The organism is Paraburkholderia antibiotica, assembly GCF_012927125.1.
Taxonomy (GTDB): domain Bacteria; phylum Pseudomonadota; class Gammaproteobacteria; order Burkholderiales; family Burkholderiaceae; genus Paraburkholderia; species Paraburkholderia antibiotica.
The window spans coordinates 168,306-213,782 of sequence record NZ_JABBFZ010000013.1; the positions used below are offsets into that span (position 1 = coordinate 168,306).

At 64.5% G+C, this 45,477-nt stretch carries 37 protein-coding genes and 1 pseudogene (1 of these 38 cut by a window edge); 15 read left to right on the plus strand and 23 right to left on the minus strand.

Features of this window, described 5'->3' with window-relative positions:
• On the plus strand, window positions 1–287 hold the 3' portion of the coding sequence (locus tag HHL14_RS21050) for an NAD(P)H-dependent flavin oxidoreductase (RefSeq protein ID WP_169499548.1). 673 nt of this gene lie to the left of the window's left edge; only the last 287 of its 960 coding nucleotides appear in the window; its start codon lies off the left edge, out of view; it ends in the stop codon at window positions 285–287.
• 669 nt (window positions 288–956) lie between these two features.
• On the opposite strand, the gene HHL14_RS21055 is transcribed toward HHL14_RS21050, so the two are convergent.
• From HHL14_RS21055 to HHL14_RS21105, 11 genes and pseudogenes are all read right to left on the minus strand, one after another.
• Entirely contained in the window at window positions 957–1,187 is a 231-nt protein-coding gene (locus tag HHL14_RS21055) for a transcriptional repressor (protein WP_329601713.1), read from the minus strand.
• A 108-nt stretch (window positions 1,188–1,295) separates the two neighbouring features.
• A complete protein-coding gene (locus tag HHL14_RS21060) occupies window positions 1,296–2,693 on the minus strand; it encodes a dihydroorotase (RefSeq protein ID WP_169499549.1) in 1,398 nt (465 codons plus the stop codon).
• Between the two features lie 2 nt (window positions 2,694–2,695).
• A pseudogene (locus HHL14_RS21065) lies at window positions 2,696–3,262 on the minus strand (TGS domain-containing protein); the annotation flags it as partial.
• A gap of 25 nt (window positions 3,263–3,287) precedes the next feature.
• Entirely contained in the window at window positions 3,288–3,848 is a 561-nt protein-coding gene (locus HHL14_RS21070; RefSeq protein ID WP_169499550.1) for a gamma carbonic anhydrase family protein, read from the minus strand.
• Window positions 3,845–4,432, minus strand: a complete 588-nt coding sequence (locus tag HHL14_RS21075) for a 6-pyruvoyl trahydropterin synthase family protein (protein WP_169499551.1) — start codon at window positions 4,430–4,432, stop codon at window positions 3,845–3,847. The genes HHL14_RS21070 and HHL14_RS21075 overlap by 4 nt, the downstream gene beginning before the upstream one ends.
• Window positions 4,426–4,680, minus strand: coding sequence for a membrane protein insertion efficiency factor YidD (gene yidD, locus HHL14_RS21080; protein WP_169499552.1), 255 nt, complete (start codon window positions 4,678–4,680; stop codon window positions 4,426–4,428). The genes HHL14_RS21075 and yidD overlap by 7 nt, the downstream gene beginning before the upstream one ends.
• Entirely contained in the window at window positions 4,677–6,092 is a 1,416-nt protein-coding gene (gene cysS / locus HHL14_RS21085) for a cysteine--tRNA ligase (RefSeq protein ID WP_169499553.1), read from the minus strand. Before cysS ends, yidD begins: the two co-directional genes overlap by 4 nt.
• A complete protein-coding gene (locus tag HHL14_RS21090) occupies window positions 6,089–7,246 on the minus strand; it encodes a CobW family GTP-binding protein (protein WP_169499554.1) in 1,158 nt (385 codons plus the stop codon). The genes cysS and HHL14_RS21090 overlap by 4 nt, the downstream gene beginning before the upstream one ends.
• Entirely contained in the window at window positions 7,243–8,157 is a 915-nt protein-coding gene (gene folE2, locus HHL14_RS21095; protein ID WP_169499555.1) for a GTP cyclohydrolase FolE2, read from the minus strand. The genes HHL14_RS21090 and folE2 overlap by 4 nt, the downstream gene beginning before the upstream one ends.
• A 60-nt stretch (window positions 8,158–8,217) precedes the next feature.
• Entirely contained in the window at window positions 8,218–9,456 is a 1,239-nt protein-coding gene (zigA, locus tag HHL14_RS21100; protein WP_230413146.1) for a zinc metallochaperone GTPase ZigA, read from the minus strand.
• 15 nt (window positions 9,457–9,471) lie between these two features.
• The gene (locus HHL14_RS21105) at window positions 9,472–9,801 is read right to left on the minus strand and encodes a transcriptional repressor (RefSeq protein ID WP_329601709.1); all 330 of its coding nucleotides are present in this window, start codon (window positions 9,799–9,801) and stop codon (window positions 9,472–9,474) included.
• Between the two features lie 216 nt (window positions 9,802–10,017).
• Here HHL14_RS21105 and HHL14_RS21110 point away from each other — a divergent pair, with 216 nt between their 5' ends.
• Window positions 10,018–10,233, plus strand: coding sequence for a hypothetical protein (locus HHL14_RS21110; RefSeq protein ID WP_169499556.1), 216 nt, complete (start codon window positions 10,018–10,020; stop codon window positions 10,231–10,233).
• Window positions 10,234–10,621: 388 nt separating this feature from the next.
• Here the strand turns inward: HHL14_RS21110 and HHL14_RS21115 are convergent, their stop codons facing one another.
• The 4 genes from HHL14_RS21115 to HHL14_RS21130 all read right to left on the minus strand — a co-directional run bounded on the left by HHL14_RS21115 (window position 10,622) and on the right by HHL14_RS21130 (window position 18,155).
• Window positions 10,622–14,311 (minus strand): methylmalonyl-CoA mutase family protein, encoded by a 3,690-nt coding sequence (locus HHL14_RS21115; protein WP_169499557.1) that lies wholly within the window; start codon window positions 14,309–14,311, stop codon window positions 10,622–10,624.
• A gap of 456 nt (window positions 14,312–14,767) precedes the next feature.
• Window positions 14,768–15,700, minus strand: coding sequence for a LysR family transcriptional regulator (locus HHL14_RS21120; protein WP_169499558.1), 933 nt, complete (start codon window positions 15,698–15,700; stop codon window positions 14,768–14,770).
• Between the two features lie 186 nt (window positions 15,701–15,886).
• The gene (locus HHL14_RS21125) at window positions 15,887–16,972 is read right to left on the minus strand and encodes a porin (protein WP_169499559.1); all 1,086 of its coding nucleotides are present in this window, start codon (window positions 16,970–16,972) and stop codon (window positions 15,887–15,889) included.
• Window positions 16,973–17,603: 631 nt separating this feature from the next.
• Window positions 17,604–18,155: a hypothetical protein gene (locus tag HHL14_RS21130; RefSeq protein WP_169499588.1), complete on the minus strand. Its 552-nt coding sequence runs from the start codon at window positions 18,153–18,155 to the stop codon at window positions 17,604–17,606.
• A gap of 597 nt (window positions 18,156–18,752) precedes the next feature.
• Between HHL14_RS21130 and HHL14_RS21135 the strand changes: the two genes are divergently transcribed.
• From HHL14_RS21135 to HHL14_RS21170, 8 genes are all read left to right on the plus strand, one after another.
• Window positions 18,753–19,778: a bile acid:sodium symporter family protein gene (locus tag HHL14_RS21135; protein WP_169499560.1), complete on the plus strand. Its 1,026-nt coding sequence runs from the start codon at window positions 18,753–18,755 to the stop codon at window positions 19,776–19,778.
• 380 nt (window positions 19,779–20,158) lie between these two features.
• Window positions 20,159–21,145 (plus strand): LacI family DNA-binding transcriptional regulator, encoded by a 987-nt coding sequence (locus HHL14_RS21140; protein ID WP_169499561.1) that lies wholly within the window; start codon window positions 20,159–20,161, stop codon window positions 21,143–21,145.
• Window positions 21,142–22,443, plus strand: a complete 1,302-nt coding sequence (locus HHL14_RS21145) for an AGE family epimerase/isomerase (RefSeq protein WP_169499562.1) — start codon at window positions 21,142–21,144, stop codon at window positions 22,441–22,443. Before HHL14_RS21140 ends, HHL14_RS21145 begins: the two co-directional genes overlap by 4 nt.
• Complete coding sequence (locus tag HHL14_RS21150) at window positions 22,440–23,348, plus strand: carbohydrate kinase family protein (RefSeq protein WP_169499563.1); 909 nt, start codon at window positions 22,440–22,442, stop codon at window positions 23,346–23,348. Before HHL14_RS21145 ends, HHL14_RS21150 begins: the two co-directional genes overlap by 4 nt.
• 177 nt (window positions 23,349–23,525) lie before the next feature.
• Complete coding sequence (locus HHL14_RS21155; protein ID WP_169499564.1) at window positions 23,526–23,756, plus strand: hypothetical protein; 231 nt, start codon at window positions 23,526–23,528, stop codon at window positions 23,754–23,756.
• A gap of 102 nt (window positions 23,757–23,858) precedes the next feature.
• Entirely contained in the window at window positions 23,859–24,104 is a 246-nt protein-coding gene (locus tag HHL14_RS21160) for a hypothetical protein (protein WP_169499565.1), read from the plus strand.
• A 155-nt stretch (window positions 24,105–24,259) separates the two neighbouring features.
• Window positions 24,260–25,228, plus strand: coding sequence for an ion channel (locus HHL14_RS21165; RefSeq protein WP_169499566.1), 969 nt, complete (start codon window positions 24,260–24,262; stop codon window positions 25,226–25,228).
• 233 nt (window positions 25,229–25,461) lie between these two features.
• Entirely contained in the window at window positions 25,462–29,049 is a 3,588-nt protein-coding gene (locus HHL14_RS21170; RefSeq protein ID WP_169499567.1) for an indolepyruvate ferredoxin oxidoreductase family protein, read from the plus strand.
• Window positions 29,050–29,215: 166 nt separating this feature from the next.
• On the opposite strand, the gene HHL14_RS21175 is transcribed toward HHL14_RS21170, so the two are convergent.
• Window positions 29,216–29,911 carry a copper homeostasis protein CutC gene (locus HHL14_RS21175; RefSeq protein WP_169499568.1) on the minus strand — a complete coding sequence of 232 codons (696 nt, stop codon included), beginning with the start codon at window positions 29,909–29,911 and terminating at the stop codon, window positions 29,216–29,218.
• A 62-nt stretch (window positions 29,912–29,973) separates the two neighbouring features.
• Complete coding sequence (locus HHL14_RS21180; RefSeq protein WP_169499569.1) at window positions 29,974–31,248, minus strand: sensor domain-containing phosphodiesterase; 1,275 nt, start codon at window positions 31,246–31,248, stop codon at window positions 29,974–29,976.
• A 313-nt stretch (window positions 31,249–31,561) separates the two neighbouring features.
• On the opposite strand from HHL14_RS21180, the gene HHL14_RS21185 reads away from it, so the two are divergent.
• Window positions 31,562–33,217, plus strand: coding sequence for a Na+/H+ antiporter (locus HHL14_RS21185; RefSeq protein ID WP_169499570.1), 1,656 nt, complete (start codon window positions 31,562–31,564; stop codon window positions 33,215–33,217).
• 101 nt (window positions 33,218–33,318) lie between these two features.
• Here HHL14_RS21185 and HHL14_RS21190 read toward each other — a convergent pair whose 3' ends face one another.
• Together HHL14_RS21190 and HHL14_RS21195 are read right to left on the minus strand one after the other, a co-directional pair.
• Entirely contained in the window at window positions 33,319–34,626 is a 1,308-nt protein-coding gene (locus HHL14_RS21190; protein ID WP_169499571.1) for a solute carrier family 23 protein, read from the minus strand.
• Window positions 34,627–34,875: 249 nt separating this feature from the next.
• Window positions 34,876–36,459 (minus strand): sensor domain-containing diguanylate cyclase, encoded by a 1,584-nt coding sequence (locus HHL14_RS21195; RefSeq protein ID WP_169499572.1) that lies wholly within the window; start codon window positions 36,457–36,459, stop codon window positions 34,876–34,878.
• 342 nt (window positions 36,460–36,801) lie between these two features.
• On the opposite strand from HHL14_RS21195, the gene antA reads away from it, so the two are divergent.
• From antA to antC, 3 genes are read left to right on the plus strand one after another with little or no spacing between them, the layout of a single operon-like run.
• Window positions 36,802–38,193, plus strand: coding sequence for an anthranilate 1,2-dioxygenase large subunit (gene antA, locus HHL14_RS21200; RefSeq protein ID WP_169499573.1), 1,392 nt, complete (start codon window positions 36,802–36,804; stop codon window positions 38,191–38,193).
• On the plus strand, window positions 38,190–38,678 hold the full coding sequence (antB, locus tag HHL14_RS21205) for an anthranilate 1,2-dioxygenase small subunit (protein ID WP_169499574.1): 489 nt from the start codon (window positions 38,190–38,192) through the stop codon (window positions 38,676–38,678). The genes antA and antB overlap by 4 nt, the downstream gene beginning before the upstream one ends.
• A 14-nt stretch (window positions 38,679–38,692) precedes the next feature.
• Complete coding sequence (antC, locus tag HHL14_RS21210) at window positions 38,693–39,721, plus strand: anthranilate 1,2-dioxygenase electron transfer component AntC (protein WP_169499575.1); 1,029 nt, start codon at window positions 38,693–38,695, stop codon at window positions 39,719–39,721.
• 139 nt (window positions 39,722–39,860) lie between these two features.
• On the opposite strand, the gene HHL14_RS21215 is transcribed toward antC, so the two are convergent.
• On the minus strand, window positions 39,861–40,859 hold the full coding sequence (locus tag HHL14_RS21215) for an AraC family transcriptional regulator (protein WP_169499576.1): 999 nt from the start codon (window positions 40,857–40,859) through the stop codon (window positions 39,861–39,863).
• Between the two features lie 537 nt (window positions 40,860–41,396).
• Here HHL14_RS21215 and HHL14_RS21220 point away from each other — a divergent pair.
• On the plus strand, window positions 41,397–43,184 hold the full coding sequence (locus HHL14_RS21220; RefSeq protein WP_329601710.1) for a methyl-accepting chemotaxis protein: 1,788 nt from the start codon (window positions 41,397–41,399) through the stop codon (window positions 43,182–43,184).
• A gap of 266 nt (window positions 43,185–43,450) precedes the next feature.
• Here the strand turns inward: HHL14_RS21220 and HHL14_RS21225 are convergent, their stop codons facing one another.
• From HHL14_RS21225 to HHL14_RS21235, 3 genes are all read right to left on the minus strand, one after another.
• On the minus strand, window positions 43,451–43,759 hold the full coding sequence (locus HHL14_RS21225) for a hypothetical protein (RefSeq protein WP_169499578.1): 309 nt from the start codon (window positions 43,757–43,759) through the stop codon (window positions 43,451–43,453).
• A gap of 155 nt (window positions 43,760–43,914) precedes the next feature.
• Window positions 43,915–44,529, minus strand: coding sequence for a GIY-YIG nuclease family protein (locus tag HHL14_RS21230; protein ID WP_169499579.1), 615 nt, complete (start codon window positions 44,527–44,529; stop codon window positions 43,915–43,917).
• 47 nt (window positions 44,530–44,576) lie between these two features.
• A complete protein-coding gene (locus HHL14_RS21235) occupies window positions 44,577–45,266 on the minus strand; it encodes a M48 family metallopeptidase (protein ID WP_169499589.1) in 690 nt (229 codons plus the stop codon).
• Between the last annotated feature and the right edge of the window lie 211 nt (window positions 45,267–45,477).

Genomic DNA, 45,477 nt, shown 5'->3' on the forward strand with positions numbered 1-45,477 from the left:
TCAACTCGAAGTCCGCCGACATCATCTACACCAACCTGTTTACGGGCGTGCACGGTAACTACATCCGCGAGAGCATCCTGAACGCGGGGCTCGACCCGGACGCGCTGCCCGAGTCGGACAAGACCAAGATGAACTTCGGCAGCGACAAGGCGAAGGCGTGGAAGGACATCTGGGGCGCAGGCCAGGGCGTCGGTCTGATGGACGACGTGCCGAGCGTCGGCGAACTGGTGCAGCGTCTGACGCAGGAATACGACGACGCCAAAGCACGCCTGGGGATTGGGCGCTGAGGTATCAAACGGGGTGGCGACGGCGGGCGACACAGCCTGCCGGCGCCGCCGCTTGACGTACTTGACGTGCGTAAGTCAAGACCTGATCTCTCAGTCAGCGTCAGACCAGGTCTGAGATTCCTTCGCCGTGCCTGCAGCAAGGGCCGTGATCGGTAGAGTCGAGATGTGGCGCGGTGGCAGTAGGTTCGGTTTGTCTGTTACCGCCTCTTTCGTCTGGCGGTGCCCTGGAAACTCGCCCTAGCTCCGTTTCCACATCCCGCTCATCGAACCCGACATGCAAATCTCCCGCATCCGGCTCTCGGACAGGACATCACGCCTTCACACACGGCAGGTTCCAACCATGGACCAGTCAGACGCACGAGACCGAAGTGCCCGTCGAGGTGCCCGTCGAGGTGCCGGGATGGATAAGTCCCGCCCCAGCGACGCCGAACCTTGTACTTGTTGCGTAACCACTGGCGCAACCGCGTAGCGGTATAGCTGTCTGTCGAGCGCGCAATACGCGCGTCCGCGCGTGACGATGCCTCGTCCACCCCGGTGCCGATCAGGACCAGTTCCTGCTGGCGATCGCCTCTCGCTAACGGGTTTTATTTTCCGTTTTCTGACGCGTCCCCAAGTTTTTGAGGCACTGCGAGAAAGCAACGAAGATGGCAAATTTCCAATCTGCTTCCCCTACATAATCAAGTGCGACGTTCTGCTTACAGAAGCGTCGGGGTCCTGCACGCGGCCACACGTCGTACACACGAGGTCGTCATGGTGCATCCCATCATCCAGCTCGTAAACGGCTCGCCCTGCCTCGAAGTGCGCCGGCTTGAACAGGCCGGCTTGCTGCAACTGTGCGAGCACGCGGTACACGGTAGCCAGCCCGACCTCGTGAACTTGCCTGAACAGCAGGCGATACACCTCTTCGGGTGTCAAATGACGTGCATCTGCTTTCTGAAATATTTCCAGATCAGGATTTGCAGACGAGGCAGCGTGGCTTTCCGGCTCCGGTTTGTGAGTTCGGTTGAATCAGGCATCAGACTCTCCTCTGGTTTCGTTTGACCACGATTCCAGGAACCGAACCACCGCGCCTTTCGGCTCTCCGGCCAACGTTTCATCCCGAACAACACAGCACCCTCGAACCACTGTGTGGATGGGCCAGCCCGTGACGGCCTGGCCGTCATACGGCGTCCAGCCGCTGACGCTAGCGATCCAGTCGTTGTGGATGACCCGCTGTGCCCGTAGATCAACGATGCTGAAATCCGCGTCGTAGCCCAGCGCGATGCGCCCCTTGCCCTCGATGCCGAAGATGCGGGCCGGCCCGGCGCTGGTCAAATCCACCAGCCGTTGCAGACCCAGGCGCCCGGCATGCACGTGGTCGAGCATCACAGGCAGCAGCGTCTGCACGCCGGTCATCCCGCTCGGCGATTGCGGATAGGGCTTCGCCTTCTCCTGCAGTGTGTGAGGCGCATGGTCGCTGCCGATGACATCGACCACGCCATCGCGGATCGCCTGCCATAGCGCGTCCTGATGGCGCTGCTCGCGCACGGGTGGATTCATCTGCGCCAGGCTGCCAAGGCGTTCATAGCATTCAGGCGCTTGCAAGGTCAGATGGTGGGGCGTGACTTCCACCGTGACGCGATGCTTGCGAGCCGCCAGGAACATCATTTCCTCGGCGGTGGAGACATGCAGAACGTGCAGCCGTCGGCCGCACTCGGCGGCCAGCCGCACGATGCGTTCCGTCGCCATCAACGCGCTGTCCACATCGCGCCAGACGGGATGCTGGCGCACGTCCGCGCTTTCCAGGGCGATGTGCCTGCGCTCGCGCAGCCGGGCCTCATCCTCGGCATGCACGGCCAGTCGCCTGCGCCCATGATGCAGGATGCGGCGCAGAACGTCATCGTCGTCGGCCAGCAGGTCGCCGAAGGAACTGCCCATGAAGACCTTGACGCCGGCGCAGCCGGGCAGGTTCTCCAGCTCAGCCAGTTGCTCTGCGTTCACCGCCGAGCCGCCGATGTAGAAAGCGTGGTCGCACCACGCGCGGCCTTGGGCGGCATCCAGCTTGGCTTGCAGGTCGGCCGCGCTCAAGGTCAGCGGGGTCGTGTTCGGCATCTCGAAGATGGCGGTGACGCCGCCCAGCACCGCCCCGCGCGTGCCCGCCTCCAGGTTCTCCTTGTGCATCAGGCCCGGTTCGCGGAAATGCACCTGACTGTCGATGACACCGGGCAACACATGCAGGCCTTTGGCGTCCAATGTGGTCTCGGCGCTCCATGTGCCACGAAGATCGCCAAGCGCAACGATCCGACCTTGCGAGCAGGCCACGTCGATGCGCTCGGCACCGCCCGGTGTCATGACGATTCCGCCCTGCACCAGCAGATCGGCGTGCCGCGCCGCCGATAGCGTGATGGTGTTGCCGGTGACGTTCATGAGCCTGTCGCCTGTTCGTCCGGCATGTCGTCGATCAGGCGCAGCTTGTAGTCCTCGGCGCGAGCGTTGAATATCTCGATCACTTCGGCGCGCGGCGTCGTCTGCTTGATGATGTCGTAGTCCTGCGCGATCAGCTCCTTCATGCGCGCTTCAATGGCGCTCAGGTCTTCGGGCGTGAAGGGGCGCTCGTAGGCGATGTCGTAGTAGAAGCCGTTTTCGATGACTGGCCCGATGACCATTTTCGCGCTTGGGTAGAGCTGCTTGACGGCATGGCCTATCAGGTGTGCGCAGGAGTGCCGGATGATTTCAAGCCCTTCCTCATCCTGAGGTGTGATGATCTGCAACGCCGCATCGTGGGCTATCACGTCGCACGCATCGGCGAGCCGCCCATCGATCTTGCCCGCCACGGTGTTTCTCGCCAGACTGGGTGCGATAGCCTGTGCGACCTCCAGCACGGAAACGGGATGACCGAACGTACGGCGGCTGCCATCCGGCAGCGTGATCGCCACCGAGGCGGAAGCGGAGCCTGGAAGCGCACTGACCACAAGGGCACGCTGAGGTTGATGCATGGATGCTTTTCTTTTTCCTGATGGGTTAGAACTCGTTCTGGATGGCTTTGTAGCCAAGCACCAACTCGTTGTTGGTCCGCGCCACGTCCTCGGAGAACTCGCTGGCGGCGGCAGACACTTGCGGCAGCGAAGCCAGCTCGGTTTCGGGACCGATGCGCTCGGTCGAACGCACGTAGAAACCCGCAGGAAGGCGGACACCATCGACCACGGCGTTGTAACGAACCACGCAGCCGTCATCGATCGTGCAGTTGAACAGCACGCTATTGAAGCCAATGAAAACACCGTTGCCAATGGCGCAGGGGCCATGCACGATCGCGCGATGGGCAATGGAAGTGCGCTGCCCTATCCGCACACTGGCGCCGGACTTGGAATGGATCACCACGCCGTCCTGGATGTTGGAATGGGCGCCGATCACGATGGGGTCGATGCGTCCATCGGCGTCCATCTCGTCGGCGCGGATGACCGCATAGGGGCCGATGAACACGTTTTCCTCGACGACCACGAGGCCGCACAGGATGGCGGTCGGATCGACGAAGGCACTGGGGTGAATCTGTGGCAGGTCGCCACGCGGGTTTTTTCTGATCATACGGACTCTTTCGTTAACGGGGACAAGCGTTGGCCGCGCTTGATTAGTTCGAGCAAGTTGGGCTCGTGCCAATCTTTTGTGATGGCCGATGAGAACTCGATGGCATTCAGGTCGATATGGCCCATACGCGGGTTATGAGCGTCTTCCCGAAAGCACTGTGCATAGCCGGTCTCGGTTTCATGAACGATGACCGAGTGCAGCCGCACGTCGGCTTCACCGTTGGCCATGTCGGTGAGCGTCAGTACGGCATCGACCAGGCGAAAGAACAGCCGAGAGAACTGCTCTGCGCTTGGCGATACCGGAATCAGCACCCATCGCTCAGAGTGCTTGCGCATGTCCGAGAGATAGTCCGGTTCGTCACCTGACCAGAGCGCAACGGCATGATCGAAGGCGTCGATGAGGTCGCGCACGTGGCTTTTGAGCAAGCCGAAGTCATAGATCATCTGGCCGTTGTCGAGCGCATGCGCCTCCAGGAACAGCTCGACCTTGTACGAATGGCCATGGATGGAGTGCGAGCAGCGCCTCGTGCTGCATCCACGCACAATATGAGCGCTCTCGAACTTGAACAGCTTGCGAATCAGCACAGGCCACCTCCCTTATGGGAGCAGCAAGGCTGTACAGGGTCATAACCGCCCGGATGCAGCGGATGGCAGCGCCCCAGGCGCCGCAGCGTCAGCCATGATCCCTTGAGTGCGCCATGCGATCGCAACGCATCTATGGCGTATTGCGAGCAGGTGGGACGGAAGCGGCAGCGCGGTCCGAGCATCGGACCGACGAACAACTGGTAGCCGCGCACCAGCATCACCAGCAGTCGGGCGGGCCAGCGTTTCATGCTTGCTCCTTTCTGGCGGGGCGCAGTACCGCGCCTTTGAGGGTGTCTTCGATGAGGAAACCGGCTGCTTCCAGTTCATCGCGAAGCGCATCCGCTTTGGCGAAATCACGGTTCCGACGAGCCTGCTCACGCTCAGCCAACAGCGTATTGATCCGGGTGTCACCGGACGACTGCGCAAATGGCACCGACGCCGCCGGCCATAGTGCAGTCAGGGCCGCTTGTGGCGACTGCTTCAACAGCCCCATCACCCCGGCGGATGCCAGTAGAACGGATTTGGCGTGCGCCCGTCGGACATCCGTTTGCGCATCGTCGAGTTGCGTCAGCAGCACGCGCAGCCGCGCCAGCGCGCCGGGAACATTGAGATCGTTCCTCAATGCTTCCAGCACCTCAGGGTCGGGGGCGACCGGCGGCAGGTCAGGGAGCTGAGTGACTTTTGACAGGCTGTCGTAGTAGCGCGTCAGGGCCTGCCGCGCAGCCAGAAGGCGCTGCGCGTTCCAGTCCAGCGGTCGTCGGTAGTGGGTGGACAGCAGGGCCAGACGAACAGCTTCGCCCGGTGACCGAGCCAGCAGATCGCGCACCCGCACCACGTTGCCCAGGGACTTGGACATCTTCTGTCCATCCACAGTGACGAAGCTGTTGTGCACCCAGTTGCGGCAGTAAAGCCTGCCGTGGGCGCAGGTGCCTTGGGCGATTTCGTTCTCGTGGTGCGGGAAGATCAGATCCTGACCACCGCCGTGGATGTCGATAGTGTGGCCCAGGTGCTGACGAATCATGGCTGAACATTCGATATGCCAGCCAGGACGGCCCCGGCCCCAAGGGCTGTCCCAGCCCGGCTGCTCCGGCGTCGAGGGCTTCCAAAGCACGAAGTCCATCGGGTCGCGCTTGTAGGGCGCCACCTCCACACGGGCGCCGGCCAGCATGTCCTCGGTGCGCCGCCCCGATAGCTGCCCATAGGCCGGATAGGACGGCACGTGGAACAGCACGTGGTCCTGTTCGACGTAGCCGTGGCCCCGCTCGATCAGTTCCCGGATCAGGTCGATGATCGCGGGGATGTGTTCGGTGACGCGCGGCTCCAGGTCGGGCGTCAGCACCCCCAACGCCCGCATGTCCTCATGGTAGGCGTCGATGTAGCGGTCGGTGATGGTACCAATGGGCACCCCTTCGGCAGCGGCAGCGGCGTTGATCTTGTCGTCCACATCGGTGAAGTTGCGTGCATATATCACTTCCCGATAATCATGTCTGAGCAACCGGGCCAACACATCGAACACGACAGCGGGCCGCGCGTTGCCGATGTGGGCGTAGTTGTAGACCGTAGGGCCACACACATACATCGTCACCCGGCCGGGCTGTTCGGTGCGCAATGGTTCCTTCTTGCGCGCGAGCGTGTTGTAGAGAAGGATGGGCGGGTTCATTCGGTCGCCTCCCCCGCTTGCGGCAGCGCCAGCCGCAGCGCCTCGAAGGTGCGCTCGACCACCTCCCGGTCAACGTCCCGGGTGATGAAGACCAGGCGCGAGCGGCGGTCCTCGCTGGGCCAGGTCGGCAGGGGCACGGGTGGATGGAAGATGTGCTGCACGCCATGCACGACGATCGGCTGCGCTTCTCCCTCCACGTTGAGGATGCCCTTGACGCGAAGGATGTTGCTGCCCACGAAGCCCATGAGCAGTTCGAGCCAGGTGGTCAGTACCTCGTCGGGTATCGGCTCATCGACATGGAAGCAGAATGCGCGGATGTGGTCATCGTGGCGGTTCACGTCGTGATGGTCGTGCGCGTGGCCGTGGCCGGGCTCATGGTAACCATGCGATTCATGCGCGGCATGGTCGTGGCCGCGATGGCCGTGATCGTGCCCATGGTGATCGTGTACGTGTCGACGCGCCGGCGGATAGGCTTCCTCCCGCAGCCAGCGCGCCACGTCGGGGGTCTTGCCATCCGCAGAGAACAGCCCGAGATTCAGCACCTTCTGCAGTGCGATTTCGCCATTGCACACCTCCCAGCGCGGGGCGGCCAGGTTGATGCCATCCAGTCGGCCCAACAGCGCGTGGCGTTGCTCGCTCGATACCAGATCGGCCTTGGTCAGCAGCAGCGCGTCGGCCACGGCCGCCTGCTTGACGGCCTCCGGGTGCTGGTCGAGGGTGTGCATGCCCGTGGCCATGTCCACGGTCGTGACGATGCCGTCGAGCCGGTACTTCGGCGAGATCTGAGGATGGGTCATCAGCGTGTGGATGATGGGTGCCGGATCGGCCAGGCCAGTGGTCTCGATCAGCACGCGCCGGAACTGCCGCTGGCCGCCACGCGAGAAGCGCCAGGTAATATCGCGCAGGGTTTTGACCAGATCACCGCGGATGGTGCAGCACAGGCAGCCGCTGCTCATCTCCGTCACGAGGTTCTCTGTGCTGTGGGCGACCAGCAGGTGGTCGAGCGCCATTTCGCCGAACTCGTTGATGATGACCAGCGCATCGGCCAACTCGGGCTGGCGCACCAGGTGGTTGAGCACGGTAGTCTTGCCGCTGCCCAGGAACCCTATCAGCAAAGTGACGGGTATCAGGCTGGATGGAGAGTCGGCGCTCATACGGAAACGCCTTCGGGCATCGAAGCCGCCCACGCCACCGCGTCGTGCGGGTGCAGGCTCTCAAGGTGCCGGACATGGACGCCAGGGTTGGCGTAGTGGCTCAATGCCGCCTCGATACGCCGTGCCGCGTCCTCGACAAACATCGGGTTCTGGCCGTTGAGCGACGCGAACGCCTGCTCGTCGGCGCGCTTGACCGCCGTTTGCACGGGCGTACCCACGGCCTGCTCTATGTGGTCGATCAGCGTGAGGATGCCCAGCGTTTGCGCATCGCCCGCCACGTCCACCGCGACCTGGGCCTCGCTGCGCTGGCTGTGGGGCGTCGCCAGCGTCCCATGCCGATGCAGCCAGGCCGCCACGTCGGCCGGATTCACCGTGGACTGCCGGCCGAAGTCTTTCAGAAAGCCCTGTTCGATGATCTGTCGCGACAGCGCGGCCGAACACGGACAGGTCGAGGAGTAGGCCGCCGTGACCTGCACGCGGCATCTGAACTTGCCTCTGACGAGAAACGCGTCCAGGCAGACGGGATAGGACTTCCAGCCAGCCAGCCCCTGCGTGACCAGCGCCTGACGCTGCACCAGCAGCGTCAGGTTCAGGCGCAACCGCGCCCTGCGGGTGTCGCAGTCTTGATGGCTGTCGATCATGGCTTGGAGCAGAAGGCGCAGGCCAGTGGGCGACAGCGCCTCTCCCTGGCCCAGCGCATCCAGCAGCCGGTACAGCCGGGACATGTGGATGCCCTTGACATGCGGAGCGGGTAAATCGACCTGCATGTCGGCGCGCGCGTGCAGTTCGCGCCGGTAGCCGGATTCGGCCACGGTGACGGGCAGGTCGATGCCCTGCATGCCGACCCAGGCCAGTGGACTGAGGCGGGGGGCGATGTCGGTCAGTGAAACGTCGGGAAGTGCTGCATTCATGCTCAAAATCCGGTGGGGATGCGCCCCAACCCGGTTCAGAGCATGGGGAGCACAGTCAAATCAGGGCCAATCGGGGAACGGGTTGTGCCAGGTCGTCCACGCCTGCGGGCCCTGGGCCATTTCTTTGTCGGTCAGCAGACAGGCATCAAAGCGGGCGCGCAGCGCCGCTTCGTCCATCTCCATGCCGATCAGCACCAGTTCCTGGCGCGCATCGCCCACGCGCTCGTCCCATTTCTCGCGGATCAGGGCGACGGATTCCAGGTCTTGCGGCCAGCGTTCGGGCGGCACAGCCGCCCACCAGTAGCCGGCAGGGCCGTGCCGGGCCCCCGCGCCCGCTTGCGACCAGTTGCCCGCCAGCGTCGGATGCGTAGCGAGCCAGAAGAAGCCCTTGGAGCGCACCACGCCCGGCCATTCGCTTTCCACCCAGTCGAAGAAGCGTTGCGGATGAAACGGGCGGCGCGCGCGATACACGAAGTTGCGAATGCCGTACTCCTCGGTTTCGGGCGTGTGGGTGCCGCGCAGTTCTTGCAGCCACCCGGGCGCCTTGGAGGCTTCGTCGAAATCGAACAGCCCTGTGTCCAGCACGCGGTCGAGCGGCACCTTCCCGAACTCAGCCACCTCGATGCGGGCGCGCGGGTTGAGGCTGCGCAGGATCGCCATCAGCCGCTCACGTTCATCATCGCTGATGAGGTCGGTCTTGTTGAGCACGATCACATCGCAGAATTCGATCTGGCCGATCAACAAATCCACGACCGTCCGGTGGTCTTCCTCGCCCAGCGACTCGCCGCGTGACTGGATGCTGTCGCGCGAGCTGTAGTCGCGCAAGAAGTTGAAGGCATCGACCACCGTCACCATCGTGTCGAGCCGGGCGACTTCACCCAGGCTGCGGCCGTCCTCGCCCTCGAAGGTGAAGGTCTCGGCCACGGGCAGCGGCTCCGAAATCCCGGTGGATTCAATGACGAGCTGGTCGAAGCGGCCCTCCTTGGCGAGTCGATCCACCTCCACCAGCAGATCCTCGCGCAAGGTGCAACAGATGCAGCCGTTGCTCATCTCCACCAGCTTCTCGTCGGTGCGCGAGAGTTCAGCCCCGCCATCGCGTACCAGCGCGGCGTCGATGTTGACCTCGCTCATGTCGTTGACGATGACCGCGACGCGCCGACCCTCACGATTGTTCAGGATGTGGTTGAGCAGCGTGGTCTTGCCCGCGCCCAGAAAGCCGGACAGGACAGTGACGGGGAGTTTTTTCGTGGAGGTCAGCGTTGCGGTGTTCATCGTCATTTCTTCGGGTTCGTGGGTCATCGGTCGGCGTTGATGTCACTGCGGGCCGACGCAAGCCTCGCACTTGCCATGCAACCCGATGGTCAAGCTGCGCAGCGAGCAGGCGTTGTCCTTCATCCAGCGGCCGAGGTAGCGCCCCAGACTGTTGTCGGTGAACTCATCAACACGCCCGCCGTTGTCGCAAATGGCGAATGCCTTGAGGCCGTGCCGACAACCGCCTGAATGGCTACACGACACGTATGCGTTCAGACTCTCCAGCCGATGAACCAGCCCCTGCTCGGCAAGGCGCTCCAAGGCCCGGTGCACCTGCACCGGCGCGCTGAAGCCCGCGTCGCGCAGCCGATCGATCCAGCAGTGCGTAGGCACTGAGCGGGCTGCCGGCCTGCTGGAGCGTGGCGAGAACCCGTTGTTGGTTGGCAGTGAGTTGCATGGGAAAGCCTTACAAGCCACCAAAATCAATATTAGCAATGTTATAACATAACATCAAAATCTGCCAAAGATCGCGGTTACCGTGTGGAAACTTTTAGGGCAGGTCGTTTCCCGTCGTCATGAAAAACGCCTAATGCAACCAAGGAGAAGAATGTGATTTCCCATACCTACGATCAGTGGCGTCACTGCATCACCGTAGAGTGCGGCCTGGCGTTGACGCCAGCGTTCATCGCCGAGCGCCTGACCATATGGCGCAATGCACAGGCGGAAGAAACCTCGCGCTTTCGCCGGCTCTATGGCGACCAGCACTGGAAGGCGGTGACTGCCTGGTTCGAGCAGGCGGGCCGCGAACAGGAGATCACGCAATAACGCCCTTTCCGGGGTAATCGTACGAATCGTGTGAAATCTGACGGTAGTCGCCTGCAGAGCCGCTTGCAGCAAGGCTCCGCGATGGAAGCGCTGAAATCGGAGTCCTGTGCCCAGACTGCCGACACAGTCGACTGGCAGGCTCCCTTTGACGACCGTTCATCGGACCGGTTTCATGTTTCTGAAGTGGACCCGCTCCCCAAAGCACTTGTCTGCCAATGACGGGACCGAGGATTTGCCTCGTGGGCGCCCAACCACGGAGCAACAGTTTTTCGAGCGGACTGGCTACGAGCGTGTAAATCGAAACGGGCGGGCTTCAGTTCATCGTCACCGCTCATACGCGTCCCAAGCACCGAGCCGCGCCCTCCTCAAACCCACACCTCGCTCCTCGCTACATATTCCGCCGATACTGCCCGCCCACTTCAAACAGCGCGTGCGTGATCTGCCCGAGCGAACACACACGCACCACGTCCATCAGCACCGCGAACACATTGCCGTCGTCGATCACCGTGCGCTTCAGGCGTTCGAGCGCGGCCGGCGCGTCGTCCTGGTGTCTCGTCTGGAAGTCGCGTAGCCGCGTCAGCTGACTCTGCTTTTCCGCGTCGGTGGAGCGCGCGAGCACGATCGGCCGCGGCGCCTCGTGCGGATGCGCGCTGAGAAACATATTCACGCCGACGATCGGATACGAGCCGTCATGCTTGCGATGCTCGTACAGCATCGATTCGTCCTGAATCCGCCCGCGCTGATAGCCGGTTTCCATCGCCCCGAGCACGCCGCCGCGCTCGGTGAGCCGCTCGAACTCGGCGAGCACCGCCTCCTCGACCAGATCGGTCAGCTCGTCGATCACGAAGCTGCCCTGATTTGGATTCTGGTTCCTCGCGAGCCCCCATTCGCGATTGATGATCAGCTGGATCGCCACCGCGCGGCGCACCGACTCCTCGGTCGGCGTCGTGATCGCTTCGTCGAACGCGTTGGTGTGCAGCGAGTTGCAGTTGTCGTAGATCGCGATCAGCGCCTGCAGCGTGGTGCGGATGTCGTTGAAGTCGATCTCCTGCGCGTGCAGGCTGCGGCCCGAGGTCTGCACGTGATACTTGAGCTTCTGGCTGCGCTCGTTCGCGCCGTAGCGCTCGCGCAGCGCAACCGCCCAGATGCGTCGCGCGACGCGGCCGAGCACCGTGTATTCCGGGTCCATGCCGTTCGAGAAGAAGAACGACAGATTCGGCGCGAACTCGTCGATCGACATGCCGCGCGCCAGATACGCCTCGACGTAGGTGAAGCCGTTCGCGAGCGTGTACGCGAGCTGCGAGATCGGATTCGCGCCGGCCTCGGCGATGTGATAGCCGGAGATCGACACCGAGTAGAAATTGCGCACGCCGTGTTCGACGAAATACGCCTGGATGTCGCCCATCACTTTCAGGCTGAATTCGGTCGAGAAGATGCAGGTGTTCTGCCCCTGGTCCTCCTTGAGGATGTCGGCCTGCACGGTGCCGCGCACGTTTTCGAGCGCGTTGCGGCGCGTTTGCGCGAGTTCGTCGGCGGTCAGCGGACGGTCTTGCCGTTGCTCCTCCAACGCGATCCGCTGATCGATCGCGACGTTGAAGAACATCGCGAGAATCGTCGGCGCGGGGCCGTTGATCGTCATCGAGACCGAGGTTTCCGGTGAGCACAGATCGAAGCCGTCGTAGAGCGTCTTCATGTCGTCGAGCGTGGCGACCGACACGCCCGAGTTGCCGATCTTGCCGTAGATGTCCGGACGCTCGTGCGGCTCCTCGCCATACAGCGTCACCGAATCGAACGCGGTGGACAGTCGCTTGGCCGGCATCCCTTCCGACAGCAGCTTGAAGCGGCGATTGGTCCGTTGCGGGTCGCCCTCGCCCGCGAACATTCGCGTCGGGTCCTCGTTCTCGCGGCGAAACGGGAACACGCCGGCGGTGAATGGGAAATAACCGGGCAGATTCTCGAGCATCAGCCAGCGCAAAATCTCGCCGTGATCGACGAATTTGGGCAGCGAGACTTTGCGCACCGCGGAGCCCGACAAAGTGGTCACCGTCAGCGCAGTGCGGATTTCGCACTCGCGGATGCGCACCACGTGTTCGTCGCCGGAATAGGCGGCGACCGTGTGCGGCCAGGTGTCGAGCAGCACGCGTTCGCGTTCGCCGAGCGCGGCCGTGCGTTCGGCGATGAGCGCGTTTAGCGGGGCGAGGAGCGGGTCGGTTTCGGTGCTCGCGGACGACGAGGCGGCGTTGCGGGTGGCGCCGGCGGCTCGCGTGGTGCTTTCGGCTGTGCTTTCGGCTGTGCTTTCGGCTGTGCTTTCGGCTGTGTTTGCGGCTGTGTTTGCGGCTATTTTTGCGGCCGGATTCGTGCCCGTATTCACGGCCTCATTCGCAACAGCGACCGCCCGCACCTTCGCATCGGCAAACGCGCCCGCCTCGCTCAACATCCGGCGCGCCTCGCTCAATTGCCAGCGCTCACGCGCGATCCGCGCCTGCGCCTCCGCCCGCTCGCGGTAGCCGCGCACCGTCTGCGCGATGTCGGCCAGATAGCGCACGCGCGCCGGCGGCACGATCGCGTGCAGGTTGCTGGAGAAGCGCAGGCCGTCGCGCGCATCGAGCCGGCCACCGCCCGCGCGCAGACCGTGGCCGCGCAGCACGTCGGCGATATGGCGGTACAGCGCGGTCACGCCGTCGTCGTTGAAGCGCGACGCGATCGTGCCGAACACCGGCATCGCGTCGGGCGAAGTCGCGAACTCCGCGCGATTGCGCTGCACCTGCTTCGCGACGTCGCGCCGCGCGTCCTGCGCGCCCTTGCGATCAAACTTGTTGATCGCGACGAAGCTCGCGAAGTCGAGCATGTCGATCTTTTCGAGCTGGCTCGCGGCGCCGAACTCGGGCGTCATCACGTACAGCGATTCGTCGACGAACGGCACGATCGCCGCGTCGCCCTGGCCGATCCCCGACGTCTCGACGACGATCAGATCGAACCCCGCCACCTTGCACAGCCGCAGCGCGTCGGGCAGCGAGTCGGAGAGTTCGCTCGACGCGTCGCGCGTCGCCATCGAGCGCATGTAGACGCGGGCGCCGCCACGCGCGCCGCCGCTCCATGCGCCGATCGCGTTCATGCGGATGCGGTCGCCGAGCAGCGCGCCGCCGGATTTGCGGCGTGACGGGTCGATCGCGAGCACGGCGATCGTCAGCGCGTCGCCGTAGTCGAGGCGAAAGCGGCGGATCAGCTCGTCGGTCAGCGACGACTTGCCCGCACCACCGGTGCCGGTGATGCCGAGCACGGGAATCCGGATGGATTGAGCAAGGGTTGCGAGTTGGTCGCGCGCGCTGGGGCCGGCGGTCTTCGTTTCGAACGCGCTGATCAGTCGGGCGAGCCGGCGGAAGGTGGGGATGGCAGGATCGGAAGTGTTGGCGGCGCCGGGTGTCGATGTCGCCTCTGTCCTGTTTGCGCTGTCTGGACTGCTGCCGCTTGCGGTGCCGTGTGCGCCATGCGTGCCGTCCACGCGCCGCGCTTCGCCATCGCCTTCACTATCACCGAAATGCGGCAATGGCCGCGCCGCGAGTTCGGTGAGCCATTCGTGCACCTGCGCCGGCTCCGCCACCTGCTCCACCTGCGCGCTCGCGGTACAGCGCGCGATCATGTCGTCGATCATTCCTTGCAGGCCGAGGCGCTGGCCGTCGTGCGGCGAGTAGATTTTCTCGACGCCGTCGCGTTCGAGCGCGGCAATCTCCTCGGGGACGATCACCCCGCCGCCGCCGCCGAACACCTTGATGCGCTCGCCGCCACGCGCACGCAGTAACTCGACGAGATAGCGGAAGTATTCGTTGTGGCCGCCCTGGTAGCTCGACACGGCGACGCCGTCGGCGTCCTCGTCGAGCGCGGCGGTCGCGACTTCGGCGACCGAGCGGTTGTGGCCGAGGTGGATTACCTCGACGCCGCTCGCCTGCAGGATGCGCCGCATGATGTTGATCGACGCGTCGTGGCCGTCGAACAAGGCGGCGGCGGTGACGAAACGCAGACGCCGGCCCGCGGGCAGCTTGTGGCTGCCGGCACGCTGCGGCGTGGACAGATCGGTCATGTCTCCCCCAGATCATTAACTGACGGGTGTTGCCAGTCAGTATAGCGAAACGGGGTAAGGCGGCTGGGGGGGCGCGGGGCCGCGGTTGGGAGGCTTGAGGCGGCAGCGGGGCGCGACGCGGGCGGTTGAGGGGTGAGGCGGCAGCGGGGCGCGACGCGGGTGGCTGGGGCTTGGGGCGGCAGCGAGGCGCGACGCGGGCGGTTGGGGCTTGAGGCGGCAGCTGGGCGCGAGGCAGGCGGCTGGGGAGTGAGGCGGCAGCGAGGCGCGACGCGGGCGGTTGGGGCTTGAGGCGGCAGCTGGGCGCGAGGCAGGCGGCTGGGGAGTGAGGCGGCAGCGAGGCGCGACGCGGGCAGTTGGGAGCTTGGGCGGCGCTCGGCCGCTGGGCTAATGGCTCCAGGCTGCCGGCTAATCACTAATATGGCGCGAAGCTCAGAGCTCAGCGCCAAGAGCCAACCCCTACCGCACCGCCAACGCCTTGATCTGCTCCAGCGACGGCCACAGCGATTCGTTCGCGAAGCGCGCCGCCAGAAAATCGACGAACGAGCGCACCTTCGCCGACAGATGCCGCCTGCTCGTGTACACGATGTGGATCGGCAACTCGCGCGGCGGCACTTCGTCGACGAGCAGCGGCACGAGACGTCCCTCGGCGAGATCGCCGCCGATCACCTCGGTGCCCAGCATCGCGATGCCCGCTCCGTGCAGCACCACCACGCGCTGCGCCTCCAGCTGATTGACGATCAGATTGCCCGACAGACGCACCCGCGCACTCGCCTCGCCGGTCGCGACTTCCAGCGCGGACACGCCCGCGTACTGCAGATAGTTGTGACGCGCGAGATCAGCGACGCTCTTCGGCGTGCCGTGCCTGCGCAGATACGCGGGCGACGCGCACAGCACGAGGTGCGCGGTCGCGATCTGCCGCGCGATCAGCGACGACGACTTCAGCCCGTTCGGCGACGCGCGGATCGCGACGTCGAAACCCTCGTCGATCAACTCGACCACCCGGTCCGACAGCGTCATGTCGACGGTGACCTGCGGATACTGCGCGGCGTAGTCCGCCACCGCGGCCATCACGTGGTTCAGCCCGAACGCCGACAGCGACGACACCCGCAGCCGCCCTTGCGGCACGATGCTCGCCGCGCCGACCGCCTGGCCGGCTTCGTCGAGCTCGGTGAGCGCCTGGCTCAGACGCTCGTAGTATTCGCGGCCCGCCTCGGTCGGCGCGACGCGGCGCGTGGTGCGGTTCAGGAGCCGCGCGCCGAGCTGCTGCTCCAGATGCATCACGTGCTTGCTCGCCATCGCGGCCGACATTTCCATCTTCTCCGCCGCGCCGACGAAGCTGCCGGCCTCGACCACGTGACGAAACACTTTCATGCTGACGAGGGTATCCATCTCGGTCGCTCGCTTCAGGAATCAATCGTCGCCATTTTGCCGGGTTTATCAAAAAACGGGCAGCAAAGCGTGGAGATCCGAGCGACTCAATGTCTGGAAGCGACAAAGCCCGCGTTCCGGAAGGAAGGCGGGCTTTGTCATGAAAGCGCAGTAGCCGATGTGGCCGGCGAGGCCGGTAAAGCGCGCTTAGAACTTCGCGCGCAACCCCGCGCCGTAGGTGTTGCCGCTCGACTGACCGGTGATGTGGTCGTACAGGTACGCGGCGTAGACGTCGGTGCGCTTGGACAGCGGATAGTCGTAGCCGACCGCGGCCGTCTGGCGCGTCTGGTTCGAGCCGCCGCCGTTGCGCGAATACGCGTACGACGCCATCACCGAACCCGGCCCGAACGGCACCGTGACACCGCCCTGTCCGGTATTCACGTGCCAGCTGGTGACCTGCTGGTTGTTGTACGTGTACATGTACTGACCGTACAGCTTCACGAACTTCAGGTCGTACGACACACCCGCCTGCGCGACGCTCTGGCTGCGCAGACCCGGCACGCCCGAGGTCTCGAAGCTGCCGAGGTCGCCCGGCACGTTGTTGAAGTTCACGTACTGGTACACCGCGGTCGCCGCGAACGGGCCGTGGAAGTACAGCACCTGGCCGCTCCACTTCTTCGCGCCGTTCTGCGTGGTGTTGCCGAGCGCGTACATCGCGGTCGCCGACAGGCCGTTGAAGTTGGGCGACGCATACGACACCGCGTTGTTCCAGCCCGAATCGCCAGTCACACCCTGATCGGTCGAGTAGGTCGGAAACGTGCCGAGGCCGAGGTACGTGTGATAGACCATCGGCGAGAACACGTACGAATCGATGAACGGATTGAACAGGATCGTCGAAACGAACAGCGGCGTCGTCAGACGACCGGCCGTCACCGTACCCCAAGGCGCTTCGATGCCGACGTAGGCGTTGCGCGAGAACGTCGTGTCGCCGTCGAAGCGGCCGTACGAGCCGGTCTGCGCGCGGAAGAAGCCTTCGATCGTGAAGATTGCCTTGTAGCCGTTGCCCAGATCTTCGGCCCCCTTGAAGCCCCAGTACGACGTCGACATACCGCCGCCCGACACAACCGCCGCCGCCTTGCCGCCCGGGAATTTCTGCGAGCCGACCCATTCGTCGACCTGGCCGTAGAGCTGCACGCTCGACTGCGCGAACGCGGACGACGCGCCGGCCAGCACGGCAGCGCACGCGCCGGCCTTGAGAATGATCTTCAGCGCGCTGCTGAGGCTTGTTTTCATGGGATCTCCAAACTTTGTCAAAAGGGTGTGGCTGTGCGAAAGGGGGCGCTCGCGCGAACCATTGTTGTTATCCGTTCGATCGTCGAGCCAATCGGGGCTGGACCATCTTTGCGGACCATTTTTATAAACAAAAATATCGCTGCTTATTGCCGGTATATCGGGTTGAATAGTTTGGTCGGTTATCGGCCTGGTATGACGAATGGCGGACACCGGATCCACGCCGCCGCCGGCTGCGCGAACGCGCCGCTGCAAGCGGTAAACAGCGCGCCGACGCGGATCGGAACACTGCGGATGACGGCTGGATGACGCGAGGCGGCAGAATGCCAAGATTTGACGCTGACGGGTACTGCGATGCCGAGCGATTTCAAAAAAGTGTGGCGTCGATACGTCAGATTGGGAGAGTTGCGGCCAGGGTGAGCGGTGGGCCAGACCAATCCGGCTGGCGATGGACGATCAGGCTATCGAAGTCCGCACCGGAACCGGGGGACTAAAAAGCGCGGGGGATGGAGAAGTAGAAAGTGCGAGCGGTAATGGCACACCGTCAGCCACGTCGGTGCAACCGATCCGCTATGTCCGCCGTGCCGCGAACATCTTCCAGCGCGCGCCCGACCTCGCGGTACATCGCGCCCAGCTAATTCCGGTACGGCGACCCTTCGGACTGACGCGGATCGTCGCTCGGACGCTGCATTGCGCGCGCGGCGCCGCGCTCCTCGTTGTAACGCGTGACGTCGGCCCGAATCGAGCCGTTACGCATCGGCATGTTTTGCTGCGAACGCGGCACCGGACGCGCCTCGGCGCTGATCGGCGTGATCGCGCCGGCGTACTGCATGCGCCCACGCTCGGCGGCAAAGCCGAATGGCCCGCCGACCCGGCGCATGCCTGACTTGTAGTTACCGTAGCCGTAACTGTAATTGGCGTCGGCGAACATTGCGCCGCGCTGCATGCGCGGATCGCGAGCGGCTATCGGGCCGCGGGAGGCTCGAGTGCCGACAGGCGCGCCGGCCATGCCGCCATAACGGCCGCCGCCGCGCATTTCCATGCGCATCGAACGGTCCGCGCCGCCGTGCGCATACGCGGCGGCGCCGCCGTGCGGCACGTTCGGTCCTTTTGCATGGGCGAACGAACACAGCACGGCGATGACCGCGCCCCACGCCCAGTGCCTCGTTCTCGACAACCCGTCCACCTTTGTGACTCTCACGCCCGAAGACTCGCCTGAAATCCATCGTTCGAGCTGCGATGGACCTGTTGCGGGACGGCTGAAAAAGCGCCGCGTTGCTGCGCGACGCCGGGTATCCCTGCGGCCATTGAACGGTAATTTATGGGCGTCGGCAGAGGGTGTCGAGCCAAAAAGTGTTATGCCGCGTCGGTGGATGTAACACCTTGTTACTGCGACGTTTTTCTACGACAGAGGCCTTGCGCGAGCGCGCCGAAACCGCTTACTGGCGGGCGTTTGCGCTATTGCGGCGCGAGCTTGCCGAATCTGCCGATAGCCCGTTGGCCATCGTAGTAGTTAAAACGGACCGAGCACAATCCGATGGGTCGCCGATACTGAATCCTGAGCGGATCCTGAGCACCACCGCGAACGTATCGGCGCGGGGGTCGGCGCTACGCCCAGCACGTTCGGCCACGCTGCCGATGCGCGACACTCATTAATCGATTCGGCAAATGAATTTGCTTCTTCAATCGAGTTTCGACAACAATAGCCGGTTCCCCTTCCTCGGGACGGCGTCCGCGACGCGCGTCCCGTGCTAATTCCGCGTCATCGAATCGAGATTCCGACATGGCCCGCCCGAAATTCCTACCCGATAACTTCACCCTGTGCCTCGTCGGCACCGTGATCTTCGCCAGCCTGGTGCCCGTGCACGGGCAGGCGGCCACGGCGTTCAACTGGGTGACGAACATTGCGGTCGGCCTGCTGTTTTTCCTGCATGGCGCCAAGCTCTCACGCGAAGCGATCGTGGCGGGCGCGACGCACTGGCGCCTTCACCTGGTTGTGCTGCTCAGCACGTTCGCGCTGTTTCCGCTGCTCGGCCTCGCGCTTAAACCCATCCTTTCGCCCCTTGTCACGCCGGCGCTCTACGCCGGGGTCCTCTTCCTCTGCACGCTGCCGTCGACGGTCCAGTCGTCGATCGCCTTCACGTCCATTGCCAAGGGCAACGTGCCGGCCGCGGTATGCAGCGCGTCCGCGTCGAGCCTGCTCGGCATCTTCGTCACCCCAGCACTCGTCAGCCTGATCGTCACGAATCAGGCCGCGACCGGCGGCTCGTCGCCGTGGCATACGGTCGGCAACATCGTGCTGCAACTGCTGGTGCCGTTTATTGCCGGCCAGTTGCTGCGCCCGCTGATCGGCAAGTGGATCGAGCGCAACCGCGGCGTGCTGAAGTTCGTCGACCAGGGCTCGATCCTGCTGGTCGTGTACGGCGCGTTCAGCGAGGCCGTCAACGAAGGCCTGTGGCACACCATTCCGTTGTCCGCGCTCGGCGGCCTGGTGGTGGTGAGCGCGGTGCTGCTCGCGCTCGCACTGGCCGTGACGATCTTCGTGAGCAAGCGGCTCGGCTTCAACCGCGCGGACCAGATCACGATCATCTTCTGCGGCTCGAAGAAGAGCCTGGCCGCTGGCGTGCCGATGGCCAAGGTGATCTTCGCGTCGCACGCGGTCGGCGCCGTCGTGCTGCCGCTGATGCTGTTTCACCAGATCCAGTTGATGGTGTGCGCCGCGCTTGCGCAGCGCTGGGGCGCGCGCGACACCAGCGGCGAGAGCGAGGCTGGCGCCCGACGGCCCGCTGCCGCCGTCGCACGCCGTTGAAAACACACGCAATACAAACCGGACATTCATAAGCGCCCTCCCTGAGCGTCGTTTGTTCGTGCGAAAAAAGCCGCCTTGCGCGGCTTTTTTCTTTTGGCGTTCGGGTTCGCCACCGCCGCCGGCGTTTCCGTTATTTCACGCTGAAACGCTCGCGCTGTCGCCTCGGCCGGATGGCATAGGAGGATTCCTGGCCGCTCTTTACTCGCGCTTTTCGGACATTGTTTAGTCATTTTTACTAAACAAATTAAATAGCCAAAACACCATTAAATACGGGTATTTACCGGTGAAAGTCCACGATTTTCAGGGCTGTTTTTGTTGCGTTTTACTATACAATCGCCCGAACCTGAACCCGTAGGCCGCTCCAGGCGGCAGTCTCATCGATGGCCACAACCATCCGCGACGTCGCCCGCGCGGCCAGCGTGTCGATCGGCACCGTCTCGCGTGCGCTGAAAAACCAGCCGGGCCTCTCCGAGGCCACCCGCGAACGCGTCGTCGAAGCGGCGCGGCAGCTCGGCTATGACTCGGCGCAATTGCGCCCGCGCATCCGTCGCCTGACCTTCCTGCTGCATCGTCAGCACAACAACTTCGCGGCGAGCCCGTTCTTTTCGCACGTGCTGCATGGCGTCGAAGACGCGTGCCGCGAGCGCGGCATCGTGCCGTCGGTGCTGACCGCCGGTCCGACCGAGGACGTGATCCATCAGTTGCGCCTGCACGCGCCCGACGCGGTCGCGATCGCCGGCTTCGTCGAGCCCGAAACGCTTGCGACGCTGGTCGCGATGCAACGTCCGCTGGTGCTGATCGATCTGTGGTCGCCGGGCCTGCGCTCGGTGAATCTCGACAACGCCGCCGGCGCGCGGCTCGCAATGCGCCATCTGTTCGAGCAGCAGCGCAAGCGGGTCGCATTCATCGGCGGCTCGCTCGCGCACTTCAGCATCGCCGAGCGCGCGCTCGGCTACCGCCGCGCGTTCTTCGAAGCGGGGCTGCTGTTCGACCCGTCGCTCGAAGTGAACATCGACGCTGGCCTCGACCCCGACACCGGCGCCGCGCGCGCGATGCAGCGCCTGCTCGACGCACCCGGCCCGCGCCCCGACGCGGTGTTCGCGTTCAACGACGCCGCCGCGCTCGCCGCGCTGCGCGTGTGCCTCGCGCGCGGCCTCTCCGTACCCGACGACATCGCGATCATCGGTTTCGACGACATCCCCGCCGCCGCCCACGCCACCCCGCCGCTGTCGACGATCGCCGTCGACAAGGAAGCGCTCGGCCGCCGCGGCGTCGAACTGCTGCTCGAAGACTCGCCCGCCGAACTCGAAGTCCGCTTGCCCGTTCAACTCGTTGCCCGTGCCAGTACTTTGGTGAAAACGTCATGACGCAATCCACCCCGCTTCACCCTTCCGGCGACGCCGCGAAGGCTCCGCCCGTCGCCAGTTTCCGCAGCCGCGAGTTCCTGCTCGCGCACGTCGAGGACACGCTGCGCTTCTACGCGCCGAACGTGCTCGATCCGAGCGGCGGCTTCTTCCACTTCTTCCGCGACGACGGTTCGATCTACGACCGCACCACGCGCCATCTGGTGAGCAGTTGCCGCTACGTGTTCAACTACGCGATGGCGTATCGCCAGTTCGGCGACCCGCAGCATCTGGAGTACGCGCGCCACGGTCTGCGCTTTCTGCACGACGCGCACTGGGACGCGCAGCACGAAGGCTACGACTGGGAACTCGAATGGCGCGACGGCAAGAAGCGCACGCTCGACGCAACCCGCCACTGCTACGGCCTCGCGTTCGTGCTGCTCGCGTACTCGCATGCGGCGATGGCCGGCATCGAGGAAGCGAAGCCGATGATCGGCGCGACCTTCGAGCTGATGGAGCATCGCTTCTGGGACGCCGCCGCCGGCCTCTATGCGGACGACGCGTCGCCGGAATGGCGCGTGAGCTCGTATCGCGGGCAGAACGCGAACATGCACACCACCGAGGCGCTGCTCGCCGCGCACGAGGCGACCGGCCATCTGGTGTATCTCGATCGCGCGGAACGGGTCGCGTCGAACATCACGCTGCGCCAGGCGAAGCTGTCGCAAGGGCTCGTGTGGGAGCACTTTCACGCGGACTGGTCGGTCGACTGGCATTACAACGAGGAAGACAGCTCGAACATCTTCCGCCCGTGGGGCTTCCAGCCGGGCCATCAGACCGAATGGGCGAAGCTGCTGCTGATCCTCGAACGCTTCCGGCCGCTGCCGTGGCTGCTGCCGCGCGCGATCGAACTGTTCGACGCCGCGATGACGCACGCGTGGGACGAAGACCACGGCGGCCTCTACTACGGCTTCGGCCCCGACGGCACCGTGTGCGATCACGACAAGTACTTCTGGGTGCAGGCCGAGACCTTCGCGACCGCCGCGCTGCTCGGCAAGCGCACCGGCAACGAGCGCTTCTGGGATTGGTACGACGAGATCTGGCGCTATAGCTGGGCGCATTTCGTCGATCACAAGTACGGCGCGTGGTATCGCATCCTCACCTGCGACAACCGCAAATACAGCGACGAAAAGAGCCCCGCCGGCAAGACCGACTATCACACGATGGGCGCGTGCTACGAAGTGCTCGCCCATGCGCTCGGCGGCGACGCGTCGGCAGAAGATGTCGCGCCCGCCGCAGCGGCTTCCGCGGAGAAAGCACGATGAACGCGCCGACCGAACTCCCTGTTTTCATCTCCGCCGGCGACATCCTCACCGACCTGGTGCGCACCGGCACGTCGCAGTGGCTGTCGCGTCCGGGCGGCGCGGGCTGGAACGTCGCGCGCTGCGTCGCGCGGCTCGGCCTGCCGACTGCGTGCGCGGGCTCGCTCGGCATCGATAACTTCTCCGACGAACTGTGGGACGCGAGCGTCGCCGCCGGTCTCGACATGCGCTTCATGCAGCGCGTCGAGCGTCCGCCGCTGCTCGCGATCGTGCATCAGACGCATCCGCCCGCGTACTTCTTCATGGGCGAGAACGGCGCCGATCTCGCGTTCGATCCGGCGAAGCTGCCAGCCGGGTGGATGGCCCCGGTGAAGTGGGCGCACTTCGGCTGCATCAGCCTCGTGCGTCAGCCGCTCGGCGACACGCTCGCGGCACTCGCCGCCGAGTTGCGCGCGCACGGCGTGAAGATCAGCTTCGATCCGAACTATCGCAATCTGATGGAGCACGGCTACGAGCCGACCTTGCGCAAGATGGCCGCGCTCGCGGACCTGATCAAGGTGTCGGACGAAGACCTGCGGATGATCTTCAGGACCGCCGACGAAGCCGCCGCGCTCGCGCAACTGCGCGCGCTGAATCCGGCCGCCACCGTGCTCGTCACACGCGGGCCCGAAGCGGCGCTGCTGATCGACGGCGCCGCGGTGATCGAAGCGAAGCCACCGCGCGTCGAAGTGGTCGATACGGTCGGCGCCGGCGATGCGTCGATCGGCGGTCTGCTGTTCAGTCTGATGAGCGCGCCGCAACGCGCGTGGCCCGAGCATCTGGCGTTCGCGCTGGCGGCCGGCGCGGCGGCCTGCGGACATGCGGGCGCGCACGCGCCGACGCTCGACGAAGTGGTCGCGCTGCTGTAATCCGCAGCCCCGTTTGCGCGGCTGTAATCGTGCTGTCCTGGAGCGCGCGTAGCGTGACGGAGATCGAACGCATCGTCGAATCCGTCGCGCCGCGCGAAGCCGTTCCGGCCGGGAGCCGAACCGCCGGCGCCGTGCTAGGATGAAACGACCCAAACCTTTGCGAAAAGGAGCGAGGCCATGGAGGACGTCACCTACACCAAAGGGATCTACACGGCTACTGCGTCGGTAAGGGAAGTTGGACAGGACGCCTGGCAAGGTGTCGTCACCCTCGCGCGCGACGAAGGCGAAGCCCGCGCCGACCAGGAAACCACCCTCTATGAAGTCGACGCGACGTCGTCGACGCCGCAAGAAGCGCTCGAAGAAGCCAAAGCGCTCGCCCATCGTATCCTCGGGGAACTCGAACTGTAGGCCGACCTTCGGGCAGCGCGCGCCGCTCGTCATGTGTGCCCTCACGCGTGCATCGGTGGGCATCCGACGCGCCGCTGCCGGGCCGACCGGCTGGAGGCGATCATGGCTGAACAACTGTTCCAGTACGGCGTGTATTCGATCCACGTACGCCCTCTCGAACTCAGCGGCGCACGCTGGGATGCCGAGTACGAAATCCGTCAGCGCGACAAGGCCGTCAAGCCGTGGACCACGGTCGGCGGCGACGCCGGCTACGGCGATCAGGCCGAAGCGGTGCAAAGCGCGCATCGGCAGGCGGTCGACGACATCGACCACGGCGCGGGGATTCCGAAGCCGCACGGGTTTCCCTGAGCGACATCGGTTGAACGGCTGCGGTTGCTGCGACATTGGTGGCGAGCCACGGATCGCACCGCCGCACCACCGCCCCCACAACACCGTCCTGACGCCCTCTGCGCGCACCACGCGCCGTGCTACGCTGTGCGCGTTTTCATCCCCATGAGCGCGCGATGGCCAGCGAACCGTCCGACCGTTTTTCGAGGCCCGCCGACACCACCGAGAGCGAGCCGAAGCGCCGCGCGCGCGGCAGCCGCGAAATGCGTCTGGACGATCGCGTGGTGATCGCGCATGGCATGCCGACGCCGCTGTGGCAGGACCTCTATCACCGCGCGCTCGAAGTCCGTTGGCCGGTGTTCTTCGTGTCGCTCGCGGTGCTGTTCCTGCTGCTCAACACCGCGTTCGCGACGCTGTATATGCTCGGCGACGCGTCGATCGCGAATCAGTTTCCGAAGGGCTTCGGCGGCGCATTCTTCTTCAGCGTCGAAACGCTCGCGACGGTCGGCTATGGCGACATGCATCCGCAGACCGTCTACGCGCACTGGATCGCGACGCTCGAAATCTTCATCGGCATGTCGAGCATCGCGTTGGCGACCGGGCTGATTTTCGCGCGCTTCTCGCGCCCGCACGCGAAGATCATGTTCGCGCGCTATGCGGTGATCCGGCCGATCGACGGCCGCATGACGCTGATGGTGCGCTCGGCCAACGCGAGGCAGAACGTGATCGCCGAAGCCCGCGCGCGGCTGCGCATCCTGCGCCAGGAAACCTCGGTCGAAGGCTATACGCTGCGCAAGCTCTACGACCTCGCGCTGGTGCGCGACCAGCATCCGGTGTTCAAGCTCGGCTGGACACTGATGCACGTGATCGACGAAGCGAGTCCGCTGTTCGGCGAAACCGCCGAAACGCTCAAAGGCCGCGACGTGTCGCTGCTGCTGACGCTCGAAGGCATCGACGAATCGACTTCGCAGACGATGCAGGCGCGCCACATGTGGACCTGCGAGCAGATCTTCTGGCAGTACCGTTTCGTCGACATCATGAGCGAGCGCGACGGCGTGAGCCACATCGACTACGCGCATTTCGACGAGATCGTGCCGCTCGACGCCGCGCCGCTCGACCCGCAGGTGACCGCGCGCGCCGCATAGGTCTTTTCCGATTGCCATGCGAACGCCGAATATCCGCTCAAATCGTCCCAGGGCATACCCGAAGCCCGTCTCCGCATGGCAAATCCGGCTCAAAAGCCGGGCAAAACACGCGAGTCATCGCGCGCATTCGTCGGCGCCCGATTAAAGAAGAAAAATTTCTCTCCCGTACGCGCGAAAAAATAGAGTCTCTTCCGCGACGCCGCTTGCGGAATCAGAACTACGGAGACTCGCCCATGACCGCCCGCCTGCCCATCGACGGCACGCCCGCTCTCGCCGACTACAAGCTGTCCGACAATCTCACCGCGACGCACGGCCGGATCTTTCTGACCGGCACCCAGGCGCTCGTGCGTCTCGCGCTGATGCAGCGCGCGCTCGACCAGACACGCGGCCTGAACACCGCCGGCTTCATCAGCGGCTATCGCGGCTCGCCGCTCGGCATGGTCGACCAGCAATTGTGGAAGGCGAACAAGCTGCTCGCCGCGAGCGACATCCGCTTTCTGCCCGCGATCAACGAAGAGCTCGGCGGCACCGCGGTGCTCGGCACGCAGCGCGTCGAAGCCGACCCGGAGCGCACCGTCGAAGGCGTGTTTGCGATGTGGTACGGCAAGGGGCCTGGCGTCGACCGCGCGGGCGATGCGCTGAAGCACGGCAACGCGTACGGCTCGTCGCCGCACGGCGGCGTGCTGGTGGTGGCCGGCGACGATCACGGCTGCGTGTCGTCGTCGATGCCGCATCAGAGCGACTTCGCGATGGCCGCCTGGCATATGCCGGTGGTCAATCCGTCGAATATCGCGGACATGCTCGAATTCGGCCTGTACGGCTGGGCGCTGTCGCGCTTCTCGGGCGCGTGGGTCGGCTACAAGGCGATCTCCGAAACGGTCGAGTCAGGCTCGACCGTCGATCTCGACGCGCTGCAAACCGACTGGGCGATTCCTCAGGATTTCGAAGTACCGGCAGGCGGCCTGCACAACCGTTGGCCCGATCTGCCGAGTCTGACGATCGAAGCGCGCCTGCATGCGAAGCTCGACGCGGTGCGTCACTTCGCACGCGTGAACAGCATCGACAAATGGATCGCGCCGAGCCCGCACGCGAACGTCGGCATCGTCACCTGCGGCAAGGCGCATCTGGATCTGATGGAAGCGCTGCGCCGGCTCGATCTGACGCTCGCCGATCTCGACGCGGCCGGTGTGCGCATCTACAAGGTCGGGCTATCGTTTCCGCTCGAGATGACGCGTGTCGATGCATTCGTGTCGGGCCTCTCCGAAGTGCTGGTGATCGAGGAGAAAGGCCCGATCATCGAGCAGCAGATCAAGGACTACCTGTACAACCGCACGCAGGGCGCGCGGCCGGTCGTGATCGGCAAGCATGCCGAAGACGGCACGTTGCTGCTGTCGTCGCTCGGCGAGCTGCGGCCGTCGCGCATCCTGCCGGTGTTCGCGAACTGGCTCGCGAAGCACAAGCCCGCGCTCGACCGGCGTGAACGCGTGGTCGATCTGGTCGCACCGCAAATTCTGTCGAACGCGGCCGACAGCGTGAAGCGCACGCCGTATTTCTGTTCGGGCTGTCCGCACAACACGTCGACGAAAGTGCCCGACGGGTCGATCGCGCAGGCCGGCATCGGCTGTCACTTCATGGCTTCGTGGATGGAGCGCGACACCACCGGCCTGATTCAGATGGGCGGCGAAGGCGTCGACTGGGCCGCCCATTCGATGTTCACGAAAACGCGCCACGTGTTCCAGAATCTCGGCGACGGCACCTACTTTCACTCCGGCATTCTCGCGATTCGCCAGGCGGTCGCCGCGAAAGCGACGATCACCTACAAGATCCTCTACAACGACGCGGTCGCGATGACGGGCGGCCAACCGGTCGACGGCAGCATTTCGGTGCCGCAGATCGCGCGTCAGGTGGAAGCCGAGGGCGTGTCGCGCTTCGTCGTGGTCAGCGACGAGCCCGAGAAATACGACGGCCATCACGGCCAGTTTCCGCAGGGCACGACGTTTCATCACCGCAGCGAAATGGACGCGGTGCAGCGCGAGCTGCGCGACACCGACGGCGTAACCGTGCTGATCTACGACCAGACCTGCGCGGCCGAAAAACGGCGGCGTCGCAAGAAAGGCGAATTTCCCGATCCGAACAAGCGCCTCTTCATCAACGAGGAAGTCTGCGAAGGCTGCGGCGATTGCGGCGTGCAGTCGAACTGTCTGTCGGTGGAGCCGGTCGAAACCGCGCTCGGGCGCAAGCGCCGCATCGATCAGTCGTCGTGCAACAAGGACTACTCGTGCGTGAACGGCTTCTGCCCGAGCTTCGTCACCGTCGAAGGCGGTACGCTGAAAAAGGCCGCGGGCGTCGCGTTCGATCCGCAGGCGCTCGCCACTCACGTCGACGCGCTGCCGGTGCCCGCCACTCAACTCGATGCCGCGCCGTACGACATTCTCGTCACGGGCGTGGGCGGCACCGGCGTCGTGACGGTCGGCGCGCTGATCAGCATGGCCGCGCATCTGGAGGGCAAGAGCGCGTCGGTGCTCGACTTCATGGGCTTCGCGCAAAAGGGCGGCTCGGTGTTGTCGTTCGTGCGCTTTGCCGCGCGCGACGAATGGCTGAACCAGGTGCGCATCGACACGCAGCAGGCCGACGTGCTGCTCGCCTGCGACATGGTGGTCGGCGCGAGCGCCGATGCATTGCAGACGGTCCGGCATGGCCGCACGCGCATCGTCGTCAACACGCACGCGATTCCGAACGCGAGCTTCGTGCAGAACCCGGACGCGACGCTGCACGCCGATGCGCTGATCGACAAGATGCGTCATGCGGCGGGTGAAGAGCGCATGTCGACCTGCGACGCGCAGGCACTCGCCACGCGTTTTCTTGGCGACACGATCGGCGCCAACATTCTGATGCTTGGCTTCGCGTGGCAGTTGGGTCTCGTGCCGGTATCGTTCGCGGCGATGATGCGCGCGATCGAACTGAACAACGTCGCGGTGCAGATGAACCAGTTGGCGTTCTCGATCGGCCGCATGGCCGCCGCCGAACCCGCCGCGCTCGAATCGCTGTGGCAGGCGCGTCATGCGCCGACGCCGGGCGTACGCGTCGATACGCTCGACGAACTGATCGCGCATCGCGAGGCGCGCCTGCTGGCTTACGGCGGCGCGGCCTACGTGAAGCGTTATCGCGCGCTGGTCGAGACGGCGCGGCGCGCCGAAGCGTCGACCGATGCAACAAGCGAACGCGTGACACGCGCGGTCGCGACGACGTTCTACCGGCTGCTCGCGGTGAAGGACGAATATGAGGTCGCGCGTCTGCATACGGACGCGACGTTCCGCGCGGCGCTCGAAGCACAGTTCGACGGCGTCGCCGGCAAGGACTTCTCGATCCGCTTCAATCTCGCGCCGCCGACGCTCACGCACGCTCAGCACGGCGCCGTGCCCACCAAGAAAACCTACGGTCAGTGGATGTGGCCCGTGCTCGGCATGCTCGCGAAATGGCGCGGCCTGCGCGGCACGCCGCTCGATCCGTTGGGCCGCACGCTCGAACGCAGGATGGAGCGCGAACTCGCGAGCGATTACGAAACCACGTTGCAGCGCGCGCTTGCGCAACTCGACGCAAACAGTCTCGACGACGTCGCGAAGCTCGCCGAACTGCATGCGCGAGTGCGCGGTTACGGTCACGTGAAGCTCGCGAATCTGGCGGGCGTGAAGCGGGGTGAGCGCGAACTCGCCGTACGCTTGCGGATCGACGCGGCGACCGGCGCCGCGGTGAAGAAGTCGCTCGACGAGATGAAAGGCGCCGGGCAGTTGCGCGGGATTCCGGTGGTGGTGGCGAAGTAGTGCGCCGCTCGGGGGCGGTGTGCGGTTTGTGCATGCCGCAAGCTGCGGAACGACGAAAAAGGCCGCGTCGGTTTAGAACCGAAGCGGCCTTTTTCTGCTACCTGCTTTGCGGTGCGTGCGTCAGGCCGCAACGCCACCAGGTTGCATCACCTCACGCCTCTTCACTTCACATCGCCTCAAGCAACGCCCTCACCCGCGCGACTTTCTCGCCATCGACCGCCGCGAGGCCATTGCCGTTCACGCGCACGCCCGAACCGAAATGCACCGCCTCGACGCGCGTCCTGTTCACGAAGCCCGCCAGCGCATCCATCGTCAATCCGGCGCCAGCGAGCACCGTGCAATGCGAGCCCACGGCCTGCCGCACGAGCTCACCGATCATGGCTTCCGCCTGCAGCACCGACGGTTGTCCGCCCGAGGTCAGCACGTTCGTCACCGCATCGAAGGAAAGCAGCACGTCGAGCGCTTCGTGAAGATCGCGGGCTTCGTCGAACGCGCGATGAAACGTGATCGCAAGTCCATCGGCGGCCTCGCACACGCGCGCGAGACCTTCGCGGTCGATCGCGCGCTGCGCATCGAGCATGCCGATCACGATGCCGTTCGCGCGCGCCGCCTTCACCGCGCGGATGTCGCGCAGCATCACCGCGTAGTCGTCGGCGTCGTAGACGAAGCCACGGCTATGCGGCCGCACGATCACGTTGACGGGAATCTCGACCGCGTCGACCACCGCTTCGATCAGGCCGACGCTCGGCGTCAGCCCGCCCTCGCCCATCGCGGTAACGAGTTCGAGACGGTCGGCACCCGCGCGCGCGGCAAGGCGCGCATCGGCGACGGTGGTGGCAATCACTTCGAGCAACACGGACATGAGCGCAGCCTGATGTCGTTAAAAACGACATCATCGCAGAAGCGCGAATCGTGCGGCCAGCGTCAGCGCTCCTCGTCCACCCAGTCGATATCGCCGCACAGCACGCAGGTCTCGTTGCCGACGCGCGTCGCCACCGACAGCGTCACGCACGGCAACGCCTCGTTGATCGACAGATACGGCCGCGTCACGTGCACGCGCTCCGGCGCATTGATCGCCGCACTGAAGTACGGCCGCCGCAGCCAGTTCGCGCCCTGCGCATCGGCGAGCGGCAGAAAGCGCGTTTCGTGCGCCGCGCGATCGGCGCGCAGCACGACGTTGCGTCCCGCCTGCCGGCCCTTCGCGTCGAGCAGAAAACAGCGCGCCGCGTGATCGAGCGCGAGGAAGTTCCAGCACACTTCGTCGAGCGGCTCGCCGGCAGCGAGTCTTTCGGCGGCACGTTCGAACGCGCGCAGATACGGCGCGAGCCGGCTCGCGCTACGGCGCTCGCGCGCCTCGGCCTGCTCGCGATAGCGCTCGGTGACTTCGCCAATGCAGGCGACCGCGTGCGTCGCGTCCGCGAGTCCCGGGCCCGGGCGGCCGAAGAAAAAGCCCTGCACGAAGTCGGCGTTGCAGGCGAGCGCCATCTGCGCTTCGTGCTCGGTCTCGACGCCTTCGATCAGCACCAGTTTGCCCGCCTCGTGCAGCAGCGCGACGAGCCCCGGCAGGATCGTCGCCATGTCGGCGCGATGCGCGGCGTGCGACAGCATGATGCGGTCGAGCTTGACGATGTCGGGATTCAGTTGCCAGATGCGCTCGATGTTCGAATGGCCGGCGCCGAAATCGTCGAGCGCGATCAGGAAGCCGCGCTCGCGAAACTCGCGCACCGCATCGGCGAGCCGGTCGAGATCCTCGGCGCTCTGCTCGAGCACTTCGAGCACCACACGCCGCGGCGACAGATCGAGCCGCCGCAGATTCGCGAGCAGCGCCGCCGCCAGATACGGATCGGTCAGCACGCCGGGATGCACGTTGAGGAACAGCCATTCGCGCTCCGCGCCGAGCACCTTGAAGTTCTCCAGATGCAGCGTCTGCGCGAGCCGGTCGAGCTGCAAGCCCTCGCCCACGCGTGCGGCGTCGCCGAACACGTCGAGCGGCGACACCGGCCGATCGAGCGCGTCGTGCGCGCGCAGCAAGCCCTCGTAGCCGACCGCCCGCATATGCGACAGGCTGAAGATCGGCTGAAACACGCTCGTCAGCGTCAGCTCGCCATGCTGCACCGAATAGCGATGCAGGCCCGAAGCCACTTCGACCTCGAAGCCGTGCGGCACGCTCGCCGCTCTATCCTGTTGCGCAATCGTCATGCAGTCCTCTCACGCGGGAACTGGCCGGTCCGAGCGCGGAAAGCACGCAGCCCCGCGCCGGTTCTCAAAATGTGCGTCATCGTTACCGCTTAAGCAAGCTCCATGCGCACGGTGGCGCACATATCACCGTAATTCAACCGAAAGATTGCACCGACGACGCGGCGTGTGCGCCGCCGACGGGCGCCGCACGCACCGTCGCGGTGCATTGGCGGTGCCCACCTCGCGGCCCGCGTGTGCGCGGCCGGGCTACACTCGACCCTGCGCGTGGTGGCCCCTCCACAAGAAATTCCCTTCAATCCGTCCAGAATCCACGATGGAAATTGTCTTCACCGTCCTGATCCTGTTGCTCGCCGTCGCGGGCTCGGGAGTACTGACCCGGTCGCTGCCGTTCAAGCTGCCGCTGCCGCTCGTGCAGATCGCGATCGGCGCGCTGCTCGCGTGGCCGCGTTTCGATCTGCACGTCACGTTCGATCCGGAAATCTTCATGCTGTTGTTCATCCCGCCGCTGCTGTTCGCGGATGGCTGGCGCATTCCGAAGCGCGAATTCTTCATGGCGAGGCGCGCGATCCTGATGCTCGCGCTCGGCCTCGTGTTCATGACGGTGCTGGTGGTCGGCTACTTCGTGCATGCGCTGGTGCCGCAGATTTCGTTGCCGGTCGCGTTCGCGCTCGCCGCGGTGTTGTCGCCGACCGACGCGGTCGCGCTGTCCGGCATCGCCGGCAAGGGCAAGATTCCGGGGCAGCTGATGCACATCCTCGAAGGCGAAGCGTTGATGAACGATGCGTCGGGCCTCGTCGCGCTGAAGTTCGCGATCGCGGCTGCGCTGACCGGTGCGTTCTCGCTGCGCGCCGCGTCGGTGAGCTTCGTCGTGATCGCGCTGGGCGGCCTCGCGGTCGGCGCGGCGGTCAGCATGCTGTTCAGCTTCGTGTCCACGCGCTTTCTGAATCTCACCGAGGAAGGCGACCCCGCGCCTGGCGTCGTAATGACGCTGCTGATTCCGTTCGCCGCCTATCTGTGCGCGGAACGCTTCGAGCTGTCGGGCGTCCTCGCCGCGGTGGCCGCCGGCATGACGATGAACTACACGAGCATCGCGAACGCGTGGCAGGTGTCGTCGCGAGTCCGCGCGACCAGCACGTGGACGATGATCGAGTTCGTCTTCAACGGCATGGTGTTCATCATGCTGGGGCTGCAGTTTCCGCACATTCTCGGTCGCGCGCTGCTCGACGCGCACGAAACCAGCGACCGCCAGGTCGGGCTGCTGATCGGCTACATCGTCACGGTGGCGCTCGCGCTGTACGCGATGCGCTTCGCCTGGGTGTGGCTGCTGCGCCGGTTCGCGAGCCGCGGCGCGGCGAAACAGGGCGTCGCCAATGCGGTGCCGGGGCTGCGCATGGTGTCGGTGACGACGGTGGCCGGCGTGCGCGGCGCGGTCACGCTCGCGGGCGTGCTGTCGCTGCCGGAGCTGCTGCCGAACGGCACGCCGCTGCCGGGACGCGATCTGGCGATCTTCATTGCGTCGGGCGTGATCCTGCTGTCGCTGCTGGTCGCGGTCGTCGCGTTGCCGCTGCTGCTGCGCGGCTGGCGACGCGGCAAGGATCCGCACGCGGCCGAGGAAGCGTTCGCGCGCACGCTGTCCGCGCAGGCCGCGATCCGCGCGGTCGATCAGATCCACGACACCGAATGCGCGGACCTCGACGAGTCGGAACAGGCGTACGCGACCGACGTGACCGCGCGTGTGATGGACGTGTATCGCCGCCGCCTGGCGACGCTCGACGGCGAGCAGGCGCCGCGCGAGCTGGCGCGCCGCGCCGATCTGCTCGAATTCCGCATGAAGCTCGCGGCGATGCGCGCGGAGCGCAAGGCGCTGCTCGAATTGCGCAACAGCCAGAAGATCAACGACGAAACGCTGAACAAGCTGATGCGTGAGGTGGATCTGTCGGAGACCGCGCTGACTGCGCGTAAGGGGTAGGACGTGGCGGCGGGGCCGGCGTGATCGATCGCCCCAAAAAGCAAAACCGGCACCGGCGCATTGCACGCCGGTGCCGCTCAGGCGCAAGCTCAGGCGAACGCTCAGGCCACCGGACCTTGCGCCGGCTTCCTTCTCAACAGCGCGTACAGGATGATCGCGCCGAACGTCGCGGTGCCGATGCCGCCGAGCCCGAAACCGCCGAGCTTCAGCGAGAAGTCGCCAGCGCCGAGCACGAGCGTGACGGCCGCGACGATCAGGTTGCGGTTGTCGGAGAAGTCGACCTTGTTGACGACCCAGATGCGCGCGCCCGTCACCGCGATCAGCCCGAACACGACGATCGACACACCACCCAGCACCGGGCCCGGAATCGTCTGGATCACCGCGCCGAACTTCGGCGAGAAGCCGAGCACCAGCGCGATTAGCGCGGCGATCACGAACACCAGCGTCGAGTAGATCTTCGTCACCGCCATCACGCCGATGTTCTCCGCGTACGTGGTCACGCCGGTGCCACCCGCGAAGCCGGACACGATGGTCGCGAGCGCGTCGCCGAGAAACGCGCGGCCGATATAGCGGTCGAGGTTCTGGCCGGTCATCGCGCTGACCGCCTTGATATGGCCGAGATTTTCGGCGACGAGGATCACTGCGATCGGCGCGAGCAATGCCATCGCGTGCGGATCGAACACCGGCGACGTGAAGTGCGGCATGCCGAACCACGCGGCGTTCGCGACGATCGAGAAATCGATCGGCTTGCCCATGCCGAGACCGTTGGTGACGATCGCGTAAATCACGTACGCGAGCAGCAGGCCGATCAGGATCAGCAGACGCTGCAGCATGCCGCGCGCGAACACCGCGACCGCGCCGACGCACAGCACCGTGACGAGCGCCATCCACGAATCGAAGTTGCTGCCGCTCACGCCATGCACCGCGATCGGCGCAAGGTTCAGACCGATCACGCAGACAATCGCGCCGGTCACGACCGGCGGCATCAGCGTTTCGATCCAGCGCGTGCCGACCGCCGACACGATCAGGCCGATCACCCCGTACGCGACCCCGCACGCGATGATCCCGCCCAGCGCGACCGGAATGTTCGCGTTCAGCCCGTGTCCGCCGTAGCCGGTCACCGCGATCACGAGACCGATGAACGCGAAGCTCGATCCCAGGTAGCTCGGCACGCGGCCGCCCACCAGCACGAAGAACAGTAGCGTGCCGATCCCCGACATGAAGATGCACAGGTTCGGATCGAAGCCCATCAGGAGCGGCGCGAGCACAGTCGAGCCGAACATCGCGACCACGTGCTGGACGCCCATCGCGACCATCTGCGGCCAGCCGAGCCGTTCGTCGATACCGACGATGCCGCCCTCGGCGGCGGCAGGCTGGCGGCGCCAGCGGGGGAAATAGGATGCGGCCATCGCGAGGGTTCTCCTGTGGGTCGGCGTGGTGTGTGGTGATGGCCGGCTGCGCGCGCCCAATGGCGGGCGCTCCGGCAAGTTACGCGCGAGTTTACGGAGAGCAATAAGGGCTGGCAAGCGAGAGCTGGCGGTAGGCCCCTGCGGGAGCCTGGGGGTGGGCCCCAGCGGGGAGCCAAGGGGCGGGACCCAAGGGCACAGCCCGGGGACGAGATCGGGAGGCTGCGCCGGCAAGCCGGACCAGCGCACGCGTCAATGCGCGCCGCGCCCTCCCGTATCCGGCGTCGCCTCCGCGCGGTCGGCCGGCGACGCGCTATCCACCGCGTCCACAGCGTGCGCCCCATCCGCTCCATCGCCCGCCGCGCGATACGCGATCACGCGATTGCGGCCGGCGCCTTTCGCGAGGTAGAGCGCTTCGTCGGCGGCATCGACCAGCGCGCGGCTCGTTTTGAAGCGCTTGCTCCGGGCGGTCGCCGTGCCGACGCTGACCGTCAGCACATGATGCGCGCTGGCCACATGACGGCACTGCAGCGCCTGCACCGCCGCGCGAATCTGCTCGCCGATCTGCTGCGCGCCGGCCGCGTCGGTGTTCGGCAGCAGCACCGCGAACTCCTCGCCGCCGTAGCGCGCCGCGGTGTCGCCCGGACGCCGCACGTTTTGCGCGATGCAGCGCGCGACGCCGATCAACGCTTCGTCGCCGGCCGAGTGGCCATACAGGTCGTTGAAGCCCTTGAAGTTGTCGACGTCGATCAGCAGCAGCGACAGCGGCCAGCCGCTGCGCTGCGCGCGCCGCCATTCGTCGCTCACGTGTTCCTCGAACGCGCGGCGGTTGTTCAGGCCCGTCAGGCCGTCGGTGCGTGCGAGTTCGCGCAGTTCCTCCTCGGCCGCGCGGCGGCGCTGCAACTGCTGCGAGAACAGGATCGCGAGCGCGATGATCGTCACGTCGAGCGCGGCGATCAGCGTGCCGATGATCCACGCGCGCCGCCGCCATTCGACGTAGATGTCGTGGGTCGACAGCGCGACGTCGAGGATCAGCGGATAGACGTCGATATGGCGGAACGCGTACCAGCGCTCGACGCGGTCGATCGCCGCGGTGCCGAAGAAGCCGCCGCTCGGCCGCTGGATAAAGCGCGAATAGTTCGCGGTACCGGTCAGGTTGATGCCGATCGTTTTCGGATCGTACGGACGGCGCATCAGCATCGTGCCGTCGCTCAGCATCAGCGCCATCGAGCCGCTCGGCCCGAGCTTCATGCCGTCGAACAGCCGATGGAAATAGGTGAGCCGCAACGTGCCGACCACCACGCCGCCGAAGCCGCCGTCGGGCCGCGAGATGCGCCGGCTCAGCGCGATGCGCAGATCTTCGTCGCTGCCGCTCGGGCTGAACGGATGGCTGATGTAGAGGCCGAGGTTGGGCGCATCGCGATGCACGGTGAAGTAATCGCGGTCGGCGAGATCGGCCGGACGGGGTGGCGCGGGCAGCGTCGACGTGCGCGAATCGAAGCGCACGTTGCCGTGTTCGTCGAGCACGAACACCGAGCCCATGTCTTTCGCGCTGATCGAGCCGTCGAACAGCACCATCTGGCGGATCTGCGGCGGCAGATCGAGCACCCCCGGCTGATTCAGCCCATCGATCACCGCGCGCAACGACAGGTCGTAGATCTCGAGATTGCGCGACACGTCGCGCTCGACCAGCAGCGACACGTTGAAGACCGCGTCCTGCGAGCGCCGCAACGCATCCTCGCGCATCTGTGCGAGCAGCCATACGGCAATCGCGAGAATCGCGCCGGCTAGCACGATGCTGATCGCAATTACGGCGTTCGGTCGGCGCGTCACCATTCGCTGTTCGTTCGGACATGCGCTGAACCACGCGCGTGAAGAAGCGGCCGCGTCTCAGTGATTACCCTAAGTGCGCACCCTGTGAGTAACTAGCGTAGCAGACCCCACCGCCTGCAAATCGGCGAACAGACGCGTTTTTGCCGCCCAAGCCGCGAACCGGCTTCAGTCCCGCGCCGGCAAAGCCTCTGCCGGCAAGCATTTGTGGCCGCCTGTCCGGTTATCCAGCCACCGCCAAATTTATCGGATAGCAAATGCCAATTGACTGGATAGTTCGCCCCGTCGATTGGGTATTCAATCGGGCCTGTCGTTATTCAAACGATTTGACAAGGAGTGGGACACATCATGAGCGAGCAACGCAGCGCCTCCGAATGGAGCGAATTCGTCAGCGGCTGTCTGGACTTCCGACCGGCGGAAGGGGTCTACCGGATTGCCCGGGAAATGTTTACGGAACCCGAGCTGTTCTCGCTCGAGATGGAACACATCTTCGAGAAGGCCTGGATCTACGCATGCCACGAAAGCGAAATCCCGAACAATAACGATTTTCTGACGATGCGCGCCGGCCGTCAGCCGCTGATCATCTCGCGCGACAGCGCCGGCAAGCTGAACGCGATGATCAACGCGTGCCAGCACCGTGGCGCGACGCTCACGCGCATGAGCAAGGGCAACCAGTCGACCTTCACCTGCCCGTTCCACGCATGGTGCTACAAGAACGACGGCCGCCTCGTGAAGGTGAAGGCGCCGGGCGAATACTGCGAAGACTTCGACAAGTCGACCCGCGGCCTGAAGAAAGCACGCATTGAGAGCTACAAGGGCTTCGTGTTCGTGAGCCTCGACGTCGACGGCACCAACGCGCTCGAAGACTTCCTCGGCGACGCGCGCATCTTCTTCGACATGATGGTCGCGCAATCGCCGACCGGCGAACTCGAAGTGCTGCCGGGCAAGTCGACCTACACGTTCGACGGCAACTGGAAGCTGCAGAACGAAAACGGTCTCGACGGCTATCACGTGAGCACCGTGCACTACAACTACGTCGCGACCGTGCAGCATCGCAGCGAGTCGAACGCGAAGAAGGGCGAGGCGCCCAGCGGCACGCTCGACTACAGCAAGCTCGGCGCGGGCGACGCGGAAACCGACGACGGCTGGTTCGCGTTCAAGAACGGTCACAGCGTGCTGTTCAGCGACATGCCGAACCCGGACGTGCGCCCCGGCTACGAGACCGTGATGCCACGCCTCGTCGAAGCGTACGGCAAGGACAAGGCCGAGTGGATGATGCACCGGCTGCGCAACCTGAACATCTACCCGAGCCTGTTCTTCATGGATCAGATCAGCTCGCAGCTGCGGATCGTGCGCCCGATCGCGTGGAACAAGACCGAGATCATCAGCCAGTGCATCGGCGTGAAGGGTGAGTCGGCGAAGGATCGCGAGAACCGCATCCGTCAGTTCGAAGACTTCTTCAACGTGTCCGGCATGGGCACGCCCGACGACCTCGTCGAATTCCGCGAGCAGCAGCGCGGCTTCCAGGCGCGTCTGGAGCGCTGGAGCGACATCTCGCGCGGTCATCACAAGTGGGAAGCCGGCGCGACGCGCAACACGACGCTGCTCGGCATCGCGCCGAACCTGACCGGCACCGAACTGACCCACGAAGGGCTGTACGTGAACCAGCACGGCACCTGGCGCGACACGATCCTCAAGGGCCTCGCCAAATCCAACGAATCGAAGGGAGAGCAGGCATGAGCCAACTTCAACATTCCGTCGAGCAGTTTCTGTATCTGAAGTCGGACCTGTGCGACAAGCAGCAATGGGATGAGTACGTCGACCTGTTCGATGAGCAGAGCACCTTCCACGTGCCGCAGTGGGATTCGGAGCACGTGTACACGACCGATCCGAAGCAGGGCATGTCGCTGATTTACTACTCGGACCGCGCCGGCCTCGAAGACCGCGTGTTCCGTCTGCGCACCGGCAAGTCGGCTGCGTCGACGCCGCTGCCGCGCACGATGCATCAGATCAGCAACGTGCGTCTGACCGAGCGCGCGGACTCGCTCGTCGAAGCCGCCGTGAACTGGTCGACGATGTACACGCGCCACGGCTCGAGCGACTACTTCTACGGTCGCGCGGTGTACGACCTGAAGCCGTCGGGCGAGAGCTGGAAGATCACGCGCAAGCACGTGCTGCTGCTGAACGACCACATCAACGCAGTGCTGGACTTCTACCATCTGTAAGCAGGAGCACGACGATGAAACATAAAGTCGCGTTGAGCTTTGCCGATGGCAAGACCGCGTTCTTCGACGTTGGCCCGAACGAGCTGCTGCTCGACGCGGCGCTGAAGAACGGCGTGAACATTCCGCTCGACTGCCGCGAAGGCGTGTGCGGCACCTGCCAGGGCCGTTGCGAATCGGGCGAGTACACGCTCGATTACGTCGACGAGGAAACGCTCAGCGAAGAAGATCTCGCACAGCGCAAGATCCTGTCGTGCCAGACGCGCGTGAAGTCGGATGCGTCGTTCTATTTCGACTTCGATTCGACGCTGTGCGAAGGTGCCGGCACGAGCACCGTGAGCGCGAAGGTGGTCGGCGTCGAACTGGTGTCGGCGACGACCGCGATCCTGCGCGTCGACGCGAGCGCGCACGATCGTCAGCTCGATTTTCTGCCGGGCCAGTATGCCCGCGTGAAAGTGCCCGGCACGGAAGACTGGCGTTCGTATTCGTTCGCCAATCATCCGAACGAGCGCAACGAGCTGCAGTTCCTGATCCGCCTGCTGCCGAACGGCGCGATGAGCAACTATCTGCGCGAGCGCTGCAAGGTCGGCGACGCGATCGAGTTCGAAGCGCCGCTCGGCGCGTTCTATCTGCGCCACGTCGAGCGTCCGCTCGTGATGGTCGCGGGCGGCACCGGGCTTTCCGCGTTCCTCGGCATGCTCGACGACATTTCGGCCAAGCGCAATTGCGCGCATCCGGTGCACCTGTACTACGGCGTCACCAATGCGGCCGATCTGTGCGAGACCGAGCGCATCAACAACTACAAGGCCAGCATCGAAGGCTTCGCGGTCGAGACGGTCGTGATGAATCCGGCGCCGGAATGGTCGGGCAAAACCGGTCTGATCCCCGAGCATTTCGACCGCTCGTTTCTCGAATCGAACGGCTTCGATATGTACGTGTGCGGACCGCCGCCGATGGTCGAAGCGATCAAGACCTGGCTCACCGAGCAGGGTATTCAGGACTACCGGCTGTACTACGAGAAGTTCGGCGAGAGCAACGCGCGCTAAGCGACGTTGCTGGCCACGCGGCTAGCGAGCTGTTCGCCAGCCGATGTACCCGAACCTGGATGGGCTTACGATGTCCCGTTCCGTCGTGAAAGCGATGGGCGGGACATTTTCATTGGTGGGAGTGTTTGGCGCCCGGCGCCTAACGTCTTGCCGCGCGCTTGAGCGTATCGGATGGCGACTCGCCGAACAGCGCCTTGTACTCGGTCGAGAAGCGCCCGAGATGCGACATCCCCCAGCTCAACGCCACCGACGAAATATTGCGCACCGAGCGATCTTCGAGAAGATCGCGCCGCACCGATTCGAGCCGGTAACGCTTCAGATACGCGATCGGCGCACAGCCGAAATACTGACGGAAGCCGTCGAACAGCTTGAAGCGCGACACGCCCGCCGCGCGCTCGATATCTTCGAGCGTGATCGGTTCGCGCGCATTGTCGTGGATGAACTGACGCGCGCGGGTCAGATAATGCGGCGGCGTCAACGCCGACGCATTGGCCAGTTGCTCCGAGTAGTTATGCGGCTGCGACAGCAGCAGGCCTTTGAGCAAGGTCAGTTCGAGTTCGCTCGACATATACAGATGCCCGAGCGACGGCCCCGTACGCTCCATCTCGCCGACCAGAAACTTGACCATGCGCCACCACGACGCCTGATCGCCGACGGCCGCGTCCATGTCGGGCTGGAACACGAGTGGCGCTTCGACCGGACGTTGCAGCATGTTTTGCAGCACCTGCTGCAGCGCCGAACGCGGAATCGCGACGTGCAGCTTGCGGCAATTGCCCATGATCGCGAGATCCTGCGACTCCTGCGGACTGACGATCAAACCGCAATCCTGATCCGACAGCCATGTCTTGCCATGCGCGGCCAACTCCTGCTGCCCGACCATCGGCAGACTCACGCTATAGCAATTCAGCGGACTGTTTTCGCGCACCGCGACCGTGACGTCGGTGCCGTATTCGACGTAGCCGATCGTGGTCGCCATCGAGCGCAGCACGGTGCCCGACTGATGAAACCGCAGCCGTTCCGGACGACCAACCTGCAAGCCGTGCGGGCCGCAAATCGATGCCATCCAGTCACGCGCGCCGTCCAGGTCGCTTAACGCGGCCTGGATATCGCGGTTGTTCGGCTCCGATGTTGATCGCATACGCAAAAAAACGACTACCAAGGACTCTTTCGCGCACCCGGGAAATCCATGAGGGGCGCAAAACGGGGGACGTTGTGATTTCGCAAGACTACCTCAACCGGGCTTGATCTGCGCAAATGAATAAAAACATTGTCGGCCGACAAGGAAACGTTGCGCGCACAAGGAACCTTTGTCTCCGCATGGCCGCTGTGGGTTTGGTGCTTTATCGCGCGACGTCAGGCGGATGAAAACCGATCGAAAGCCAACGTTTTCATCATGCGCCTAAATACATGGAACGCCGTGAAATTTTCCGGCTTCTGCGCTCATTCCGTGCAAGGTTATGCAGAAATATTCAATTTTCCTTAAGTCCGCTCGCGTTCGATCCGATATCCGGTAAATGGGATACCCAATTTGGGGCGCACGCAGCTCCGGCACCAGATGGGTAGAAAAGCGCAAAGGCCGCAGAGAGGAGCAGCGGTTTTCAAGACGTGCCCTACATGCCCGGACCTGAGAGTCCATTGCGAACGTTTTACGTTTCGTTATTGGAGAAAACAAAAAGTGAACTTCAATCGCCTCACCATCAAAAGCAAGCTCATTGCTGGCTTTGGCCTGCTGTCCCTGATCGTCGTCGCAGTCTCGGGGATTTCGCTGAAAGCACTGAGCGATTCGACCGACGGCTTTACGAACTTCGTGCGCGGCGTCAACGCGCGAGCCGACATGGTCGTGCAGGTGCGAACCGCGATCGACCGCCGCGCGATCGCCGCGCGCAACCTCGTGCTCGTCACCAAACCGCAGGACATCGAGCTCGAAAAAGCCGACGTACTGCGCGCGCACGAAGACGTGCAGACGCATCTGAAGCAGCTCAACGACATGCTCGCGAAGGCCACCGATGCGACCGACAAAGCGCGCAGCCTGGTGGCCGAAATCAATCGCATCGAGGCATCGTATGGCCCGGTCGCGACGCATATCGTCGGTCTCGCGCTCGACGGCAAGCGCGACGAGGCAACAAGCGAAATCGACGACCAGTGCCGGCCGCTGCTCGCCGCGCTGATCCGCGCGACCGACACGTACGCCGAGTACACCCGCACGCGCCAGGAGCAACTGATCAGCGATTACGCCGCGCACTATGAAACCCAGCGCAACCTGCTGATTGCGATCTGCGTGGCCGCGATCGCGCTCGCGATCGCGTCGTGCTGGCTGATCGCGCGCGCGGTGACCGGCCCGCTCGGCTTTGCGATCGATGTTGCGCGCACGGTGTCGCAAGGCGATCTGCGCACGCGCATCAGCGTCGACGGCAAGGACGAAACCAGCAAGCTGCTCAGCGCGCTGCGCGAGATGAACGAGCGGCTCACGGCGATCGTCACGCGCGTGCGCGACAGCAGCACGAGCATCTCCGGCGCGGCACGCGAGATCGCCGCCGGCAACATGGACCTGAGCCAGCGCACCGAACAGCAGGCGGCGTCGCTGCAGGAAACGGCGTCGAGCATGGAAGAGCTGACCTCAACGGTTCGACAGAACGCAGAGAACGCGCAACAGGGCAGCACGCTCGCGTCGAATGCGTCGTCGGTTGCGCAGAAAGGCAGCGCGGTGGTTGGCCAGGTCGTGAGCACGATGCAGGAGATCAGCGACAGCTCGACGAAGATCGCGGACATCACCGGCATCATCGAAGGCATCGCGTTCCAGACCAACATCCTCGCGCTGAACGCGGCGGTCGAAGCGGCGCGCGCCGGCGAACAGGGCCGCGGCTTCGCGGTGGTCGCGAGCGAAGTGCGCAGCCTCGCGCAACGCTCATCGAGCGCGGCCAAGGAGATCAAGGATCTGATCGCGACCTCGGTCGACCGGATCCGCGACGGCTCGGCGCTCGCCGGCGAAGCGGGCAAGACGATGAACGAAGTCACGCAGGCGGTCGCGCGCGTGACCGACATCATGGCGGAGATCGCGGCGGCATCGAGCGAACAGAGCCGCGGCATCGAGCAGGTGAATCTCGCGATCACGCAGATGGATAACGTGACGCAGCAGAACGCGGCGCTGGTCGAACAGGCGGCGGCTGCGTCGCGCTCGATGGAGGATCAGGGGCAGCAGTTGAATGAGGCGGTGGCGTTTTTTCAGGTGGCGGGGGGTGGTGAGGGGGTGATGTCGGCGCGTGGTTTTGCTGCGGGGGGTGGCGCTTCAGCGCCTATGCCTGCGCCTGCGCCGCGCAAGGAGTTGCCGCGGCGGGACACGATGGCGCCGGTTCAACGCGTCGCACGCACGGTGACGACCGCACAGGCGGCCGCGTTGCCGGTGGCGAATGCTGCGTCGGGTGGCGCGCTCGTTGCGGCGGATGATGGGTGGGATAAGTTTTGAGTGAAGGGGGGGTGGTAGCGCGGCGTGGGCTCTTGAGGGCGTGTCGCGCGGGATACGTGTGCTCCAGCGATATGCGCGCGCCGTGTGGCGGCGCAAAAGCGAACGTAGAAATACAGTCTCAAGAATGCAAAAACCGGCGCAAGGCCGGTTTTTGCATTTAAGGAATCTTGTGTGGTGGGAGGAGGATCGAGCTCTCGACCGCAATATAAGCTACAGCGCGCGTCCCCTGACGACAAAAGATGCCCCCAGATCGCTGCCCTGCACTGTTATTTGCAGTGCAGGGCACCTTCAGTTGCCAAAGTGATGGGCACTTCGACATTGGGCTCGCACCACCCGAAAAACGCCATAGCCAGCTTTCTACGGAAACACAACGAAGCCCTGCCGTTCGTACTCAATCGGATACGCATCTCCGACAACCGAGCCAACGCGAAAGCCAGTTCCCGTCCCTCCTTGCGAAAATCCTCCCATGAAAACTGATCGGGCTTTTCCGGAAAATATTCCTCGTACCAACCGATCCAACGGTTGAACCGCTCGACCAGCTCGTCAGGCAGGCCGAGTGCAGCATGGTTGACCATGCGGAACTGCACCTTCGCCTGGCTGGCTTCCCATCTGGGGATGCCAAATGCCGCTGCTACCCCATTCAGACCAGATTCGTAAGCGGCTGCGCTCGTATTCGATGGGCGCTTTCATACCAGCTCCGATCAAGATGCTCTTCAATCAGAGATTCTGTTCACGCATCGCCACCATAAGTCTCTTCGTAGAACTCACGAATCGTCTTCCCGTTATATGTCCAGTGCGGGCCCGGTGCCACGCTGTACTCCAGATTCATATCTAAGCGCGTTGCAGACGTCAGCGACATGACCTCGTCGTCAAAGCGAACCTTGCGGTTGCTTTCGACCGTCGCTATTGCATCGGTATGCACCGACCGAAGCTCGGCCCCGACAGGAATCCCCATTTCCTCAAAATCGAGATTCGGGCGACGCGCCTTTAGCTGCTCCGCAGCGACAATGGATTGCTCATCGACCAACGTTGGCTGAGCCTCGATTTCGGTCGTTGCGTCCTGAACATGGAGGAGCCGGAGAATCGCAATCGCCTGATCCGGTTCAATACGGAAGAACTCTCTCTTCGGGTTAACTCTGCTTGGCGCAAAGGCAAGATGCAACGCTTTCTCCACCTCTTCCGGGTTGGGAACCTTACAGGCGAACTCCAGCTTGAACGGAACCGGAACGCCCGTTGTATAGTGCTGACCGATGCGAGCGTTGGCGTCCTCTTGGATCGTGTAGCCGATCTTCACCAGACCGGGCATAGCCGGGTTGGTCAGTACATATACGATGCTCAAAGCCATCCTGCTTCCTCAATTCGCGACCACAGCGCAACAACTACAGAACGACGCTAATACGCCCAATCCTCATGCCGTACCGGCAATCGATTCACCTCGTCGCGAGCCTGTCGCCACTGTGGCATGAATTTATCCATCAGCGACTGGAACCGCGCATTGTGCGTTGGCTCGATCAGATGCAGCAACTCGTGTACGAGGATGTACTCCAGGCACTCTGACGGCTTGCGAGCCAGGTCCGTATTCAGGCGAATGTTACCGGACACCGGATTGCAGCTTCCCCACTTCGTCTTCATGTGCTGCACAAGAATACGTCGCGCGCGAACACCTAATGACTGCTCCCACTTCGCCAACAATGGCGGTAAAGCACACCGCACCTGCTCCCGATACCACGCATCAAGCACTTCATGGCGGCGGCCTGCGTCACTGCCGGGACGCACCGCGAGTTCGAGCGTCGAATGCTTCAGTTTGACCATCGGCGCAGCATCAACCTCCACGATCCGCAGCAAATAGCGCTTGCCCCAGACGTAGTGGCTCTCCCGATTCAGATATTCGCGAGGCGTCTCGCGCTCCTGCGCCTGCAGCTTGCGCTGCTGCCGCCTGATCCAGTCCAGCCGGGTAATCGCGTACACCCGGATGAGGTCCAAAGCCATATTCCGCGGAGCTGAAATACGCACACGGCCATCGGGCGGATACACGCTCAGATGAACGTGCTTGATGTCCTTCCTCACGACATCGATGCTCATCTCGCCGAGATCGATGCTGCTGCGCGGCTCGACGCTCAAATCAATACTCCTGTCGCTGGGCTTCGATAATCAGGAAGATACGTTAGAAGTGGGCGCGCAAATTCGGACGGTCGGATAAGTGGAACGCTCGGGGCCTGAGCCGGCGATAATGCCGACAAAGGAACCAGGAAGATGACGAAGAGAACCCGACGGACGCACTCAGCCGCGTTCA

Coding starts and splice junctions, on each gene's coding strand:
- HHL14_RS21060 (WP_169499549.1), bottom strand. CDS start 2,693: ATGAACGTCACCGGCAACACCATCACGCTATCGGCGGCGCGGCACGCC.
- HHL14_RS21070 (WP_169499550.1), bottom strand. CDS start 3,848: ATGATCAGAAAAAACCCGCGTGGCGACCTGCCACAGATTCACCCCAGT.
- yidD (WP_169499552.1), bottom strand. CDS start 4,680: ATGAAACGCTGGCCCGCCCGACTGCTGGTGATGCTGGTGCGCGGCTAC.
- cysS (WP_169499553.1), bottom strand. CDS start 6,092: ATGAACCCGCCCATCCTTCTCTACAACACGCTCGCGCGCAAGAAGGAA.
- HHL14_RS21090 (WP_169499554.1), bottom strand. CDS start 7,246: ATGAGCGCCGACTCTCCATCCAGCCTGATACCCGTCACTTTGCTGATA.
- folE2 (WP_169499555.1), bottom strand. CDS start 8,157: ATGAATGCAGCACTTCCCGACGTTTCACTGACCGACATCGCCCCCCGC.
- zigA (WP_230413146.1), bottom strand. CDS start 9,456: ATGACCCACGAACCCGAAGAAATGACGATGAACACCGCAACGCTGACC.
- HHL14_RS21115 (WP_169499557.1), bottom strand. CDS start 14,311: ATGACCGATCTGTCCACGCCGCAGCGTGCCGGCAGCCACAAGCTGCCC.
- HHL14_RS21120 (WP_169499558.1), bottom strand. CDS start 15,700: ATGGATACCCTCGTCAGCATGAAAGTGTTTCGTCACGTGGTCGAGGCC.
- HHL14_RS21125 (WP_169499559.1), bottom strand. CDS start 16,972: ATGAAAACAAGCCTCAGCAGCGCGCTGAAGATCATTCTCAAGGCCGGC.
- HHL14_RS21135 (WP_169499560.1), top strand. CDS start 18,753: ATGGCCCGCCCGAAATTCCTACCCGATAACTTCACCCTGTGCCTCGTC.
- HHL14_RS21140 (WP_169499561.1), top strand. CDS start 20,159: ATGGCCACAACCATCCGCGACGTCGCCCGCGCGGCCAGCGTGTCGATC.
- HHL14_RS21145 (WP_169499562.1), top strand. CDS start 21,142: ATGACGCAATCCACCCCGCTTCACCCTTCCGGCGACGCCGCGAAGGCT.
- HHL14_RS21150 (WP_169499563.1), top strand. CDS start 22,440: ATGAACGCGCCGACCGAACTCCCTGTTTTCATCTCCGCCGGCGACATC.
- HHL14_RS21155 (WP_169499564.1), top strand. CDS start 23,526: ATGGAGGACGTCACCTACACCAAAGGGATCTACACGGCTACTGCGTCG.
- HHL14_RS21160 (WP_169499565.1), top strand. CDS start 23,859: ATGGCTGAACAACTGTTCCAGTACGGCGTGTATTCGATCCACGTACGC.
- HHL14_RS21165 (WP_169499566.1), top strand. CDS start 24,260: ATGGCCAGCGAACCGTCCGACCGTTTTTCGAGGCCCGCCGACACCACC.
- HHL14_RS21170 (WP_169499567.1), top strand. CDS start 25,462: ATGACCGCCCGCCTGCCCATCGACGGCACGCCCGCTCTCGCCGACTAC.
- HHL14_RS21175 (WP_169499568.1), bottom strand. CDS start 29,911: ATGTCCGTGTTGCTCGAAGTGATTGCCACCACCGTCGCCGATGCGCGC.
- HHL14_RS21180 (WP_169499569.1), bottom strand. CDS start 31,248: ATGACGATTGCGCAACAGGATAGAGCGGCGAGCGTGCCGCACGGCTTC.
- HHL14_RS21185 (WP_169499570.1), top strand. CDS start 31,562: ATGGAAATTGTCTTCACCGTCCTGATCCTGTTGCTCGCCGTCGCGGGC.
- HHL14_RS21190 (WP_169499571.1), bottom strand. CDS start 34,626: ATGGCCGCATCCTATTTCCCCCGCTGGCGCCGCCAGCCTGCCGCCGCC.
- HHL14_RS21195 (WP_169499572.1), bottom strand. CDS start 36,459: ATGGTGACGCGCCGACCGAACGCCGTAATTGCGATCAGCATCGTGCTA.
- antA (WP_169499573.1), top strand. CDS start 36,802: ATGAGCGAGCAACGCAGCGCCTCCGAATGGAGCGAATTCGTCAGCGGC.
- antB (WP_169499574.1), top strand. CDS start 38,190: ATGAGCCAACTTCAACATTCCGTCGAGCAGTTTCTGTATCTGAAGTCG.
- antC (WP_169499575.1), top strand. CDS start 38,693: ATGAAACATAAAGTCGCGTTGAGCTTTGCCGATGGCAAGACCGCGTTC.
- HHL14_RS21215 (WP_169499576.1), bottom strand. CDS start 40,859: ATGCGATCAACATCGGAGCCGAACAACCGCGATATCCAGGCCGCGTTA.
- HHL14_RS21225 (WP_169499578.1), bottom strand. CDS start 43,759: ATGGTCAACCATGCTGCACTCGGCCTGCCTGACGAGCTGGTCGAGCGG.
- HHL14_RS21230 (WP_169499579.1), bottom strand. CDS start 44,529: ATGGCTTTGAGCATCGTATATGTACTGACCAACCCGGCTATGCCCGGT.
- HHL14_RS21235 (WP_169499589.1), bottom strand. CDS start 45,266: ATGAGCATCGATGTCGTGAGGAAGGACATCAAGCACGTTCATCTGAGC.